The organism is Paracoccus limosus, assembly GCF_009711185.1.
Classification (GTDB): domain Bacteria; phylum Pseudomonadota; class Alphaproteobacteria; order Rhodobacterales; family Rhodobacteraceae; genus Paracoccus; species Paracoccus limosus.
Genome location: NZ_WMIF01000021.1, coordinates 1 through 56,507, shown reverse-complemented (window position 1 = coordinate 56,507; position 56,507 = coordinate 1). Strand labels below are relative to the sequence as shown.

At 66.7% G+C, this 56,507-nt stretch carries 52 protein-coding genes and 1 pseudogene (1 of these 53 running past the window's edge); 22 read left to right on the top strand and 31 right to left on the bottom strand.

Annotated features, from left to right (window positions below; all coding sequences use genetic code 11):
- Positions 1-887, top strand: the 3' portion of a protein-coding gene (gene tig, locus GL279_RS14210; RefSeq protein WP_155065301.1) for a trigger factor. 448 nt of this gene lie to the left of the window's left edge; only the last 887 of its 1,335 coding nucleotides appear in the window; its start codon lies off the left edge, out of view; it ends in the stop codon at positions 885-887.
- A gap of 222 nt (positions 888-1,109) precedes the next feature.
- Positions 1,110-1,298 (top strand): hypothetical protein, encoded by a 189-nt coding sequence (locus GL279_RS14205; RefSeq protein ID WP_155065300.1) that lies wholly within the window; start codon positions 1,110-1,112, stop codon positions 1,296-1,298.
- A 46-nt stretch (positions 1,299-1,344) separates the two neighbouring features.
- Here the strand turns inward: GL279_RS14205 and GL279_RS14200 are convergent, their stop codons facing one another.
- On the bottom strand, positions 1,345-2,472 hold the full coding sequence (locus GL279_RS14200) for an aminotransferase class V-fold PLP-dependent enzyme (RefSeq protein ID WP_155065299.1): 1,128 nt from the start codon (positions 2,470-2,472) through the stop codon (positions 1,345-1,347).
- A gap of 136 nt (positions 2,473-2,608) precedes the next feature.
- On the opposite strand from GL279_RS14200, the gene GL279_RS14195 reads away from it, so the two are divergent.
- The 3 genes from GL279_RS14195 to GL279_RS14185 are packed head-to-tail and all read left to right on the top strand — an operon-like array spanning position 2,609 to position 6,021.
- Positions 2,609-3,307, top strand: a complete 699-nt coding sequence (locus GL279_RS14195; protein ID WP_155065298.1) for a type 1 glutamine amidotransferase — start codon at positions 2,609-2,611, stop codon at positions 3,305-3,307.
- Positions 3,304-4,662, top strand: coding sequence for a glutamine synthetase family protein (locus GL279_RS14190; RefSeq protein ID WP_155065297.1), 1,359 nt, complete (start codon positions 3,304-3,306; stop codon positions 4,660-4,662). The genes GL279_RS14195 and GL279_RS14190 overlap by 4 nt, the downstream gene beginning before the upstream one ends.
- 51 nt (positions 4,663-4,713) lie before the next feature.
- On the top strand, positions 4,714-6,021 hold the full coding sequence (locus GL279_RS14185; RefSeq protein WP_155065296.1) for an NAD(P)/FAD-dependent oxidoreductase: 1,308 nt from the start codon (positions 4,714-4,716) through the stop codon (positions 6,019-6,021).
- Between the two features lie 3 nt (positions 6,022-6,024).
- Here GL279_RS14185 and GL279_RS14180 read toward each other — a convergent pair whose 3' ends face one another.
- The 3 genes from GL279_RS14180 to folK form a co-directional block, all read right to left on the bottom strand.
- Entirely contained in the window at positions 6,025-8,142 is a 2,118-nt protein-coding gene (locus tag GL279_RS14180) for a RelA/SpoT family protein (RefSeq protein WP_155065295.1), read from the bottom strand.
- 25 nt (positions 8,143-8,167) lie between these two features.
- Positions 8,168-8,524 (bottom strand): DNA-directed RNA polymerase subunit omega, encoded by a 357-nt coding sequence (rpoZ, locus tag GL279_RS14175; protein WP_155065294.1) that lies wholly within the window; start codon positions 8,522-8,524, stop codon positions 8,168-8,170.
- Between the two features lie 85 nt (positions 8,525-8,609).
- On the bottom strand, positions 8,610-9,203 hold the full coding sequence (gene folK / locus GL279_RS14170; protein WP_155065293.1) for a 2-amino-4-hydroxy-6-hydroxymethyldihydropteridine diphosphokinase: 594 nt from the start codon (positions 9,201-9,203) through the stop codon (positions 8,610-8,612).
- 12 nt (positions 9,204-9,215) lie between these two features.
- Here folK and GL279_RS14165 point away from each other — a divergent pair, with 12 nt between their 5' ends.
- Both GL279_RS14165 and GL279_RS14160 read left to right on the top strand, forming a co-directional pair.
- Positions 9,216-9,776 (top strand): LabA-like NYN domain-containing protein, encoded by a 561-nt coding sequence (locus GL279_RS14165; protein WP_343039818.1) that lies wholly within the window; start codon positions 9,216-9,218, stop codon positions 9,774-9,776.
- Positions 9,777-9,847: 71 nt separating this feature from the next.
- Positions 9,848-10,819, top strand: a complete 972-nt coding sequence (locus tag GL279_RS14160; protein WP_170293986.1) for a glycosyltransferase family 8 protein — start codon at positions 9,848-9,850, stop codon at positions 10,817-10,819.
- 71 nt (positions 10,820-10,890) lie between these two features.
- Here the strand turns inward: GL279_RS14160 and GL279_RS14155 are convergent, their stop codons facing one another.
- The 3 genes from GL279_RS14155 to GL279_RS14145 form a co-directional block, all read right to left on the bottom strand.
- Positions 10,891-12,351 carry a peptidoglycan -binding protein gene (locus GL279_RS14155; protein ID WP_155065291.1) on the bottom strand — a complete coding sequence of 487 codons (1,461 nt, stop codon included), beginning with the start codon at positions 12,349-12,351 and terminating at the stop codon, positions 10,891-10,893.
- Positions 12,341-14,182 (bottom strand): coiled-coil domain-containing protein, encoded by a 1,842-nt coding sequence (locus GL279_RS19700; RefSeq protein ID WP_425495609.1) that lies wholly within the window; start codon positions 14,180-14,182, stop codon positions 12,341-12,343. Before GL279_RS19700 ends, GL279_RS14155 begins: the two co-directional genes overlap by 11 nt.
- Before the next feature lie 88 nt (positions 14,183-14,270).
- On the bottom strand, positions 14,271-14,819 hold the full coding sequence (locus tag GL279_RS14145) for a gamma-glutamylcyclotransferase (protein ID WP_155065290.1): 549 nt from the start codon (positions 14,817-14,819) through the stop codon (positions 14,271-14,273).
- A 91-nt stretch (positions 14,820-14,910) separates the two neighbouring features.
- Here GL279_RS14145 and GL279_RS14140 point away from each other — a divergent pair, with 91 nt between their 5' ends.
- On the top strand, positions 14,911-15,990 hold the full coding sequence (locus tag GL279_RS14140; RefSeq protein ID WP_170293985.1) for a DUF2125 domain-containing protein: 1,080 nt from the start codon (positions 14,911-14,913) through the stop codon (positions 15,988-15,990).
- An 18-nt stretch (positions 15,991-16,008) separates the two neighbouring features.
- Here the strand turns inward: GL279_RS14140 and GL279_RS14135 are convergent, their stop codons facing one another.
- From GL279_RS14135 to yajC, 11 genes are all read right to left on the bottom strand, one after another.
- Entirely contained in the window at positions 16,009-16,932 is a 924-nt protein-coding gene (locus GL279_RS14135; protein ID WP_155065288.1) for a prephenate/arogenate dehydrogenase family protein, read from the bottom strand.
- The gene (gene hisC, locus GL279_RS14130; RefSeq protein ID WP_155065287.1) at positions 16,929-18,035 is read right to left on the bottom strand and encodes a histidinol-phosphate transaminase; all 1,107 of its coding nucleotides are present in this window, start codon (positions 18,033-18,035) and stop codon (positions 16,929-16,931) included. The genes GL279_RS14135 and hisC overlap by 4 nt, the downstream gene beginning before the upstream one ends.
- Positions 18,036-18,157: 122 nt before the next feature.
- Positions 18,158-18,676: a DsbE family thiol:disulfide interchange protein gene (locus GL279_RS14125; RefSeq protein WP_155065312.1), complete on the bottom strand. Its 519-nt coding sequence runs from the start codon at positions 18,674-18,676 to the stop codon at positions 18,158-18,160.
- Positions 18,677-18,689: 13 nt separating this feature from the next.
- Positions 18,690-18,833: a heme exporter protein CcmD gene (gene ccmD / locus GL279_RS14120; protein ID WP_155065286.1), complete on the bottom strand. Its 144-nt coding sequence runs from the start codon at positions 18,831-18,833 to the stop codon at positions 18,690-18,692.
- Positions 18,830-19,555 (bottom strand): heme ABC transporter permease CcmC, encoded by a 726-nt coding sequence (gene ccmC / locus GL279_RS14115; protein WP_155065285.1) that lies wholly within the window; start codon positions 19,553-19,555, stop codon positions 18,830-18,832. The genes ccmD and ccmC overlap by 4 nt, the downstream gene beginning before the upstream one ends.
- Positions 19,556-19,607: 52 nt before the next feature.
- Positions 19,608-20,264, bottom strand: coding sequence for a heme exporter protein CcmB (gene ccmB, locus GL279_RS14110; RefSeq protein ID WP_155065284.1), 657 nt, complete (start codon positions 20,262-20,264; stop codon positions 19,608-19,610).
- A complete protein-coding gene (ccmA, locus tag GL279_RS14105; RefSeq protein ID WP_155065283.1) occupies positions 20,261-20,893 on the bottom strand; it encodes a heme ABC exporter ATP-binding protein CcmA in 633 nt (210 codons plus the stop codon). The genes ccmB and ccmA overlap by 4 nt, the downstream gene beginning before the upstream one ends.
- Positions 20,890-21,246, bottom strand: a complete 357-nt coding sequence (locus tag GL279_RS14100; RefSeq protein WP_155065282.1) for an Mth938-like domain-containing protein — start codon at positions 21,244-21,246, stop codon at positions 20,890-20,892. The genes ccmA and GL279_RS14100 overlap by 4 nt, the downstream gene beginning before the upstream one ends.
- Positions 21,246-22,241 (bottom strand): protein translocase subunit SecF, encoded by a 996-nt coding sequence (secF, locus tag GL279_RS14095; RefSeq protein WP_155065281.1) that lies wholly within the window; start codon positions 22,239-22,241, stop codon positions 21,246-21,248. The genes GL279_RS14100 and secF overlap by 1 nt, the downstream gene beginning before the upstream one ends.
- 12 nt (positions 22,242-22,253) lie before the next feature.
- On the bottom strand, positions 22,254-23,921 hold the full coding sequence (gene secD / locus GL279_RS14090; protein ID WP_155065280.1) for a protein translocase subunit SecD: 1,668 nt from the start codon (positions 23,919-23,921) through the stop codon (positions 22,254-22,256).
- A gap of 15 nt (positions 23,922-23,936) precedes the next feature.
- On the bottom strand, positions 23,937-24,269 hold the full coding sequence (yajC, locus tag GL279_RS14085) for a preprotein translocase subunit YajC (RefSeq protein WP_155065279.1): 333 nt from the start codon (positions 24,267-24,269) through the stop codon (positions 23,937-23,939).
- Between the two features lie 257 nt (positions 24,270-24,526).
- Here yajC and mazG point away from each other — a divergent pair, with 257 nt between their 5' ends.
- Both mazG and GL279_RS14075 read left to right on the top strand, forming a co-directional pair.
- Positions 24,527-25,366, top strand: coding sequence for a nucleoside triphosphate pyrophosphohydrolase (gene mazG, locus GL279_RS14080; protein WP_155065278.1), 840 nt, complete (start codon positions 24,527-24,529; stop codon positions 25,364-25,366).
- 5 nt (positions 25,367-25,371) lie between these two features.
- Positions 25,372-26,286: a phosphotransferase gene (locus GL279_RS14075; protein WP_155065277.1), complete on the top strand. Its 915-nt coding sequence runs from the start codon at positions 25,372-25,374 to the stop codon at positions 26,284-26,286.
- Here GL279_RS14075 and dusA read toward each other — a convergent pair.
- From dusA to GL279_RS14040, 7 genes are all read right to left on the bottom strand, one after another.
- A complete protein-coding gene (gene dusA / locus GL279_RS14070) occupies positions 26,256-27,197 on the bottom strand; it encodes a tRNA dihydrouridine(20/20a) synthase DusA (protein ID WP_155065311.1) in 942 nt (313 codons plus the stop codon). The two genes, GL279_RS14075 and dusA, sit on opposite strands and share 31 nt — an antisense overlap.
- A gap of 162 nt (positions 27,198-27,359) precedes the next feature.
- The gene (locus GL279_RS14065; protein WP_155065276.1) at positions 27,360-28,469 is read right to left on the bottom strand and encodes an HlyD family secretion protein; all 1,110 of its coding nucleotides are present in this window, start codon (positions 28,467-28,469) and stop codon (positions 27,360-27,362) included.
- A complete protein-coding gene (locus tag GL279_RS14060) occupies positions 28,466-30,142 on the bottom strand; it encodes an MFS transporter (protein WP_246175323.1) in 1,677 nt (558 codons plus the stop codon). Before GL279_RS14060 ends, GL279_RS14065 begins: the two co-directional genes overlap by 4 nt.
- Positions 30,139-30,570: a MarR family winged helix-turn-helix transcriptional regulator gene (locus tag GL279_RS14055; RefSeq protein WP_155065275.1), complete on the bottom strand. Its 432-nt coding sequence runs from the start codon at positions 30,568-30,570 to the stop codon at positions 30,139-30,141. The genes GL279_RS14060 and GL279_RS14055 overlap by 4 nt, the downstream gene beginning before the upstream one ends.
- A gap of 134 nt (positions 30,571-30,704) precedes the next feature.
- Positions 30,705-35,219, bottom strand: coding sequence for a translocation/assembly module TamB domain-containing protein (locus tag GL279_RS14050; RefSeq protein WP_155065274.1), 4,515 nt, complete (start codon positions 35,217-35,219; stop codon positions 30,705-30,707).
- Positions 35,219-37,123, bottom strand: a complete 1,905-nt coding sequence (locus tag GL279_RS14045) for an autotransporter assembly complex protein TamA (RefSeq protein WP_155065273.1) — start codon at positions 37,121-37,123, stop codon at positions 35,219-35,221. The genes GL279_RS14050 and GL279_RS14045 overlap by 1 nt, the downstream gene beginning before the upstream one ends.
- An 88-nt stretch (positions 37,124-37,211) precedes the next feature.
- Positions 37,212-38,138, bottom strand: a complete 927-nt coding sequence (locus GL279_RS14040; RefSeq protein ID WP_155065272.1) for a glucokinase — start codon at positions 38,136-38,138, stop codon at positions 37,212-37,214.
- A 147-nt stretch (positions 38,139-38,285) separates the two neighbouring features.
- Between GL279_RS14040 and GL279_RS14035 the strand changes: the two genes are divergently transcribed.
- From GL279_RS14035 to GL279_RS14025, 3 genes are all read left to right on the top strand, one after another.
- Entirely contained in the window at positions 38,286-38,720 is a 435-nt protein-coding gene (locus GL279_RS14035; protein ID WP_155065271.1) for a hypothetical protein, read from the top strand.
- A gap of 70 nt (positions 38,721-38,790) precedes the next feature.
- Positions 38,791-40,182 (top strand): adenosylhomocysteinase, encoded by a 1,392-nt coding sequence (gene ahcY, locus GL279_RS14030; protein WP_155065270.1) that lies wholly within the window; start codon positions 38,791-38,793, stop codon positions 40,180-40,182.
- A gap of 67 nt (positions 40,183-40,249) precedes the next feature.
- Positions 40,250-40,591 (top strand): DUF2853 family protein, encoded by a 342-nt coding sequence (locus tag GL279_RS14025; protein ID WP_155065269.1) that lies wholly within the window; start codon positions 40,250-40,252, stop codon positions 40,589-40,591.
- 144 nt (positions 40,592-40,735) lie between these two features.
- On the opposite strand, the gene GL279_RS14020 is transcribed toward GL279_RS14025, so the two are convergent.
- Positions 40,736-41,368 (bottom strand): enoyl-CoA hydratase/isomerase family protein, encoded by a 633-nt coding sequence (locus GL279_RS14020; protein WP_155065268.1) that lies wholly within the window; start codon positions 41,366-41,368, stop codon positions 40,736-40,738.
- 88 nt (positions 41,369-41,456) lie between these two features.
- On the opposite strand from GL279_RS14020, the gene GL279_RS14015 reads away from it, so the two are divergent.
- The 4 genes from GL279_RS14015 (at position 41,457) to ferA (ending at position 45,991) form a co-directional block, all read left to right on the top strand.
- A complete protein-coding gene (locus GL279_RS14015) occupies positions 41,457-43,124 on the top strand; it encodes a DUF2125 domain-containing protein (RefSeq protein WP_155065267.1) in 1,668 nt (555 codons plus the stop codon).
- 112 nt (positions 43,125-43,236) lie between these two features.
- Entirely contained in the window at positions 43,237-44,589 is a 1,353-nt protein-coding gene (locus GL279_RS14010) for a TldD/PmbA family protein (RefSeq protein ID WP_155065266.1), read from the top strand.
- The gene (locus GL279_RS14005) at positions 44,576-45,379 is read left to right on the top strand and encodes an inositol monophosphatase family protein (protein ID WP_155065265.1); all 804 of its coding nucleotides are present in this window, start codon (positions 44,576-44,578) and stop codon (positions 45,377-45,379) included. Before GL279_RS14010 ends, GL279_RS14005 begins: the two co-directional genes overlap by 14 nt.
- A 66-nt stretch (positions 45,380-45,445) precedes the next feature.
- Positions 45,446-45,991 carry a flavin reductase FerA gene (gene ferA, locus GL279_RS14000; protein WP_155065264.1) on the top strand — a complete coding sequence of 182 codons (546 nt, stop codon included), beginning with the start codon at positions 45,446-45,448 and terminating at the stop codon, positions 45,989-45,991.
- 102 nt (positions 45,992-46,093) lie between these two features.
- Here ferA and GL279_RS13995 read toward each other — a convergent pair whose 3' ends face one another.
- The 4 genes from GL279_RS13995 to GL279_RS13980 are packed head-to-tail and all read right to left on the bottom strand — an operon-like array spanning position 46,094 to position 50,153.
- Positions 46,094-46,750 carry a PqiC family protein gene (locus tag GL279_RS13995; protein ID WP_246175322.1) on the bottom strand — a complete coding sequence of 219 codons (657 nt, stop codon included), beginning with the start codon at positions 46,748-46,750 and terminating at the stop codon, positions 46,094-46,096.
- Positions 46,750-48,813 carry a PqiB family protein gene (locus GL279_RS13990; RefSeq protein WP_155065263.1) on the bottom strand — a complete coding sequence of 688 codons (2,064 nt, stop codon included), beginning with the start codon at positions 48,811-48,813 and terminating at the stop codon, positions 46,750-46,752. The genes GL279_RS13995 and GL279_RS13990 overlap by 1 nt, the downstream gene beginning before the upstream one ends.
- Positions 48,814-48,822: 9 nt before the next feature.
- Positions 48,823-49,476 (bottom strand): paraquat-inducible protein A, encoded by a 654-nt coding sequence (locus GL279_RS13985; protein WP_155065262.1) that lies wholly within the window; start codon positions 49,474-49,476, stop codon positions 48,823-48,825.
- Positions 49,473-50,153, bottom strand: coding sequence for a paraquat-inducible protein A (locus tag GL279_RS13980; RefSeq protein ID WP_155065261.1), 681 nt, complete (start codon positions 50,151-50,153; stop codon positions 49,473-49,475). The genes GL279_RS13985 and GL279_RS13980 overlap by 4 nt, the downstream gene beginning before the upstream one ends.
- A gap of 115 nt (positions 50,154-50,268) precedes the next feature.
- Between GL279_RS13980 and GL279_RS13975 the strand changes: the two genes are divergently transcribed.
- From GL279_RS13975 to GL279_RS13955, 5 genes are all read left to right on the top strand, one after another.
- Positions 50,269-51,057, top strand: a complete 789-nt coding sequence (locus GL279_RS13975) for a flagellar motor protein MotB (protein WP_155065260.1) — start codon at positions 50,269-50,271, stop codon at positions 51,055-51,057.
- 84 nt (positions 51,058-51,141) lie between these two features.
- The gene (locus tag GL279_RS13970) at positions 51,142-52,473 is read left to right on the top strand and encodes a flagellar hook protein FlgE (protein WP_155065259.1); all 1,332 of its coding nucleotides are present in this window, start codon (positions 51,142-51,144) and stop codon (positions 52,471-52,473) included.
- Between the two features lie 24 nt (positions 52,474-52,497).
- Positions 52,498-53,952: a flagellar hook-associated protein FlgK gene (flgK, locus tag GL279_RS13965; RefSeq protein ID WP_155065258.1), complete on the top strand. Its 1,455-nt coding sequence runs from the start codon at positions 52,498-52,500 to the stop codon at positions 53,950-53,952.
- Positions 53,949-54,962, top strand: coding sequence for a flagellar hook protein (locus GL279_RS13960; RefSeq protein ID WP_155065257.1), 1,014 nt, complete (start codon positions 53,949-53,951; stop codon positions 54,960-54,962). The genes flgK and GL279_RS13960 overlap by 4 nt, the downstream gene beginning before the upstream one ends.
- Entirely contained in the window at positions 54,962-56,059 is a 1,098-nt protein-coding gene (locus tag GL279_RS13955) for a flagellar basal body P-ring protein FlgI (protein WP_155065256.1), read from the top strand. The genes GL279_RS13960 and GL279_RS13955 overlap by 1 nt, the downstream gene beginning before the upstream one ends.
- Positions 56,060-56,404: 345 nt before the next feature.
- Here the strand turns inward: GL279_RS13955 and GL279_RS13950 are convergent.
- A pseudogene (locus GL279_RS13950) lies at positions 56,405-56,507 on the bottom strand (IS5/IS1182 family transposase); the annotation flags it as partial.

The following is a 56,507-nucleotide window of genomic DNA, read 5'->3' as shown; positions in this document are numbered from 1 at the left end:
ACGCGCAATCCTTCGAGGATCGCAAGAAAGGCACCAAGTCCAAGGACGGTGATCAGCTGGTGATCGACTTCAAGGGCTCGGTCGATGGCGAGCTGTTCGAAGGCGGCAGCGCCGAGGACTATCCGCTGGTTCTGGGCTCGAACAGCTTCATCCCCGGCTTCGAGGCGCAGCTGGTCGGCGCCAAGGCTGGCGATGAGGTCAAGATCGAGGTGAAATTCCCCGAAGACTATGGCCACCCCGGTCTGGCGGGCAAGGATGCCGTCTTTGAAACCACGGTCAAAGCCGTGAAAGCGCCGAAACCGGCCGAGCTGGACGATGAGCTGGCCAAGAAATTCGGCGCCGACAGCCTGGACGCGCTGAAAGCGCAGATCCGCGAGCGGCTGCGGGCCGAATACGAAGGCGCCTCGCGTCAAGTGCTGAAACGCGCCCTGCTGGACAAGCTGGATGATCTGGTGAAATTCGAGCTGCCCGAATCGCTGGTCGAGGCCGAAGCCGACCAGATCGCGCACCAGCTCTATCACGAAGAGCACCCGGACGATCACGGCCATAACCATGGCGAGATCGAGCCCACGGACGAGCATAAGAAACTGGCCGAGCGCCGCGTGCGTCTGGGGCTGCTGCTGGCCGAGATCGGCCAGAAGGCCGAGATCACCGTCTCGGATCAGGAGATGACCCAAGCCGTGCTGCGTCAGGCCCGCCAATATCCGGGTCAGGAACGCGCCTTCTTCGAGTTCATCCAGCAGAACCCGCAAGCCCAGCAGCAGCTGCGCGCGCCGATCTTCGAAGACAAGGTCGTCGACCACATCGTGGAAGGCGCCAAGGTCTCGGACAAGACCGTGTCCAAGGAAGATCTGGAAAAGGCCATCGAGGCGCTGGACAACGTCTGATCCGGCCTCGCCCCGAACCTATCAGGGCCGCTCCTTCGGGGGCGGCCTTTTTGATTTCAGGCATAAATCAGAAGATGTTCCCCTGATCCACTTTACACGCCTAACGCGAAATACTCCAATATGACGGCATGGAAATGCGCAGAATCAACCTGGAGTTAAGAATTGACGATCAAGGCACCATTCTTCCTGTTCTCGGCCGCCGTCCTGCTAGGCGCCTGCTCCATGGATCCCAAGAATTATGAAACCACCCCGGTCAAGATCAGCAGCCCCGCCGGCCCGGTGACCTGTCAGCTTTATACGAAGAAGCTGGTCGTCTGGGACCGCGCAATCGACCGCCCTGCCAAGATGAGCGTGGCCGAGGCCGATTCCCTGTGCAAGGCCGAGGGGCAGAAGGAAAAGAACGTAAAATGACGGGTGGCGCCTGCGAAACCAGTTCGCAGGCGCCAGACCATCCGGCCTACAGCGCCGCGTCAAAGGCCGGCAGCAGCCGGTCCAGCGTGCCCTGCACATCCTTCAGCTTGTCGAGCCCGAAAAGCCCGATGCGGAAGCTGCGGAACCCCTCGCCCTCGCCGACCAGCAAGGGCACGCCGGCAGCGATCTGATAACCTTGCGCCACAAATTTCTTGCCGTTCTGCACCTCGGGATCGTCGGTATAGCAGACGACGACGCCCGGGGCGGCAAAGCCCTCGGCCGCGACCGAGCGCAGCCCGCGCCGCGCCAGATCTGCCCGCACTGCCTCGCCCAGTGCCCATTGCGCCGCCTTGGCCTCGTCAAAGCCCAGCGCCTTGGTTTCCATCATCGCCGCATGCAGCCCGACGATGGCATCGGTGGGCATGGTGGCGTGATAGGCGTGGCCGCCGTCCTCATAGGCCTTCATGATCGCGCGCCATTTCTTGAGGTCCAGCGCGAAGCTGTTCGAGGTGGTCTCATCAAGCCGCGCCAGCGCCCGGGCCGAGAACATCACCATCCCAGCCGAGGGCGAGGCCGACCAGCCCTTTTGCGGCGCCGAGATCAGCACATCCACCCCGGTTGCCGCCATATCGACCCAGATCGCGCCCGAGGCGATGCAGTCCAGCACCATCAGCGCGCCGACCTCATGCGCAGCATCGGCCACGGCCTTGATATAGTCGTCGGGCAGGATCATCCCCGCCGCCGTCTCGACATGCGGGGCAAAGACCACATCGGGCCGCGCCTCGCGGATGCGCGCCACCACCTCATCGACCGGGGCGGGCGCGAAGGCAGCCTTGGGCTCATTCCCCGCAGGCCGCGCCATCATCACTGTGGTCTCGGCGGCAAAACCGCCGGCATCAAGGATCTGGCTCCAGCGAAAGCTGAAAAAGCCGTTCCTGACGATCAGCGCGTGGGCGTCGCGGGCGAATTGCCGCGCAACTGCCTCCATGGCGCAGGTGCCGCCACCGGGCACCAAGGCCACCGCCTCGGCCCGATAGACCGCGCGCAGATCGGCCGAGATGTCGCGCATCACCGCCTGGAATTTCTGCGACATGTGGTTAAGCGAGCGATCGGTGAACACCACCGAGAATTCCTGCAGGCCATCGGGATCGACCTCTGGGAGAAGTCCGGGCATGACACATCCTTTGCTGCTGTTTTTCGCGCCAGCCTAGCCTGCGACCGGCAGCGGGGCCAGCCCCCAAACGGCCGAGGCCCCTTGCCCGGTCCGGCGCCCGGCACTACCTTGGCGGCAAACAATCAACAGGCCAGATATGCGCATCGGCATTCTCAAATGCGGTCAGTCTCCCGAAACTCTTCGCGGCGAACTGGGCGATTACGACATCATGTTCGAAACCCTGCTGGCCGGGCGCGGTTTCGACTTTGCCAGCTATCATGTCGAGGCGATGGAGTTTCCCGCCTCGGTGCATGAGGCCGAGGGCTGGCTGCTGACCGGCTCGCGCCATGGCGTCTATGAAGATCACGCCTTCATCCCGCCGCTCGAGGAGTTCATCCGCCGCGCCTACGGCGAACATGTGCCGCTGGTCGGCATCTGCTTCGGCCATCAGATCATCGCGCAGGCCCTGGGTGGCAAGGTCGAGAAATATGCCGGCGGCTGGGCCATCGGCGCGCAGGATTATGATTTCGAGGGCCAGCCGGTGACGCTGAACGCCTGGCATCAGGATCAGGTGGTGGAACGGCCGCAAGGCGCGCGGCCGATCGCCGCGAACGGGTTTTGCGAGAATGCGGCGCTGGTCTATGACGATGACCGTGCGCTGACTGTGCAGGGCCATCCGGAATTTGGCGATGCGATGATCGCCGGCCTGATCGACCACCGCAGCAGCAGCATCCCGGCCGAGCTGGTCACCCGCGCGCAGGCCCGCATGTCGGGCTCTGGCCCCTCATCCCTGCTGGCCGACCGGATCGAACGCTTTCTGAAGGCGCCGCGCGCCGCGGCGCGAGGTGCAGCATGAGAGCGCATTGGATCGACGAAACCCCGCGCGCGACGCGGGACTATGTCTCGGGCCGCCGGCTGGACGAAATCGAATGCATCGTCGCCGACATCGCCGGCGTCGCGCGCGGCAAGGCCATGCCCGCGTCGAAGTTCGACCATCAGGAACGGTTCTACCTGCCGAACTCGATCTTTTTGCAGACCATCACCGGGGATTGGGCCGATAACCCGAACGGCGCCTTTACCGAACCGGACATGATCCTGACCCCGGATTTTTCGACCGCGACCGCGGCACCATGGACCGCCGACGTGACCTTGCAGGTCATCCATGACGTTTGCGACCAGTCCGGCAACCCGGTGCCCATTGCACCGCGCAACGTGCTGAAACGTGTGGTCGAGCTTTACCGGCAAAAGGGCTGGCAGCCCATCGTCGCGCCGGAGATGGAATTCTTTCTGACCGCGCGCAATATCGACCCGAACCAGCCGATCATGCCGCCGATGGGCCGCACCGGGCGGCGGGCGGCGGCGAAACAGGCCTATTCCATGTCGGCGGTGGATGAATACGGCAAGGTCATCGACGACATCTATGATTTCGCCGAGGCGCAGGGCTTCGAGATCGACGGCATCCTGCAAGAGGGCGGCGCCGGTCAGGTCGAGATCAACCTGAACCATGGCGATCCGGTGCATCTGGCCGACCAGATCTTTTTCTTCAAGCGGCTGATCCGCGAGGCGGCGTTGCGCCACGACTGTTTCGCAACCTTCATGGCCAAGCCGATCGAGGGCGAACCGGGCAGCGCCATGCATATCCACCATTCGGTGGTGGGCATCGAGTCGGGCAGCAATATCTTTTCCGACACGCAGGGCCGCGAGACGCCGGAATTCCTGCATTTCATCGCCGGGATGCAAAAGCACCTGCCGGCGGCGGTGGCGCTGCTGGCGCCCTATGTGAACAGCTATCGCCGTTATGTCCCTGATTTCGCGGCACCGATCAATCTGGAGTGGGGCCGCGACAACCGCACCACCGGTCTGCGGGTGCCGATCTCTGGCCCCGAGGCGCGGCGGCTGGAGAACCGGCTGGCGGGAATGGATTGCAACCCCTATCTGGGGCTCGCGGCCAGTCTCGCCTGCGGCTACCTTGGCCTTTGCGAGCAGGAAAATCCGCGCGCGGAATGTCTGGGGGATGCCTATATGTCCGAGGATGAGCTGCCCTATAATCTGGGCGACGCGCTGGACCTGATGGACGACAGCGCGCCGATGCGCGAGGTGCTGGGCGCCGAGTTCTTTGCCGTCTATCAGGCGGTCAAGCGCAATGAATACAAGGAGTTCCTGCAGGTCATCAGCCCGTGGGAGCGCGAGCACCTGCTGTTGAACGTGTGAGCTCCGGCGCCCCTGACCACGCTTGGCCGGGTATTTGGAAAATGGTGAAGGATGGACCTGCTGTTCTGCAATGACCGGCTTGGGGAATATCCGCCCAGCCTCTATGCCCAGACGCGCGCGGCCTTGGCAGATTTCGCCCCCTTGCGGGGCGAGGTGCGGGCGGATGTCTGCGTGGTCGGCGGCGGCTATACCGGCCTGTCGGCGGCGCTGCATCTGGCTGAGGCGGGGCGTCGGGTCGTGCTGCTGGAAGCGCATCGCGTCGGCTTTGGCGCCTCGGGGCGCAATGGCGGGCAGCTGGGCTCGGGCCAGCGGCTGGAGGTGGACGAGCTGGAGCGGATGGCGGGCCGCGAGGCGGCGCATCATCTGTGGGACATGGCCGAGGCAGCCAAGGCCCTGACCCGTGCGCTGGCCGCGCGTGCGGGCGTTCCGGTGGCGGACGGGATCGCCCATGCCTTTCGCAAGCCAAGCGAGTTCGATCATGCGCGGGCCATGATCGAGAGGCTGGCCCGCGATTACGGCTATCACGCCATCGAGGCGCTGGACCGCGATGGGTTTCGCGCCCTCGTCCCTTCGGAGGCCTATGTCGCGGGCGAGCTGGACATGGGCGCGGGCCATCTGCATCCGCTGAATCTGGCCATCGGCATGGCGCGGCTGGCCGATGCGGCGGGGGCGGTGATCCATGAACGCAGCGCGGTCACCGGCATCCGGCATGGCGATGTCACCGGCCAGACGCGAGTGACGACGGCCGGCGGCACCGTCCTTTGTGATCACCTGATCCTTGCCTGCAACGGCTATCTGGGCGATCTGGAGCCGAAGGTCGCGGCCCGGGTCATGCCAATCAACAATTTCATCGTCGCGACCGAGCCCTTGGGCGCGCGCGCGCGTGAAGTGCTGGCCCGCGACATCGGCGTGCATGACACGAAGTTCGTGGTGAACTACTGGCGGCTGGATCCTGAGGGCCGGCTGATCTTTGGCGGCGGCGAGAATGTCAGCTATCGCTTTCCGGCCGATATCTTTGCCAAGGTGCGCAAGCCCTTGTTGCAGATCTATCCGGGGCTGGCGGATGTGAAGCTGACCCATGCCTGGGGCGGCACGCTGGCGATCACCATGAACCGGATGCCGTGCTTCATCCGGCCGGCGCCGAATTGCCTGTCGGCCAGCGGCTATTCCGGCCATGGCTTGGCGCTGGCCACGCTGGCCGGAAAGCTGATGGCGCAGGCGGTGGCGGGTCAGTCCGAGGGCTTTGACACCATGGCCGCCCTGCCGCAGCCGCCGTTTCCCGGCGGCGCGGCACTGCGCTGGCCGCTGCTGGTCGCCGGCATGAGTTGGTATGCCTTGCGCGACCGGCTGGGGGTCTAGCAGCTATTCCACATGCGCCAACGGGTCGCGGATGCGCGAGACCTGCGCCACGTCCTGTTCGGCATCCAGCGCCGTCAGCAGCGCGTGCAGATGCTCACGGTCGCGCAGCTCGACCTCGATGCGCAACCGGTAGAAATCCGGCTTGCGGTCGAGGAATTCCAGATCCGAGATATTGGCCCCCTGCCCGCCGATCAGCGAACAGATCCGCCCCAGCACCCCAGCATCGTTGCGGATGGTCAGCGACAGTTCGGTCGAATAGGCGGCGGGGTGCTGGCCCTCGCGCCAATGCAGGTCGACCCAACGGTCGGGGCTGTCCTCGAACTCGGCCAGAACCGGGCAGTCGATGGCATGGATCACCACGCCCTTGCCGCGATAGGTGATGCCGACGATGCGTTCGCCCGGCAGCGGGTTGCAGCACGGCGCGCGGGTGAATTCCTGATCCGCCTCGAGCCCCGCCACGCCGCGCTTGGCGTCGATCTCGGAGCGTTTGGCGGCAAGTTCGGGATACAGCGCCGACAGCACCTCATGCGCCGAGATCTCGGCGCTGCCGATGCGGGCCAGCAATTCGTCGGTATCGGGCAGTGCCATGGTCTTGGCCGCCGTGCGCAGGGCCTTGTCGCTGACCTTGCGGCCGACATGCTCAAAGGCCACGCGGGCCAGCTCCGAGCCCAGCTTGATGAAGCGGGTCCGGTCCTCTTGCCGCAGGCTGCGCCGGATCGCGGCCTTTGCCCGGCCCGTCACCACGATATCCAGCCAGGTCGGCTGCGGCCGCTGCCCCGAGGCCGAGATGATGTCCACGGATTGCCCGTTCTTCAGCCGGGTCCACAGCGGCACCCGGATGCCGTCCACCTTTGCGCCGACGCAGGAATTGCCCAGCCGGGTGTGGATCGCATAGGCGAAATCGATCGGCGTCGCGCCTTTCGGCAACGGGATCACATCGCCCTTGGGCGAGAAGCAGAACACCTGGTCCGAATACATCTCGAGCTTCACATGCTCGAGGAATTCGTCGTGATCCTCTTCGCCGAAGCGTTCGGTCAGGCTCGCGATCCATTCGCCCGGATCGACGGCAAAGGGGTTCTCGGTCCGCGCACCGTCGCGATAGGCCCAATGCGCGGCCACGCCGGATTCGGCGACCTCATGCATCTGGCGGGTGCGGATCTGCACCTCGACCCGCTTGCCGTCGCGGCCCGAAACCGTGGTGTGGATCGAGCGGTAGCCGTTGGCCTTGGGCTGGCTGATGTAATCCTTGAACCGGCCCGGCACGGCGCGCCAGCGGTGATGGATCACGCCCAGCGTGCGATAGCAGTCGGCCTCGGTCCGGGTGATGATGCGGAACCCGTAGATGTCCGAAAGCCGCGAGAAGGACAGCTGTTTTTCCTGCATCTTGCGCCAGATGCTGAACGGCTTTTTCGCGCGGCCATAGACGTCGGCCTCAATGCCCTCGCGCTCCAGCTCGGCGCGGATATCGGCGGTGATCTTGGGGATCACATCGCCGGATTCGCGTTGCAGGCTGACAAAACGGCGGATGATCGAGTTGCGCGCCTCGGGATTGATGACCTTGAAGGCCAAATCCTCAAGCTCTTCGCGCATCCATTGCATGCCCATGCGCCCTGCCAGCGGCGCATAGATATCCATGGTCTCGCGCGCCTTTTGCAGCTGCTTTTCCGGCCGCATCGACTTGATCGTGCGCATGTTGTGCAGCCGGTCGGCCAGCTTGACCAGAATGACGCGCAGGTCGCGCGACATGGCCATGAACAGCTTGCGGAAGTTCTCGGCCTGCTTGGAATGCGCGCCGGACAACTGCAGATTGGTCAGCTTGGTGACGCCATCGACCAGATCGGCCACCTCGCGTCCGAACATCTGCGACACCTCGGCCCAGGTCGAGCGGGTGTCCTCGATCGTGTCGTGCAGCAGCGCGGTGATGATCGTGGCATCGTCCAGCCGCATCTCGGTCAGGATGGCGGCGACAGCGACGGGGTGGGTGAAATAGGGCTCACCCGAATGGCGGAACTGCCCTTCATGCATGCGACGCCCATATTCATAGGCGTCGCGGATCAGGTCGGCATTGGTACGCGGATTGTAGTTTCGAACCAGCGCGAGGAGGTCTTCGACGTCGATCATTTGTTGTCGAAAACCTCGATCAGTCTCAGCCGCGGCTGTTCGCTTCCAGCATCATGCGCAGCATGCGCTCTTCGGATTCCTCGTCCACCGGCTTCGGCCGGTCGATTTCGGCACCCAGCAGCAGCGCCATCGCATCCTCTTCGGGCTCGTCGACCTCAATCTGGGTCTGGGTCGCCTCGATCATGCGCTCGCGCAGCTCGTCCACGGGCTGGGTTTCGTCAGCGATCTCGCGCAGCGAGACCACCGGATTTTTATCATTGTCGCGGTCGACGGTCAGCGGGCTACCAGCAGCGATTTCGCGCGCGCGATGGGCAGCAAGCATCACCAGATCGAAACGGTTCGGAACCTTGTCGACGCAATCTTCGACTGTTACGCGGGCCATCGGTCACCTGTGGCTTGGAATCGGGTTTCGCTTGGAATCGGCAAGCAGGGCGAAGCCGGATACTTCGGCCCTCGCCTTGCGAATGTCAAGCGTTCAGCGTGGTCATATCCTGCAAAGCCTGCGCTGGCAAGGCCGCCAGCATCTGCGCCACGCTCAGCCCCAGCCGCGGATGCCGCCAGCCGGGCGCGATCTCGGCCAAAGGCGCCAGCACGAAGCCGCGATCCTGCATGCGCGGATGCGGCAGCACCAGCCGGTCGGGCGCGATCCGTTGCTGCTCGTCCGGCGACAGCGCGCGCCAGGCATCCTGAAACCCGGCATCGGGCAGCACCGCATCGCCCCATGCGATCAGGTCCAGATCGATCCCCCGCGCCTGCCAGCGCCCGCCGTCACGCAACCGGCCCAAGGTTGCCTCGATCCGGTGCAGGATCGCCAGCACCGCTTCGGCGGAATGGCGGGTGGTCAGTGCCACCGCCGCATTCACGTAATCGGGCCCGCTGCCCAAGGGCCAGGCAGGGCTGCGCCAGAATCGGCTGACTGCGCGCAGCTCGAACCCCGATTCGGCCGCCAATTGCCCGATTGCCCGGCGCAGGGTAGTCTCGGGCCGACCTGACGAACTAGGTAGGTTTCCGCCGAGGGCAACCAAGGCTAACGTCTCGTCAAGTAATGAGTTCTCATTCATATCGAGGGTATCGTGTTTTACAAGGACGACCGGCTGGCATTGTTCATTGACGGGTCGAATCTCTACGCAGCCGCAAAGTCGTTGGGGTTTGACATTGATTACAAGTTGCTGCGGCAAGAGTTCGAGCGCCGCGGCAAGCTGATCCGCGCCTATTACTACACCGCGCTGCTGGAAAACGAGGATTATTCGCCGATCCGGCCGCTGGTCGACTGGCTGCATTACAATGGCTATTCGATGGTGACCAAGCCGGCGCGCGAATACACCGACAGCATGGGCCGCCGAAAGGTCAAGGGCAACATGGATGTCGAGCTGGTGGTGAACGCCCTGGAGCTGGCGCCACGTCTGGATCACGCGGTGCTGTTCTCGGGCGACGGCGATTTCCGGCCGCTGGTCGAATCGCTGCAACGTCAGGGGGTGCGGGTCTCGGTGGTCTCGACCATGCGCAGCCAGCCGCCGATGATCGCCGACGAATTGCGCCGTCAGGCCGACAATTTCATCGAGCTGGACGCGCTGCGCGACATCATTGGCCGCCCCCCGCGCGAACCGGCGCCGCAGCAGCAATCCGAGACCTGAAGGCCCGCGTTGGACAAGCCTTGCGGCAGCCCCTAAACCGGTCAAGCCGCCGGCTGCATAGGACCATGCGCATGCCCCTGACCCCGATCTTCAGTCCGGGTTTCGCGCCCCGCCATTCCACGGCGGTCATCGTCGCCTGCGACGCCAATTACCTGCCCTATGCGGCAACGCCGGCGCTGGCCATGGCCGCCGCCGGCCATGCCCATGACGTGCTGATCGGTGGCCCCGAGCCGGTCGCCCTGCCCCCGGTCCTGACAGCCGCCGGGATCGGCCATGTCGCGGCGCGCGACGACGCGCTGCTTGATGCGCTGCCGCTCGACGCCCGCCGCTCGCTCGCGACCTATATGGAGCTGTTCCTCGGCCATGCGCTCCTTGGCCATTACCGGCGCATCCTCGTGATCGACGCCGATATCCTCTATGAGCGCGGCGACCCCGCCCGGCTGCTCAATGCCGACATGCTGGGCCGCGCGGTGGCGGCGGTGCGCGACAACCGGCAATGGCGCACCCCCGGTCGCAAGACGCGCGAGTTCCAGAAACTGGGCGAGCCCGCGCATCCCTATTTCAACGCCGGCGTGGTGATGATCGACACCCAGGCCTTCGCCGCCCAGAACCTGCCCGCCCGCGCCGCCGATTTCGCCCGAAGCCACCTCGCCGGCCTCGGCCGAGATCAGGCGCTGATGAACGGCATCCTGAAAGGCGACTGGGCCGAGATCAGCCCGCTTTGGAACTGGCAGTTCACCACCGCCTCGGCGCATCTGACCAGCATGGCCGATCCCTGCCTGATCCATTTCATCGGCACCCGCAAACCCTGGCTCGACAGCGCGCAGGGCGTGGTGCCGATGCGGATGCGCGACGCCTTCGGCCGGGTGCTGGCCCAGCATTTCCCCGCAACCCCGCAGGTCGCGCAATCCGGCCGCCGGCACTGGCCCGAGCCCGGCGCCCTGCGCGCCGCCCTGTTCCGGCAATGGCGCGCCGCCGGACCGATGATCCGCTACCTCAACCGCTTTCCCGATCCCTACACCCTGCTCGACCCGCGCAGCTAAGCCTGGCCCCCGCATCGCCCAACCGCCGGCTTTCACCATTTCCCAAATACCCATCTTGCCAAGGGCAGGGTTCAGCGCTCGGTCAGCTTCAGCTCGATGCGGCGGTTCTGGGCCATGGCTTCGGGACTGTTGCCTTGCGCCACCGGGCGGGTATCGGCAAAGCCTGCGGGCAGCAGCCGGCTGGCCGGAAAGCCCAGATCATCGACCATATAGCGCACCACTGACAGGGCGCGGGCTTGGCTCAACTCCCAGTTGTCGCGATAGCGCCCCTGCCCGGACAAGGGCTGGCTGTCGGTATGGCCATCGACCCGGATGATCCAGTCGATCTCGGGCGGGATCTCTCCGGCGATCTGCTTGAGCGTATCGGTCACGCGGGCGATCTGCGCCTTGCCCTCGTCCGACAGCGTCGCCTCGCCCGCCGGGAACAGCACCTCCGAGGAAAAGGCGAAACGGTCGCCCACCACGCGCACACCCTCGCGCCCGGCCAAAATCTGCGACAGCCGGCCAAAGAATTCCGAGCGGTAGCGCGTCAGATCCTTGGCCTCGGATTCCGCCTTTTGCCGGGCCGCTTCCTCCAGCGCCCGGCGCTGCCGCTCTTCCTCGGCGGCCCTCACCAGCGCCACGTTCAACTGCCGGCCCAGATCCTCGACCTTCAGATCGGCGGCGGTCTTGTCGTCACTGGCGCTTTGCAGGATCGCCTTCAGGCTGCCCAGCTGGTCGTTCAGCGCCTGCACCTGCTGGTTCAACAGCGCCGTGCGCCGCTGATCCTCGGTCGAGGCCGATTGCTGCGCGCTCAGCTTCTGCTGCGCCAGCGCCAACAGCCCGGCCTGACGCTCGGCCTCGCTGGCCTGCGCCTCGGCCTTGTCGCCCAGCTCCTTCTTGGCGGCCTCGGCGGCCGCCAGCAGAGTCAGCGTGGTCTCGGCCTTCTTGCGCGCCTCTTCCAGCGCCAGCGTGATGGCCGACAATTCGGTATCGGACTTGTCCAGCCGCTCTTGCAGGGCACGGGCGGCGGCGGCATCGGCCAGACGCTGCGCCTCAACATCCGAAAGCTGCTGCCGGGTCTGGTCCAGCGCGGCGCCAGTGTCCTCGCCACGCTTGCGCAGATCGGCGACCAGCGCCTCCAGAGCATCGCGCCGGGCCGCCGCCAGCCGCGCCGCCTCGGTCTGGGCATCGACCTCGGTGCGGGCCTCGGCCACCGCCGCCTCGGCGGCCTTGGCGCGCAGGCGCTCGGCGGCCAGATCGCGGTCCAGCACCTCGGCCTCGTGCCGCGCGGTCGACAGCGACTGACTCAACAGTGCCACACGCTCGCCCAATTGCTGCAATTCGCTGTCCTTGCTGGCGACAACATTGCCCAGTTGCTTCAATTCGCTGTCCTGCGAGGTGATGCGCTCGCGCAGCACCGATTGCAGCACCATGAAAATGGTCAGCGCAAAGATCAGCACCAGAAGCAGCGTCGACATGGCATCGACAAAGCCCGGCCAGATCGTGGCCGAGAACCGCTCGCGCCCCTGCCCGTGCCGGCTAAGCCCCATGGCGCCCGCCCATACCCGTCGCGCCTGTGCTCATCGCCTCCAGCGCGCGAATGGCGCGGGTCAGCGCCGCCAGATCCTCGCGCAGCTCTGAAATCAGCCCGTCGCGGTCGCTGGCAGCCTCTTCCAGCAGCCGGCCCAGCTGCACGTCGATCGAGCGCAGGCGCATCCGCGCCTCGGGGTCGTCCTGCGGGGTGACGCGGGTTTCGGCCAGTTCGACCAGCCGGTTCTGCCCCTCGGCCAGCCGCGACAGCGCGCGGTTCAGCGCCGCCATCTGCGTCGGATCGGTCTCACCCGTCGGCCGTTCGGCCAGTTGCGCCAGCCGGTTCTGGCTGTCGGCGATGCCCGCCAAGGCCTGTCGCATGTCGCCGGGCAGATCGGAACCGGGCGCCTGCGCGACCAGCTCGGCCAGACGCTCCTGCCCCTCGGCCAGCCGGGCCAGCGCCTGTTCCAACCCCTGCGTCAGCCCCTCCAGCCCGGCATCGCGCGCGGGGGTCGCCAACTGCAGGATCCCGGCGGCCAACCGGTCATGGCCGGCACTCAGCTGTTTCAGCCCCTTCAGCAGCGCCGGATCGGCCGCAGGCGGCGCTGCCAGCCGCTCTTGCCCCTCGGCCAGCCGCTGCAACCCGTCCAGCAGCGCCGGGTCAGAGCGCCCGACGGTGCCCGCCAGCGCCTCTTGCCCCTGGGCGATGCGGTCCAGCACCGACAGCAGCCGCGATTGCGCCTCGGTCGTGGCCTCACGCTCGGCCAGCAGCTGCACGGTCAGCCGGTCACGATCCGAGCCGAGCAATTCAACCAGCCGGCTGACCTGATCGGCCAGCGCGATCGAGCGCGCATCGGCATCGGCGGCCTCTTCGTCACGCAGCAGGTCGCGGTCGGCGTAATAGGCCTGCAACCCGTCCAGCCGCGCGCCGAACCCGTCCAGAAACTCGACCAGCGCCGCTTGGTCCAGACCGCCCTCGCCGCCGGCAAAGCCGATGCGGGTAAAGCTCGACAGCCATTCTTCCAGTTCGCGGTAAAAGCGGTTCTGGCCATGGCTGGCGAACAGCTCCAGAAGCCCGACCACCAGCGAGCCGGCCAGCCCCAGAAGCGAGCTGGAGAAGGCCGTGGCCATGCCGCCCAGCTGGGTTTCCAGCCCGTGCATCAGCTTGTCAAAGACCTCGACCCCGCTTTGCCCCTGATCGGGGGCGAGGGTGCGGATGGTCTCGACAATGGCCGGCACCGTGGTCGCCAGCCCATAAAACGTGCCCAGAAGCCCCAGAAAGATCAGCAGGTTCGCCAGATAGCGCGTGATGTCGCGCGCCTCGTCGATCCGCGTCGCCACCGAATCCTGAATCGAGCGCGCCGATTCGGTCGAGATCGCCCCCAGCGCCGGTCCGCGTGCGCCCAGCATCGCGGCCAGCGGCGCCAGCAGGCGCGGCGGCACATCGGTGGCGGGCTCGCCCACCAGGGCGGGGCCGGCATGGCTGGCGGCGAAACGCTCGATCCAGCTGACGGATTTCACCAGCTGCGCCACCTGCCAGAAACAGGTCAGCACCCCCAGCGCAAAGACCAAGAGGATCGCGCCATTCAGAAGCGGGTTGGCGGCAAAGATCGGCAGGATGCGGCCATAGGCGAACCAAGCGCCGGTGCCGACCAGCGCCAGCACGATCAGCATCAGCACGACCTGCCGCACCGGCTGCGAGAAATGCGGCTCCAGAAGCGGGCGCCCCTGCCCCGGCGCGCGCCGGGCGCTTAGCCGGGCAGCACGCGCGCGCCGGCCTTCGCCGGGGTCGGTGGTCTGCGGATCGCGCCGCGCCGGGTTTTCGGGCAAGTCACTGTCGGTCTCGGGCAAGGTCAGCCCCCGTTCGCATGGATTTGGCGCGAGTGTAGAGGCCGCCTCGCCTGATGCAAGCCAATCGCGGGCATTTGCCGCGAATGGCTTAGAGCTCGCGCCCCGCCGCGTTCAGCCCCTGCACCAGCCCGACCAGCGCCGCGATATCGCCATCCTCGACGCCCATTTCGGTCAGATGCCGCGCGGTATTGAACAGGTAATCCGCATTCGGCCCCCGCCCGCCCGAGGATCGGGCGATGATCCGGGCCTGCGCCTCAAGATCCAGACCGCCGACATATTGCTCATGCGCGCGGTCGATCACATAGGCCACGGCCTCGACACGGCGGCCGTCGTCCAGAAGCAGCGGCAGCACCCGCTCGGCATAGGCATAGGTGGTCAGTTCGCGCGCACGCAGATCCGCCAGCACCTGCGGCCATTCGGCCTCGGCCACGCGCAGGGCCAGCCCGCGGCAGGCGCCCGCCGCTTCGGCATCCAGCCCCAGCACCAGCCCCGGCGCCTCGACCGTGCCGCGATAGACCACGGATTTCAGACAAAAGCGCCGCACATAGCCCTGCACGCTGGCCAGCGTCACCTCGGCCGGCGCAAAGCCGGGATCCCACATCAGCGACCCATAGGCAAAGACCCAATGTCCATCCATGCTTACCACCCCGGCCGCCCGGCCTTTTCCTGCGCCCAGACTTAGGACAGGATGGCGGGCAATCCAAGCCGGCCCTGTAGACGGAGTCCCCATGCGCCTTTTTACCGTGATCCTGCTGCCGCTGCTGATTCTTGCCGCGATTCTTGCCGGTGTCTGGCTGGGGGGCGAAACGCTGGCCGCCCGTGAACTTGCGCGGCTGTCGCAGGCCGGGCTGGGCTTCAGTGCGACCAGCATCACCCCGCTGCGCGACCCTAGCCGCATCGGCGTGCATCTGACCGGGGCCGGGCTGACCGGAACGGCGGGGCAGCTGCATCTGGCCGAGGCCGATCTGTCCGTCAAGCCGCTGTCGCCCACGGTGCTGCGGCTGGACCTGCCCGCCAGTGCCAAGGTCGATCTGGGCGCCGGCCCGCAGGATCTGGGGCTCAGCGATCCGCGCGCCAGCCTGCGGCTGCTGCCCTTGTCGGGGCTGGTGCCGGGGCGGCTGGGCGTATCGAGCGGGCCGATGACACTGGACGGCACGCCGCTGGCCGAAAAGCTGGTGCTGAACGCCCAGCTTGCGCCGCTGGGCCATGACGCGCCGCCGGCCAGCGTCTCGGCCTATGACATCAACCTGTCGCTGCAGGGCCTGTCACCGCAGGCGCTGCCCGAACTTGCCGGCGCCGCCGAGGCGCTGAACGTCTCGGGCACGCTGGCGCTGATCGGTCAGGGGCGGCTGTGGCTGGACGCGGCGCCCACGCCGATGGTGCTGGCCGGGGGTCATCTGCGGCCCAGCGGCCTGCGCATCGACGGGGCCGAGCTGCAATTCGGGCCGCTGACCGCGCGCGTCGTCGGCATGTTGCGCCCCGATGCCCAAGGCCGGGCCGAGGGCGCGCTGGCGATCTATACCGCCGATGCCGGGCCGGTGCTGGATGCGGCGGCGGGGGCCGGCATGTTGCCGGGCTCGGCGGTCAAGCTGGCCGGGACCATGCTGCGCAGCCTGTCGGCCATGCCGATGCCTGGCGAAGCCGATGGCGATGACCCGGCCAAGCCGCGCTCGATCAACTGGCCGGCCCCGACCGCCGGGCAATTGCGGCTGCCGATCCTGTTTGCCGATGGCCGCATGAGCTTTGGCCCGATCCCGCTGGGCCCGGCCCCGGCGTTTCCGGCGCCGATTGCCGGCGCACAGCCCTAGCCGCCCGGGCGCCGCCCCTTAGTCGCGCGGTGCCGGCGCCCGGCCGAAATCGGGCGCCGACGTATCCTGCCCGGCCTCGATGATGCCGCGCCGGATCGCCCGGGTGCGGGTGAAATAGTCGAACAGATGCTGGCCGTCGCCCATGCGGATCGCGCGCTGCAGCACGAACAGCTCTTCGGTGAAGCGGCCAAGGATATCCAGCACCGCATCCTTGTTCTGCAGGAACACGTCGCGCCACATCGTCGGGTCCGAGGCGGCGATGCGGGTAAAATCCCGAAAGCCGGCGGCGGAATATTCCACCACTTCGCTTTCCGTCACGCGCTTGAGGTGATCGGCCACGCCGACCATCGTATAGGCGATCAGATGCGGCGTATGGCTGGTGACGGCCAGCACCAGATCGTGATGCGCGGCCTCCATGCGCTCGGTCTTGGCACCAAAGGCCTGCACCAGCCTTTCCAGCCGCGCGATCGCCGCTTCATCGACATCACCCGCCGGCGTAAACAGCCACCAACGGTTGCGAAACAGGCTGGGAAAGCCCGAACGCGGGCCTGAATGTTCGGTCCCGGCCAGCGGATGGCCGGGGATGAAATGCACATTCTCCGGCAGATGCGGCGCCACCGCCTGCACCACCGCCTCCTTGACCGAACCGACATCGGTGACTGTGGCGCCCGGCTTCAGATGCGGGGCAATCTCGGCCGCAACCGCCGCCATCGCGCCCACCGGCACCGCCAGAACCACCAGATCCGCGCCCGCGACCGCGGCGGCAGCCGTCTCATGGACGGCATCGACCAGCCCGATCTCCAGCGCTACGGCCCGCGTCTCGGCCGAACGGGCATGGCCGACGATCTCGCGCGCCAGCCCCTTTTCGCGCATCGCCAGCGCCATCGAGCCGGCAATCAGCCCCAGCCCGATCAGCGCCACCCGCTCATAGATGACGCTCATGCCACGGCCCCGGCGCGCGTGGCCATGAACTGGCCGATGACATGCGCCACCCGCCGGCACGAAGCCTCGTCGCCCACGGTGATGCGCAGGCAATGCGGCAGGCCATAGCTTGCGACCTGACGCACGATCAGCCCCTCGGCCTTCAGCGCCTCATCGCAGGCCGTCGCCGTCGCCACATCGGCAAAGCGCGCAAGGATGAAATTCGCGGTCGAGGTATCCGAAGGCACACCCTTTTCGGCCAGCGCCTCGGCCAGCCAGACGCGCATGCGGGCATTCTCGGCCTGACAGCGCGCGACATGCTCGCGGTCGCGCACGGCGGCCTCGGCGGCCTCCAGCGCGGCGCTCGACAGGTTGAAAGGCCCCCGGATCCGGTTCAGCACGTCGATGATCTCGCGCGACCCATAGCCCCAGCCGATCCGCAGCCCGCCAAGACCGTAGATCTTGGAAAAAGTCCGCGTCATCACAACGTTCGGCAGGCGCGTGGCCAGCTCGGCACCGCCGTCATAGCCACCGACATATTCGGCATAGGCGGCATCGATGACCAGAATCGCCTGCGGCACGGCGCGGGCCAGCCGCTCCAGCTCGGGCAGGCCGATCATGGTACCGGTCGGGTTGTTGGGGTTGGCGACAAAGATCAGCCGCGTGCGCTCGGTCGCACCGGCGATCAGCGCATCGACATCGGTCACACGCTCATGCTCGGCCACCTGCACCGGCGTCGCGCCGGCGGCCTGGGCCGACACCCGATACATCAGGAAACCATGCTCGGTGAACAGCACCTCGGTCCCCGGCCCGGCATAGGCTTGACACAGGAAATGGATGACCTCGTCCGAGCCGACGCCACAGACAATCCGCTCGGGATCCAGACCATGCACCTCGCCGATGGCGGCGCGCAGGCTGGCATGATCGGTATTGGGATAGCGATGCAGCTGATGCGCCGCACGCACCACCGCTTCGCGCGCCTTGTCAGAGGGTCCGAAAGGGTTTTCGTTCGAGGACAGTTTCACCACATTCTCGACGCCGGCAACCTTGGCGGCACCGCCTTGGTAAAGCGCGATTTCCATGATCCCGGGTTGCGGGGCGATGGTCGGTTGGTTCTGCGACATGTTGGGCCTCTTGCAAGCCCAGCCGTCATAGCCCCGGCGTTGCGGCTTGGAAAGTCCCCCGCGCGCCCGCGACCACCCGCCGCAGCTTCACCATTTTCCAAATACCCATGCGACGGTGGCCATCACTCGGCGGCGCGGGCCTTTTCCAGCTGCGGCAGGAAACGGTTGGTGAAATCCTCGCGCACCAGCGGCCCGGCATGGCGATACAGGATCTTGCCCTCGCCATCGACGATAAAGGTCTCGGGCGGCGCGGTCACGCCCCAGTCGATCGCCACCCGGCCGCGCGGATCGGTGGCCACGGCGCGGAACGGATTGCCATGCTCGGCCAGAAAGGCGCTGGCATTGGCCTCGGGATCTTTCAGATCGATGCCATAGACGGGCAACTGCTTCGAAAGCTCGGTCAGGGTCGGATGCTCGGCCCGGCAGGGCGGGCACCAGCTGGCCCAGAAATTGACCAGCTTCACCCCCGGCTGGCGCAGCATCTCGTCGGTCAGCTGCGCGGTGTCCGGCAGCGTCTGCGCACCGACCGGCGGCGCCACGCGCCCGGCGATGGCCGAGGGCAGCGCCTCGGGGTCGGTGCGCATCAGCGCCCAACCGGCCATGGCGGCAAAGCCGGCGAATACCGCCACCGGCACCAGCATCATCGGCGAAATCCTAGCCACGGCCCTCGTGCTCCTCCAGTTCGCGCCGCGCACGGGCATTGGCGCGCAGGCTTTGCCCCACGATGCCCAAAAGCAGCAGCAGGCTGATGCCATAGGCGCCCAGCACGGTGCCGGCGTATTTTCCCAATTCGATCATGCGCGGTTTTCCCGGGCCAGCAGGGCAGCCAGACGGCGGCGGCGGATCTCGGTGCGGGTTCGCAGCAGCACCAGCGCCAGAAACAGCAGAAAGAACCCCAGCATCGAAAGATACAGCGGGTATTTATAGACCGCCGACATCCGCTCGCCCGGCGCCACCGACAGCGAGGCGCCCTGATGCAGGCCCTGATTCCAGAAATTCACCGCATAGCGCGACAAAAGCGCAAAGACCGAGCCGACCAGACACAGCACCCCGGTCAGATCGGCGGCGCTGTCGGCATCCTCAACCGCAGCCCAAAGCGCGATATAGCCCAGATAGAACAGGAACAGGATCAGGAACGAGGTCAGCCTCGGGTCCCATTCCCACCATGTGCCCCACATCGGCTGGCCCCAGATCGCCCCGGTGATCAGTGCGATCAGCGTCATCACCGCGCCCACCGGCGCCGCCGCCTTGGCGGCCAGCGCGCTGACGTGGTGGCGGCGCACCAACCAGATCAGTGACATCACCAGCATCATTAGCCAACCGTTGATCGCCATCAGCGCCGCCGGCACATGCAGGAAGATGATCTTGACCGTCGCGCCCTGCCGGTAATCCTGCGGCGTCAGAAAGCCCCATGCCAGCCCGGCCACGCAGCAGACCACAGCTCCGCCCGCCACCCAGGGCAGGACGGCGCCCGAGGCGCGCATGAACTTGACGGGGTTGGCATATTCCCAGATCGACATGGTTCCTCCCTAACCCGGCCGTCAGCGTCGCTCAACTGGACTCATGTCGCAGTCACCGCAGATTGACCCGCAGCGCCGCCGCCGAGGCAAAGGGCATCAGCGCCAGCACCGCCAGCGTGATCGCAGCCAGAAACAGCAGCGGCGTGCCCGGATCGGCGCCAATCGCACCGCGCCGCACCGCCTCGGCGCCAAAGATCAGCGTCGGCACGTAAAGCGGCAGCACCAGCAACGACAGCAAAAGCCCGCCGCGCCGCAATCCCACCGTCACCGCCGCCCCGAACGCGCCCAGCACCGACAGCGCCGGCGTGCCAAGCGCCAGTGACAGCACCAGCCATGGATAGGCCGGTCCCGGCAGATGCAAAAGCAGCCCCAGCACCGGCGCAAAGATCACCAGCGGCAGGCCAGTGACCAGCCAATGCGCCAGCGCCTTGATCGCCACCACCCCCTCCAGCGGCAGCGGCGCCGTCGCCAGCAGATCCAGCGAGCCGTCCTCATGGTCCAGCGCAAAGATCCGGTCCAGCGACAACAGACAGGAGAGCAACGCGCCCACCCACAGGATGCCCGGCGCGATGCGGGCCAGCGTGCCGCCCTCGGGGCCGACGCCAAAGGGCACCAGCGTGCACAGGATCAGGAAAAATGCCAGCGCAAGGCCAAAGCCGCCCCCGGCCCGCACCGCCAGCCGCAGATCGCGCCACAAAAGCGCCTTCATGCGAATGCCTCGTTGAATCCGGCCGGACGGTCCGCCTGCCTGCCCGGCATGGCGCGATAGGGCGTCAGATCCAACAATCGAGCCTCGGGCAGGCCCAAATCGATATGGGTCGCGATCACCGCCGCCCCGCCCTGCCCCAGATGCCCGCGCAGCATGGCGGCAAACAGCCCGACCGAGGCCGCATCCAGCGACACCGTCGGCTCGTCCAGCAGCCAGACGGCGCGCCCAGTGACAGCCAGCCGCGCCAGCCCCAGCCGCCGCTTTTGCCCGGCCGACAGCATATGCGCCGGCCGCGCCGCCAGTTCCGTCAGGTTCATCGCCGCCAGCGCCGGCCCGACCGGGGCACCGCCAAAGACGGCCGACCAGAATCCCAGATTCTCGGCCACGCTCAGCGCCGGTTTCAACCCATCGGCATGGCCGGCATAGGCCAGCGTATCGGGATCGCAGATCACCTCGCCCGCGACCGGCCTTTGCAACCCGGCCAGCGTGCGCAGCAGCGTGGTCTTGCCCAGACCGTTCGGCCCGCGCAGCACCAGCGCCTGCCCCGGCGCCAGCGCGAAATCCAGCGCCTCGACCAGCCGCAGCCCGCCCCGTGCCACCGCAAGGTCACGGACTGCCAGCAGGCTCATAGCGCGATCAGCGCGCAGGCGACGCGCCGGCCCTCGGACAGGGTGACATTGTAGCTGCGCGCCGCCGAAGGCGAACTCATCGCTTCGACCATCACGCCCACGGCGTCCAGCGCAGCGGCCAGTGCCTTGGGCGCAAAGGCCGGCTCGGCCCCCATGCCCAGAAACAGCACATCCGCCTTGCCTGCCAAGGCCAGCAGGGGCGCGTGATCGTCAAGCCCAGCCCAAGGCAAGACGCCCTCGGCGGTGACGATCACGGCGCCGTGATAGACCTTGCCGCCGACGCGAAAGAAACCGGGGCCATAGCCGTCCACCGGCACCGCGCCCAGAAATTCGGTCGGCGTCATCGTCGTCATCAGGGCGCATCCCGGAAGGCGGCGGGGATGTCATCCGCCGCAGCCTTTTCCTTCTTCTCGCCCGGCTTGGTCCAGTCGCGTTTGACGCCCAGCCGCAGCACGATGTTCTTGGCGACATAGACGGTGGAATAGGCCCCGACGAACACCCCCCACAGCATCGCAAAGACGAAACCGCGGATCACGTCACCGCCAAAGATCATCATCGCGCCAAGCGCGAGGGCCGTGGTAACGGCGGTCATCACCGTGCGCGACAGCGTCTCGTTGACGGTCAGGTTCATCACGTCGATCAGCGGCATGGTCTTGAACTTGATCAGGTTCTCGCGCAGCCGGTCGAACACGACCACGGTATCGTTGACGGAATAGCCCAGCGTGGTCAGCAGCGCCGCGATGGTGGTCAGGTCGAACTTCAGCTGGAACAGCGAGAAGATGCCGATGGTCAGCAGCACGTCATGCAGGATCGAGACCACGGCCCCCAGCGCGAATTGCCATTCGAACCGCAGCCAGATGTAGAACATGATCGCGATGGTGGCCGCGCCGACCGCATAGAAGGCGGTCTTGATCAGCTCGCCCGAGACCTTGGGCCCGACCGATTCCACGGCGGCAAAGCGCACCTGCGGATCGACCTGCTTCAGCGCGCCCTCGATCTCGTTGAGCTGCGCCGGCGTCACCGAGCCGGTGGCATCGGTGGTGCCGATGCGGATCATCGCCACATGCTTTTCGGTGCCGAAGCTGGGGTCAAAGACCTCGGTGATCGACAGATCGCCCAGATTCAGCTTTTCGATGGCCTGCCGATAGTCGCCGACCTCGAAATTGGTGCTGCTCTCGGTGCGGATCGTGGTGCCGCCCTTGAAGTCAATGCCGAAATTCAGCCCCATCACCAGCGTGATGACGACCGAGGCCACCATCGCCGCCGCCGAGATGCCAAAGGTCAGCCACTGCCAGCGGAAGAAGTTGAAGTTGGTTTCGTCGGGAACGAGTTTCAGACGGAATGCCATGGTCCTGCTCCCTTACAGAATCAGTTGCTTGGGCTTGCGCGCTTGCAGCCAGAACACGATCATCAGCCGCGTCAGGTAGATCGCGGTAAAGACCGAGGTCACAAGGCCGATGGTCAGCGTCACGGCAAAGCCCTTGACCGGGCCGGAGCCCAGAAAGAACATCACCATGGCCGCGATGAACGAGGTCACGTTGGCGTCGATGATCGCCGACATCGCCTCGTTGAAACCATCGTCGATGGCGCGCACGACGCGCTTGCCGCGCCGCAGCTCTTCGCGGATGCGCTCATAGATGATGACGTTGGCATCGACCGCCGTGCCCACGGTCAGCACGATCCCCGCAATGCCGGGCAGCGTCAGCGTTGCGCCCATCATCGACATGACCGCCAGGATCAGGATGACGTTCAGCACCACCGCGATCGAGGCGAGCACACCAAAGAAGCCATAGCTTGCGATCATATAGGCCACGACCGCCACGGTCGCGATGATCGAGGACAGGCGACCGGCGTCGATCGAATCCTGCCCCAATTCTGGGCCGATGGTGCGTTCTTCCAGAAAGGTCATCTCGGCCGGCAGCGCGCCCGCACGCAGCAGGACCGCCAGCCGTGTCGATTCCTCGACATTCATCGCCCCCGAGATCTGGCCCGAGCCGGTGGTGATCGCCGCCCGGATGACCGGGGCCGAAATCACCTGCCCGTCCAGCACGATGGCAAAGGGCTGACCCAGATTGGCCGAGGTATAGGCCCCGAACCGCTTGGCGCCCGAAGGCCCAAAGCGGAAATCGACCGCCGGCTGGCCGTTCTGGTCGAACGAGGGCCGCGCGTCGGTCAGATCCTCGCCGGTGACGACCGGGTTTTCTTCCAGCGTGTAATAGACCCCGGTCTCGTCCATCGAGGGCAGCACGATCTGCCCCTGCCCGGCGCGGGCATTGGCATCGGTGCCCCGGCCCACGACCGGGTTGAAGGTCAGTTTCGCGGTGGTGCCGATCAGCTGCTTCAGCTCTTCGGCCGAACCGATACCGGGCACCTGGATCAGGATGCGGTCCTTGCCCTCGCGCATGATCGTCGGCTCGCGCGTGCCGACCTCGTCGATACGGCGGCGGATGATCTCCAGCGATTGCTGCACGGTGCGGTCATCGGTCGCAGCCTTCTCGGCATCCGACAGCTGCACGGTCAAGCGGTTGCCCGCGCCCGACACGGCGATGTCGGACTGGCCGGCCCCGGTCAGCGAGGCCACGGGCGTGGCCAGACTGCGCGCGATCTCGACTGCCTTGCCGATCTGGTCGGCATTGCCGATCTCGACCACCAGCTGGCTGTTGTCATTGGTGGCGATGCGGCGGACGGCGCCCACCGTATCGCGCTGCGCCACCAGCGCATCGCGCAGCTCGGGCCAGGTCTGGTCCATCCGCGCCTTGTAGACATCCGCGACATGCACTTCGCCCAGCAGGTGGGCGCCACCGCGCAGGTCCAGCCCAAGGTTCACCAGCCCCGAGGGCAGCCAGTTCGGCCAACCGGCACGGGCGGCGACATCCTCGGGGGCCTCGACCCCGCTGCGCTCGATGTTCTTGATGGCATCATTGTGCTGTTCGACCCTGCCGTAGAACAGGTTCGGCATTGCATAAAGCAGGCCCAGGGCGATCAGCCCCAGGATCAGCACGCGTTTCCATGTCGGGATCTGTAGCATGTCCGGCCAGAAGCCTCAGCTGTTGGCGGCGACGGGCGCAGTCTTGGTGACCAGCCCGGTGATCGACGAACGCACGACGCGGGTCTTGACGCCGGGGGCGATCTCGACCTCGACCTCACCCTCGCGCACGGCGGTCACCTTGCCGATCAGCCCGCCCTGGGTCACGACCTCGTCGCCCTTCTTCAGCGCCTCGACCATGGCGCGATGCTCCTTCATCCGCTTTTGCTGCGGGCGGATCATCAGGAAATACATGATGACAAAAATCAGGATCAGCGGCGCGAATTGCGCGATGCTGGCGGCGCCAGAAGGTGCACCGGCGGCCTGAGCATAAGCGGGGGTCACGAACATGGTTTGATCCCTTTTCGGAAAGTTGGCCCGGGCGATCCCCCGGCGGAATTGGCGCGCACCCTATAGACGCGTCCGGGGGATGGCAAGAAAGCGGCGACCGGCTTCGCGCCGACGCCGCCCCCTCACCATTTCCCCAATACCCCGGGGGAGTCCGCAGGACGGGGGCAGAGCCCCCTGCACATCCCGCCGGCGTGGACTCCGCCCGCCCGCTGTGGCAGCACGAAGCATCCAAACCCTTCCGAACCGACAAGGCGCGCATGACCCAAGACGCAATCCATCCCGCCCTGGCCGACCGCCTGACATCCGCCGATGAAACCGGCATCCCCCGGCTTCTGGCCATCATGGCGGCGCTGCGCGATCCCAAGTCCGGCTGCCCCTGGGACATCGAACAGGATTTCGCCTCGATCGCGCCCTATACGATCGAAGAGGCGCATGAGGTCGCCGATGCCATCGCCCGCGAGGCATGGGACGAATTGCCGGGCGAACTGGGCGATCTGCTGTTGCAGGTGGTCTTTCACGCCCAGATGGCGGCCGAGACCGGCATGTTCGATTTCACCGATGTGGTGGGCAAGATCTCGGACAAGATGATCGACCGCCACCCGCATATCTTTGGCGACGAATCCCGCGACAAATCCGCCGAACAGCAGATCCGCGACTGGGAGGCGATCAAGGCCCGCGAACGCGCCGCCAAGGCCGAAAAGGGCGTGCTCGACGGCGTGGCGCTGGGGCTGCCGGGCCTGACGCGCGCCGTCAAGCTGCAGGCCCGCGCCGCCCGCGTCGGCTTCGACTGGCCCGGCCCCGGGGATGTTCTGGCCAAGCTGGCCGAGGAAAGCCGCGAACTGGTCGAGGCCCGCGACAGCGGCGATCACGCGCATTTGACCGAGGAATTCGGCGACCTGCTCTTTGTGATGGCGAATCTGGCCCGCCATCTCGACATTGACCCCGAAGAGGCGCTGCGCATGGCCAATGCCAAATTCACCCGCCGCTTCCAAAGCATCGAAACGGCACTGGCCGCACAGGGCCGCCGCCCCGAGGACAGCGATCTGGCCGAGATGGACGCGCTTTGGGATGCAGCCAAGGCCGCCGAGCGCGCCTGAACGCCATGCAGTTGCCCCCTGCCCTGCGCGACCTGCCCGCACTTGCCGGCGCATCGGCCGTGGCGCTGCTGCGCGATCTGCCGCAGCGGCAGGTCTGGCGCATCCGGCTGCAGGGCAAGCCCGCCTATCTCAAGCATTTCCTTGGCCCCGACCGCCAGCAGGCGGCGCGCGGCGCCGAGGCGCGTCTGCGCGAGGCCGGGGCGGCGCTGGGTCAGGGCCGCAATGGCGCCGTGCAGCCGCTGTTGCTGATTGCATGGGCCGGGGTGCTGGTCACCGAACCCGCCCCCGGCCTGACACTGGGCGAGGCGCTGCGCACGGCCCCGGCCCATGCCCCGCTGCTGGCGCGCGCCGGCGAATGGCTGGCCGGGCTGGCCGCCCCCAGCCGCGAGGCGGGCAGCTTTGGCCCCCGCTTCTGGATCGACGGGCTGCATCAGCGGCTTGAGGCCACGCCCCGCGACTGGCTCGACGCCGGGCTGGTCGCCACGCATCTTTCGGCGATGCAGGAACAGGCCCCGGACCTGCGTCAGGCGCGGGTCGAACGCGCCCGGATGCATGGCGATCCGACCGGCGACAACCTGTTTCATGACGCCGCAAGCGATCGGATGACGGCCATCGACATGCAGGACTGGGGTCCGATCGCGGTGGCGCGTGACGTGGCCCGGCTGTTGGTCTGGGTCGAAAGCCGCAGCACCACCGATGCGCCGCGCCGCATCAACGGCATCGCCGCCGCCGATTATCTGGCGCTGACGGGCGTGTCCGGGCTGCTCTCGGCCGATCAGGGGCCGATCCTGCGCTTCATGATCGGCGAGCTGCTGCTGAGCTATTATCTGGAAAGCGGGCGTCAGGCCGGGCGCCGCGCCGCGCTGGCGCGCGCCATGCAGGCCTGGGCTCAGCCCAGCTCGGCCAGCGCCGCCTCATAGACCGCCAGCGCCTCGGCCGGGGTCTCGGCGCGCGAGGCGCCCTCGGACAGCACCCGCCGCCAGCCGCGTGCACCGGGCCGGCCATGGAACAGGCCCAGCATGTGGCGGGTGATCTGGTGCAGCCGGCCACCATCGGCCAGATGCGCCTCGATCCGGGGCCGCATGGCCTGCGCCACCTCGGCCGGATCGGCAAAGGGCGGCGTCTCGCCCCAGATCAGGTCCGCCTGCCCAAGGATGTCCCAAGGCTGGTGATAGGCGGCACGCCCGATCATCACCCCGTCCATCACCTGCAGATGCGCGCGCGCCGCCTCGACCGAGGTGACGCCGCCATTCAGTGACAGGTGCAGATCGGGGAATTCGGCCTTCATGCGCCGCACCAGCGGATAGTCCAGCGGCGGGATCTCGCGGTTCTCGCGCGGGGACAGGCCCTGCAACCAGGCCTTGCGGGCATGGATGATCACGCGTTGCACCCCGGCGTCACGCATCCGGGTCAGAAAATCCGGCAGCACCTGTTCGGGGTCCTGATCATCGACACCGATGCGGCATTTCACCGTGACCTCGACCGGGCTCACCGCCATCATCGCGCGGACGCAATCGGCGACCAGCTCCGGCCGGGTCATCAGCACGGCGCCGAAACAGCCCGATTGCACGCGGTCGCTGGGGCAGCCGACGTTCAGGTTGATCTCGTCATAGCCCCAATCGGTGGCGATGCGCGTGGCCTCGGCCAGCATCCCGGGTTCCGAGCCGCCCAGTTGCAGCGCCAGCGGATGCTCGGCCGCGTCGAAATCCAGAAGCCGGCCACGGTCGCCATGGATGACCGCCTGCGCCGTCACCATCTCGGTATAAAGCAGCGCGCGGCGCGACAGCAGCCGGTGAAAGCCGCGGCAATTGCGATCCGTCCAGTCGATCATGGGCGCAACGGACAGCGTCGCGCTTTGCCTGATGGCGTTTTCGGTTCTGGCCTTGTCCTGCACCGCGCGGTCCCCGCTGATCCTCACTTCCGAAAGACGCCGTCCTATAAGGCATCGCGCCGCACAAGGCGAGACGCCAAGAACGCCCCGCCCGGCGCGGACCTAGCCTTCGCGCCCCATCACCGGCGCCGCGGCATCGGCGCTTTTGCGCGTGCCCGCCGCCTGCCCGTCCCGCGCGCTCGAGCCCTGCTCGACCGTCACCACCACCGACAGGCCCGGCTCAAGGTATTCCGACCATTCCTGCCCCGGATCGATCGAGATGCGCAGCGGCAGGCGCTGCGGCACCTTGGTAAAGTTGCCGGTGGCATTGGCGGCCGACAGCAGGCTGAATTCCGAGGCGGTGGCGGGCGAGAACGCCTCGACCCGGCCGGTAAAGACCTTGTGGCGCATCGCATCCACGGTGAAACTGGCGCGGTCGCCGATGCGGATGCCATAAAGCTGGGTTTCCTTGAAATTCGCGATCACCCAGACCTCGGGCGCGACATGGCTGACCAGCGCGGTGCCCGCCGTCACATATTGCCCGACATGCACGCCGACCTGCCCCAGCCGCCCGTCCGAGGGCGCGCGGATCACGGTATTGTCCAGATCAATCTGCGCCAGTTCGACCGCCGCCTCGGCCGAGGCGATCTGCGCCTGTTTGGCGGCAAGGCCGACGCGGGCGCCGTTCACCTCTTCGCGGGCGACGGCGATGGCGCTTTCGGCCTGCGTGACGCCGGCCTCGGCCTGACGCAGCGCCAGCTGGCTTTCATCGGTCGAGCTTTGCGCGGTCACGCCGCGCGACCGCAGGGCACTGGCCCGGTCCCATGCCGATTTCGCGGTATCGCGCGCGGCTTCGGTCGCGCGCAGCGCGGCTTGTGTCGACATCAGCCCGGCCTCGGCGGAATGCACGCTTTGCTGCTGGATCTGCAGCGCCGCCCGCGCCGCCTCCAGCGTGGCCTGCGCCTGCGCCAGCTTCTGGCGATATTGGCGGTCGTCCAGCCGCGCGATCTCTTGCCCGGCGGTGACATGGGCGAAGTCCTGCACGCCGACCTCGGCGACATAGCCCGAAAGCTGCGGCGACAGCGTGGTGACGCGGCCGCGCACATAGGCGTTTTCGGTCTGCGGCTGGTCCGACTGGAACGGCGGCAGGTGCCAAGCGTAAAGCACGACCATAAGGCCGCAAAGACCCGCCAGCACGGCGATCAGGGTGGGAAGGATATGGGTTTTGTTCATGGTCGGGTCTCGGAGGGGTCGAGTTTTCTGGAAAAGGGATGGCGCAGGACAGGCAGACGGCCGACCAGCCAGTCACGCCACAGATGCAGGATCAGGGCACAAAGCGCGGCGATGGCGACCAGACCGGTCAGCCGGTAGGCGTCGTTATAGGCCATGACATAGGCCTGATTGCTGGCATCGGTGGCGATCTGGGCCAGCGCCTGCGCCTTGCGCAGCGCCGGATCACCGATCTGGCCCGCCAGCGTCGCCGCGCGCTGCGCGATTGCCTGACCCAGCTGCGGCGAGGTCGCGGACAATTCCTCGCGCAGGATCTGCAGATGCAGCGCCTGACGGTGGTTGATGAAGGTCGAGAACAAGCCCGACCCCGCGGCGCCGCCAAGGCTTTGCGTCGAAACAAAGATGACGATGAAGCTGAGGATATAATTCGGCCCGCGCGCCAGCGCCGACAGCAGGCCCTGCATCATCGCCGGGGCCATGAACAGCGCCCCGGCAAAGCCGATCATCGCCTGACTGACCATCATCTGCGCCGGGATGGTGTCGATCGTGGAATGGCTGTCCATCCATGCCCCGGCGGCGATCAGCAGCAGCGCGATCATGTGAAACAGCGGCACGCGCTCGGGCTTCATCACCGGCACCAGCGCCAGCCCGCCCAGCATGGTCGCGGCCGAGATCACCGCAAACAGCCCGACCAATTGGCCCTGCATGATGCCCAGCACCTGAAACATCCGTGGCGCGCCCGAGCTTTGCTCTGACAGCACCAGACGAAAGATCAACAGCGTGATCGTCAGATGCAGCATCGCCGGGCTGACCAGCCAGCGGATATCCAATAGCGGCGCCTTGCGATGCAGCTCGATCACCACGGCCAGCGTCAGCGTGACCACCGACAGCGCCATGATCCAGCCCAGCCATGCCACCTCGGTCCACCAATAGATCGCGCCCATGACAAAGGCGACGGTCAGCCCGCCAAAGCCCACGGCGATCAGCACCCAGCTGACCAGATCCAGCACGGCGATGGCCTTGACGCGGGGCGGCGATTTCAGCGGCAGCAGATAGACCAGCCCCAGCGCCACCCCGGCCATGCCCAGCGTCATCAGATGCAGCCCGTTCCAGCCCTGATCGCCCATCAGCGCCGGCGAGACGACCCGCGCCAGCATCGGCCCGACAAGGCTGGTCGCCAGCACCAAAGGCAGGCCCAGCCGCATCTTCCACGCCGGCGGCAGCGGTTCGAGCATGTAAAGAAAGGCCAGCGTGGACAGCGGCGCCGAGGCCATGCCGGAACAGAACTGCACCAGCAGCGCCGAGCGCAGGTCCAGAATGGCAAAGGACAGCACCGCCACGGCGGCATAGATCAGGATCGCCACCTCGGCAAAGCGGCGCAGCCCGTATTGCGCGCGGATCTTGATCAGCAAGAGCGGCATCGCCGCGCGCGGCGCCATGAAGGCCGCCATCAGCCAGCTGGCCTGCGTCACCGTCGCGCCAAGATCGCCGGCGATCTGCGGGATATTGGTGCTGACGAACCCCTGCGCCATGCCCTGCGTCAGCCCGATCAGCAGCGAGGCGCCGATATAGGCAAGGCTGCGCGGCAGCGACATCGGCTCATGCGGCGGCCGCGCCGGGGCTGCGGCGGGCTCAACTGCGGCGGGCGCCGGCTCCATGAGGGCCGCGCCACTCATTCCCGGCTGATCCGCTGGGCGTTGGCCGTCATCCGCGCCAGCACGCGGCGGGTGGTTTCCAGATCCTCGGGCGGCACGCCTTCGACCAGCGCGGCATCGACCTCGCCGCGAAAGCGCAACAGCGGCGCGATCCGCGTCGTGTCGGTCAGAAACACCGCATGTTTGCGCGCATCGCTTTCCAGCAGTCGACGTTGCGCCAGCCCCTGCGCCTCCAGCGCGTCCAGCAGACGTTTCAGCGTCGGCGTCTCGATTTCCAGCGCGGCGGCCAGCTCGGCCTGACTGGCGCCGGGGTTGCGGCCGATCGTGGTCAGCAGCCGGGCGCGGGCATAGGTCAGGTCCAGCCGCTTCACGCGCAGTTCAAAGGCGCTGCGGATGGTGCGCGTCAGGCTGAGCAATTCGTCGAACAGCGTTACGGGGCGGTCTGCCATGGGATTACGTTAGCCTGCTAATGGATTTCATTAGCGAACTAACAATATCGGCGCAAAAAATCAAGCCTCGACGCGGATGGCGACGGGGCTTGCAGGATTCGGGGATAGCAAGGTTCAGGCGCGCAAACCCGCGCCTAGTAATCGCGTTCGTAGAACAGGCCCAGCGTGCTTTCGCCCTCGCTGTCCACCGATCCGCGCGCGGTCAGCGTCTTGGAGACATCGAGGTTCAGGTTCAGCTGCGTCTTGCCCTGATCGCCGACCTGCACGTCGGTATAAAGGTTCTGCGACAGGTATTTGCCCGCCCGGACCGAGACATTGCCCTTGTCGTCGGTGGTCAGGTCCAGATCGTCAAGCCCGGTCGAGGCCCGCAGCCGCCCGATGATGCCATCGCCGCCGCGCCCGGCCAGCGTCGCCACGGCCGAGGCCAGCTGCGCCGCCTGCAAGGGCGAGATATTGTTGAGGCCACGGCCGAACAGCAGCTGCGACAGCACCTCTTCCTCGGGCATCTGCGGCGAGGATTCGAACTTGATTTCGGGGTCCTGCGCCTCGCCGTCGATGATGATGCGGGTGGTGACGCCATCCTGTTCGGTCTGGGCCACCAGCCGGATCACCGGGATCAGGCTGCCTTGCAGCTCGATCAACCCCTCGGTCAGGTCGAACCGCTTGCCCAGCAGATCGACCCGGCCCCGGATCAGCTCCATCTGGCCGATCGGGATCGGTTGCACGGCATTGCCGGTCAGGCGGATCTCGCCGCCCATCTCGGCATCGACGCCGCGCCCGCGGATGAACACCTGATCGGGGGCCGAGATCACCAGATCAAAGCGCGCAGGCTTGCCCGGAGGCGTGGCCGGCGGCGCATTCATGCCGGCGGCGGTGGCATCGGCGCTGGGATATTCCAGCAGCCCGGCCTTGGCGCGGGTCTGGCGCACCGGCGGGCGCTCCGACAGGTGCTTGATGTTCGGGATCGCCTTGGCGCCACCCAATCCGGTCGAGGGGATGCGGATCTCGGTATGACCAATGTCGACGCGGCCGGCGACCAGCGGGCCTGCTGACTGCGAGCCGGTGACATGGATCTGCCCGTTGGCGCGGGTCTCGTAAAGATTGGGATCGCGCAGCACGACATTGGCCAGCCGCACGGTCAGGTCCATCGGCCGGTCGCCGGTCAGCGTCACCGGCCCCTGCACCGTCACCACACCGCCGTTTTCGACCGCGCCGCGCACATCGACCTCGACCCGCCCCGAGGCGATGTCGCCGCGCGCATCCAGCGACGCGATGGCCAGACCGAAACGCGGCTCGGCCAGACGGCCACCGTTCAGCGACACCCGGCCCGACAGCGCCTCCAGCCCCGGCGCGCCGTTCATGCGCAGATCGAAGCTGACCGGCCCCTCGACCGAGCGGGTGCGCAGGAGGGGGTTGACGGCGGCGGCATTGCCGCTGCCCTCGACCCGGATGTCCATGCGTTTCAGATCGGTCTGCGCCGTGCCGCTGATCCGGGCGCGGGTCTCGCCGGGCGCGGTCACGTCCAGCGCGACCTCATAGGCGCGGCCGGTATTGTGGATGCGGCCCTTGACCGTCGCGGGTCCGGGAAAGCCCGGCGCCAGCTGGTCCAGATCGGTAAGCCGCGCGTCAAGGTTCAGCCCCTCGGTCGGGCTGCCGTCGCCGGTGACGCGGAAATTGCCGTTGCCGGCCTGCAACCGCTGCACGGTAAAGCTGCCGTCGGCGCGCTGCGTGGCGGCCAGATCCAGCGTGGTCGCGCCGGCCAGCACCGCATCGGCCTTGGGATTGCCGACGGCAAGCCCGTTCGCCGTGGCCTTGGCAGTGATCGCCCGGCCGCCGCCCTGATCCTTGACCTGCGCATGGGCCTGCAGGGCGCCGCGAAAGCCGCGCCCAAGAAACCGCAGGTCATCGGCGCGCAGATCGGCGCCCAGATCCGTCGCGCCCTTGCCCAGCTTGCCCTGCGCGGCGAGGTTCAGCCGCGGGTTCTGAACCTGCGCGGTCTGGATGGTAAAGACGCCATCGCGCTCGGTGCCGCGCACGGCCAGCCGGGTCGCCCCCGACAGCGCGCCATCGACCTGCGCCTGACCAAAGCTCAGATCCTGCCCGGTGCCGGTCACATCCAGCACCCGCTGGCCCGAGCCATCGCCCTTGAACGTGCCCTGCGCATCCAGCGCGCCGCGCCAGCCCCGGCCAAAGCTGGCCAGCGACTTGACCTGCACATTGCCGCGCATGTCGGTGGTCTGACCGATACTGCCCTGCGCCGTCGCCTGCATTTGCTGGTTGGCCAGATTGAAGCTGTCGATGGTGAATTCGCCGGCCTCTTCGCGGGCCAGCAGCTTCAGATCGGTGACGCCGGTCAGCGCGCCGTCCACGTCCTGCTGGCCAAAACGCAGGTCGGTGCCGCGCCCGCTCAGCTCGATCCGCCGCGAGGCGCCCTGCCGCGAGGCGGTGCCCTGCAGGTTCACCCCGCCCGAGAAGCCGCGTCCCAGCACGGCCAGATCCGGCATCGACACCGACAGCCGCCCGTCCAGCGCATCCATCGAGAAACTGCCGTCGCCCTCGGCGCGCAGCTGCGGGTTCGCCAGATCGAATTTCTGCAACTGATAGCTGCCCGAGGCTTCTTGCAGGTCGATGACCAGCTGGGTCTCGCCCTTGAAGGCGCCGTCGATTTCCGGCCGGCCCAGCCGCAGGTTGCTGGCCTGACCGTTCAGCGCCAGCTTGCGCGTGCCCTCGGCCCCGGTCAGATGCGCCTTGGTCTGCAGGCTGCCGCCATAGCGCGGATCGGCCACGGCCAGATCGGGCATCGAGATCTGCGCCGTCACGTCGCTGGCGGTCGAGTTCAGGTAGCCCTGCGCCTCGGCCACAAGGTTTTGCGCATTCACCGTCAGCTTGCGCAGCTGGATGCCGGTGGTGTCGCGCTTGGCCGACAGGTCGATGGTCGATTTCCCGGCCAGCATGCGGTCGGCCTGTTCCTGACCGATGTGGATGTCGGTGCCCTGAATCTGGGTGTCGATGTCAAAGGCCTTGCTCAGCAGGACGTAATCGCCCTTGATCACCGCATCGGCGCTGCCGCCCAGATTGCGGCCGGCCAGTTTCGAGAACCGCGACAGGTTGCGGTGCTGGGCGGTCACATCGCCCGACAGCGTGATGCCCGATTTCAGCCCCGATACCGTGGTTTCGCCCTTCAGGCCGAATTCGGCGCCGTTGATGTTCATACCCCAAAGCTTCAGCGCATTGCCGGGGCTGAAGGCGAAGTTCAGCCCGCCGTTCAGCACTCGGCCCAGCGCATCGGCCAGACCCGGATCGCTGGGGGCCAGATCGTCCATGCCAAAGGCGATCCAGCCGCGCACCTCGTCAAGCGCCTGATCCGCGGTCAGCACCACGCGGCCCGAACCGTCCAGCCGCAGCTCGGACAGGCTGATGTCGGGGCGGGTGATATTGCCGACCTTGCCGTTCAGCACCCAGCCCGAGCCCTGCGTCGCGTCATAGTCCAGCCGCAGATGGCCCGAGTTCACGGTCATCGGCTTGTCGCCGAAGGGCACCGCGACCGGCAGTTGCGTAGCCCCCGCATCGCTGCCCAGAAGCAGCGTCAGATGCGCGCTTTCCGGCGCGCCTTTGGCTGTGGTCGCGACCGAACCCGACAGATCCAGCGCCCCGGTCGTTACCTTCAGTTCCGGCACCAGCAGCCGGCCATCATCGCCACGCCAGCCATTGGCACGGATCTGCGAATTGCCGGCAAAGAACTGCTGGTTCTGCGGCGAGGTCAGCGACGAGATATCGCCGTCGAGCTGCGCGAGGAACGCTGTGCCCGACGCGCCATCGCGCGGCTCGGAGCGGACCGCGACGCTGCCTTGCACGCGCGGCTGGCCGTCGGTCATCAGCGCGATTTTCGCCGTGTAATCCGACAGCGGCCCGGTGCCCGAAATCTCGGCCTGAATGGCGGGGCGGCCGTTCATCTTGATGATATTGGTGAAGAGGCCGTTCTTGTCCTCGTCAAGTTTCAGGTCCAGGGCCAGCACGCGGGTCGCGTTCGAGAAACCCGCATCCAGCAGGAACTGGCCGCGCGGCCCGTCCACGCGGTCGATCCGCAGCTTGGTGCCGCCCTCGCCATTGGCCAGCGCCATCGAGCCGTCGATGGCCAGCACCGCCTCTTGCCCGATGATCGGCTGGCCCAGCTCGACCCGGCCGACCTGAATCTTGTCGATGTTCACGCTGACCGGCAGTTGCGGCAGCGAGAATTCCTTGGTTTCAGGCTGGGGCGGGTTGGGGGTGGTGGTGTCGGCACCCGGCAGGCGCGGCAGGATCACCCGTTCGGCCGCCAGCTCGTCGATCTGGATACGCCGCGACAAAAGCGCCGAGCGGCTCCAGCTCATGGCGCCGTTTTCCAGCGTGATCCAGACGCCCTTGTCATCGGCGATGGTCATGCGATCGAAGGTGGCGCGCGAACTCAGCGCGCCGCGAAAGCCGTCGATCTGCACCTGCCGACCGGCGCCGGACAGTTTTTCCTGCAGAAATCGGGTGATGAAGCCCTTGTCGTCCTCGACCTGCTGCGAGATTTCGGCGGCGCTGTCCTGCGCATGGCCGCCCAGAGGCAGCAGCAGCGCCAGCGAAAGCACCAGAAGCAGGCGGGCGGTCAGATCATGAAGTTTCATCAGAATGCCTGCCCCAGACCGATATAGACCTGCACGCCCTTGTCCTCGCGGTCGCCGCCGCCGACGGGCGCGGCCAGATCGAAACGCATCGGCCCGATCGGTGTCTTGTAACGAATGCCCGCGCCCGCGCCGGCCTGCCAGCCGCTGTCGCCCGAAAAGGCGCTGTCGGCCCAGACCCGGCCCGCGTCCGAAAAGACCGCCAGCCCGATCTTGTCGCGCACCTGCATCCTCATCTCTGCGGTCAGGGTGACGATGGACATGCCGCCGGTCTTGACCGGGCCATCGGGGCCCTGAATCTCCTCGACGCCCAGCGATTCAAAGGAATGGCCGCGCACGGTGCCGCCGCCGCCCGACCAGAACAGATAGTCGCGCGGGGTTTCGGCCAGTTCGGGACCGACGACGGTGCCCAGCCGCGCCCGGCCGGCCAGCGTATATTTGTCGTCGGTGCCAAAGCTGTAATATTTGCGCCCCTCGGCGATCAGCTGCGCGCCCGAGCCGGTCTCGTCCTGCAAGCCGACAAAGGGCGTCACATTGGTCGACAGCCAATAGCCGCTCTTGGCGTCGGTCTGGTTGTCGCGCATGTCCAGCGTCAGCGAACCCGGCAACGCGATCAGCCGGAAATTCGTGCGTCCCGAATCGTCATCGACGCGCAGCGCCCGGTATTGCAGCCCGACATCCGCTGTCAGATGGTCATTGGGCAGATAGGTAAAGCCCAGCCCGATGGTCGCGGATTTCAGCCGGTAATCGTCCTCCTGCTCGCTGACGGCCTGCGCCAGCACATAGCCGGTGGTGTCGGCGTTCAGCGTGGCCGGGCGGTCGATGCGGACGCCCAGATTATAGTCGCGCCCGGTATCGCCGCCGATGTCGGACACCCCGGCATCGACGCGCAGCCGCTCACCACCGCGCAGCAGGTTGCGGTTGATCCAATAGCCGGTCAGGCTGAGGCCGTCGGTGTTGGAATATTCAAAGCCCGCGCCCAACCGGCGCAGCTTTTGCTCGACCACCTGCAAATCGACGTCCAGCGTATTGCCGGGGCCGATGTAATCCGCCTCGGTCAGGGTGATGGCCGAAAACACGCCCGAGCGGCGCAGGCGCTTGCGCACGTCTTCCAGCTTTTCGGGATCAAAGACCTCGCCCTCGGGGAAGCCCGAGATCTTGCGCAGCCGGCGCGGGTCCATGCGCTTTTCGCCGCGAATCGTCAGCTGGCCAAAGCGCAGCACCGGCCCCGGTGCCAGCGCGATGCGGCTGTCGATGACATTGGCGCGGTGATCGGCGGTGATGTCGGTGCTGGTGACATCGGCCTTGGCATGGCCGACATTGCGCCATGCCTCAACGGCGGTGGTGGCGGCGCGCTTCATGTCGCCGGTGCGGGCAATGCCGCCGGGGTGGTAATCCTGCGGCAGTTCGGTGCGCGGCGCCAGCGGCGCGATCTCGGCGCGGCTGTAGTGAAAGCGCGGCCCCGGATCGATATTGACCAGCACCTTGTGCACCACCTTGGGCGCATCCAGCGGCGCGATGCTGGCGGCCTCGACCCCGTCCAGCGTGATGTTGATGATGACGGAATAATAACCGTGGTCATAAAGCACGCCCAGCAGCCGGGCGTAATCGCCACGCGCCGCCGCCAGCATGTCCTGCCCGGTCACCCGCCCCTCGTCCTGGGCGCTGACCAAAAGCGAGGTGGTGCGCAATTCGCCCAAGAGCGAATCGCGGTCGCCCGAGATGCGAAAGTCCAGATCGACCGGCGATCCCTCATTGCCCTTGGCGCCGCCGAACATGCCCGAAAACCAGGACGAGATCCCCGGCCGTTTCGAGCTGGCACTGTCCGAGGATTGCGCGATCGCCGCAACCGACCCCGCCCCCAGCACGCATGCGGCAGCCGCTCCTGCCCTGAAAACCCGCTTCATTCCTGCTCGCCCTGCTCTGGCTGTTTCAGGCCAGTCTTGCAGGCGCAACCGGCAAAATCCAGCGCCGGAGGCAAAAAACGACCGATTTTTACCCGACTGCGGCCAGACAACCATGCAGCGCGGCCATATCGTCGCGGATCACGCCGACCGGAACCGCGCGCGGGATCTGCGCCATCAGCGGGTCCGAAAGATAGGCTGCCTGAAAGATCGCCAGCCGCTGCGTGACGCTGCGCGCGACGCTGCCGGCAAGAAACATGCCGTCCATCGGCATGAAGCGCAGCGCCAGCTCGCGGCAGATCAGGCCGAAAAGCCGGGCGTAAAGCGCGCAGGTGGCGATGGCTGCGGCATCGCCGGCATCGGCGGCACTAACCACCATTTCTGCCGGCTGGCGCGCGATCCCGTGCAGCGCCGCATGCAGATGCGCCAGACCCCGGCCGGCAAACAGCTCCTCGACCGATTCGAATTCGCCCGCGCGTGCGCCCACCGCCTCGGCCAGCGGCCGGACAATCGACAGCGGCAGGCGGGTATGGCCCTCCTCGGCCTCAAGGCAGGCGATGCCGCCGGCGGGCAGCACCTTGACCGCGCAGACGTTGAAGCCGGTGCCGGCATTCACCACCAGACGCTGGCCGTTGCGGGTGCCGTCCTGCGGCGGCGCGGTCAGATAGCCCGCCGCCTCGCCCGAAAGCGCCGGCGTGGCATAACCCAGCGCGATCAGGTCGTTGATCAGCCGCGCCCGGCCGGCGCCGGTCAGCTCCAGCAGGCGTTCCTCGGAAAAACTCCAGTCGCGGTTGGTCAGCCGCGCCCGCCCCTGCGAGACGGGGCCAGCCACCGCCACGCAGACCGCCTCGATGCGGGGATTGCCCTCGCGCTCCAGGAACAGCCGCACCACCTCGTCGAAATCGGGATGATCGTCGCCGCGGAACTTGCGGATGCTGCCGGCATAGATGCCCTCATCCCCGCGCGCCAAGGCCAGCCGCGCATTGGTGCCGCCCACATCCGCCAGCAAGATCGCCATAGCCGTCCCCCATGTCTGAATGCCCCGGTTCTAGGCCATCGCCAGCGGTTCTGCCAGCGCAGACCGTGGCCAGATGCAGGGCCTCTGCCGGAACCGGGCCGCCCTGTCGCGGGTTTTCCCATGCAAGCGCAAGCGAAAGACAAGGACATGACACAGACCCCTTTGCGCAGCCTGCTGGCCGCCGGCCTGATCCTGCTGGCCACCGGCGCCGCCAATGCCGGGCTGACCTCACGTCAGGAAAACGCCGCCCAACCGCGCGGCTGGTCGGCCGTGGCCGGCATCGACCCGCGCGAACTGCGCGAGATCGCGCGCCACCTGCCGCTGTCGGATCAGGCCGGCCCCGGCCAGCCCTGGTGCGACCGAGACGCCCGGATTGCCGCCAGCCTGCGCCACGATTTCGAAGAGGAACGCGTGGCGACGAACGGGCGCGACACCGCGCTTTGGGGCTCAGTCCTGATGGGCACATGGACCGTCGTTCTGGAACGGCCCGACCACACCAGCTGCGTCATCGCCTCGGGCATCGGCTACCGCGACGGCACCGCCCCCTCGGCCTATTTCACCCGCGTCGGCCTGAACGGCTGACCGGCGGGCGCTGTTTGCGCACAAGGCCCTCAGATGATATGGCGCCGGCAACTGAAAATTCGAGGCCGCCATGACCCAGCATATCATCAAAGACATCGCCCTTGCCGATTACGGCCGCAAGGAGCTTGACATCGCCGAAACCGAAATGCCCGGCCTGATGGCGCTGCGGGCGGAATATGGCGAGGCCCAGCCCCTGAAGGGCGCCCGCATCGCCGGCTCGCTGCACATGACCGTGCAGACCGCCGTGCTGATCGAAACGCTGGCGGCCTTGGGCGCCGAGGTCCGCTGGGCGTCGTGCAACATCTTCTCGACCCAGGACCATGCGGCGGCGGCGATCGCGGCGGCGGGCATCCCGGTCTTTGCCATCAAGGGCGAGACGCTGCCGGAATACTGGTCCTATACCGACAAGATCTTCCAGTTCGCCGAAGGTCCAGCGAACATGATCCTGGACGATGGCGGCGATGCCACCATGTATATCCTGCTGGGCGCCCGCGTCGAAGCCGGCGAGACCGACCTGATCGCCGTGCCGACCAGCGAAGAGGAAGAGGCACTGTTCGCCCAGATCAGGACGCGGCTGGCGCAGTCGCCGGGCTGGTTTACCGCCCAGCGCGACGCGATCCAGGGCGTCAGCGAGGAAACCACCACCGGCGTGCATCGTCTTTATGATCTGCACAAGAAGGGCCTGCTGCCCTTCCCGGCGATCAATGTGAACGACAGCGTCACCAAGTCGAAATTCGACAACAAATACGGCTGCAAGGAATCGCTGGTCGACGGCATCCGCCGCGCCACCGACGTGATGATGGCCGGCAAGGTCGCCGTGGTCTGCGGCTATGGCGATGTCGGCAAGGGCTCGGCGGCCAGCCTGCGCGGCGCCGGCGCCCGGGTGAAAGTCACCGAGGTCGATCCGATCTGCGCGCTGCAAGCGGCCATGGACGGGTTCGAGGTCGTCGTGCTGGAGGACGTGGTCGACAGCGCCGATATCTTCATCACCGCCACCGGCAACAAGGACATCATCCGCATCGAGCATATGCGCGAGATGAAGGACATGGCCATCGTCGGGAACATCGGCCATTTCGACAATGAAATTCAGGTCGCGGCGCTGAAGAACCACAAATGGACCAATGTCAAGGAACAGGTCGACCTGATCGAGATGCCCTCGGGCAACCGCATCATCCTGCTGTCCGAGGGGCGCCTCCTGAACCTCGGCAATGCCACCGGCCACCCCAGCTTCGTGATGTCGGCAAGCTTCACCAATCAGGTGCTGGCGCAGATCGAACTCTGGACCCGTGGCGAGGAATACCGCCCCGGCGTCTATATCCTGCCCAAGCATCTCGACGAAAAGGTGGCGCGGCTGCATCTGGACAAGATCGGCGTCAAGCTGACCCAGCTCAGCAAGGAACAGGCCGATTACATCGGCGTGGCGCCCGAAGGCCCGTTCAAGCCGGAACATTACCGCTACTGACGGTTCCTGTTGCCATTCAGGTCCAACGCGTTAGGCTCCCCCCACGCATCAACGGGGGGAGCTTCCCATGAGCAAACGTGACGACCTGATCGCAAAATACGCCGCCGATCTGCAGGACAAGCTGGGCCTGACGCCCGACATGGAGCTGCTGACCAAGGTGGTGATCGGCTGCGGGCCTTCGATCTACAATGACGATGCCGAAACCGTCGCCAGTTCCGACAAGACCGAGCTGGAGCGGATCAAGCAGAACTACCTGATCAAGAAACTCGGCCTCGCGGACGGCCCGGCGCTGGACGAGGCCATCGCGGATACGGTGCAGAAATACGGCAGCGCCAACCGCAACAAATATCGCCCCGTGTTCTATTACGTGCTCTGTAAGCATTTCGGCAAGGAAAGCGTCTACGCCTGAAACAGCCGCCGCGCCTAACCGGGCCCTGCGCTTCTTTCGTGGGTAAATATCCTGGGGGGGAACGCCTGGCGGCCCGCATCGGGGGCCGACAGGCGTGGGGGGTAAAGCCCCCCCCTGCCCAACCCCAGCCATCGGGTCCGGCCTCTACCCGGTGCGGCCCGGCCGGATCATCGCCTTGATCGCCGCGACATGCCCGGCCGAGGCGGCCAGCGCATCGCCGCACAGCGCCTCGGCCTCTGACAGCAGCGCCTCGTCATCGCACAGCCGGTCCACCAGCCCCCAGGCCAGCGCCTCGGCGGCGCCGATCTTCTGTCCGCCCATCAGGATCATCGCCGCCCGCGCCGGACCGACCAGCGCCGCCATCCGGACCGGATCGCTGGGCTGGGGCAGATAGCCCAGCCGCATCACCGGATAGAACAGCCGCGTCCCCGCAACCGCCAGACGGATGTCGCAGGCCAGCACCATGCCCATCGCGCCCCCCGCCACCGGTCCGTTCAGCGCCGCGACCGTCAGGCAGGGCAGCCCTGCGACCGCCGCCGACAGCCGCTCCCAGTCGGGCGACAGCGCCAGCCCGGCGCGGGCCTCGTCCAGATCGGCGCCGGCCGAGAACACCTTGCCGGTGCCGGTCAGGATCACCGCCCGCAGATCGGACCGCTGCGCCATCTCCTCGAATGTCGCGGCCAGCCCCGCCAGCATCCCTGCCGTCAGCGCATTGGCCTTTTCGGGCCGCGCGATGGTCACCCACCCCAGTCCCCCCGAGAATTTGTTCGATATCATGCCATCTCCTGCTTGGAGTGCCGGCTTTACTCTGGCAAAAGCCCACCAAGTGTTTTCTTATCCGCGCGTTTACAGAGAAGGCAATGACATGAACCTCAGACTGACGAGCTCGGCCCTGGCGCTGGCAGCAATGACCGCCCCCGCCTTTGCCGATGTGACGCCGGAGCAGGTCTGGCAGTCCTGGGTCGATTATTACAAATCCGTTGGCTACACGATCACCGAAGGCAGCCGCGACAAATCCGGCAGCACCCTGACCGTCAAGGACATCAAGATCGCCGGCGGCGCCGAGGCCAGCCGCGTCGGTCTCAGCCTGCCCGAAATCGTTCTGACCGACACCGGCGACGGCAAGGTCAAGACCGTCTTTGCCGATCACATGACGGTGGACCTGTCGGGCACCAATGCCGATGGCAAGAACTATGAGCTGCCCGCGACGCTGGACATGCCGGGCAACAGCATGATCTCTTCGGGCGCGCCCGAGGATATGACCCATGAATTCAACTATCCGACGCTGAAGGTGACGCTGACCACCGTCACCACCGACGGCAAGCAGACGCCGCTGCCGGTGAATTTTGCGCTGCTGGATTCGACCGGCACCGCACATCTGGCCGGCGGTGCCACCGGCAAATACGACTACGACATGAGCTCGGCCAAGCTGACCTTCGACGGTGATGTCACCGACGAAAACCAGGAGAACGTCAAGTTCGCCGGCAGCGCCGAAAAGCTCAGCACCAAGGGCACGATGAACCTGCCCGGCAAGATCGCCGATCTTGAGACCGAGCTGGGCACCGCCCTGCGCAACGGTCTGGCGATGGATGGCGCGGTCCAGATCGGGCCGATCGCCGCCACCTTCCAGTTCTCGGGCAAGGACGAGAACGACCAGCCGACCAGCGGTGCCGGCAAATACGAAGGCAAGGGCTTTGACGGCCATATCAAGATGTCGCAGGACGGGCTGAGCTATCAGCTGGGCTCGGATCCGGTCAGCTTCGAGATCACCTCGCCGCAGATGCCGATGCCGATCCGCTATGGTTTCGACAAGGCCAGCCTTGATCTGCAGATGCCGGTCAGCAAATCCGACACGCCGCAGCCCTTCAAGCTGGCCTATGCACTGTCGGGCCTGACGCTGGGCGACGAGATCTGGGCGACCTTCGACCCCGAAGCCAAGCTGCCGCGCGATCCGGCCTCGCTGGACATCGACGTAACCGGCACGATGAAGGTCATCCGCGACCTGCTGGACGTGCCGCCGCCCAAGGCCGATGGCGCCAGTGATCAGGCGACCGATGAGGCTGCAGCCGATGCCGCCACGGATCAGGCGGCCGACCAGAGCGGCGATCAGGCTGCGGATGCGGCCACCGATCAGGCCGAGGCCGACGGTATGGACGATGGCATGGACGGCGCGACCGACGAGGCCCAGCCCGAGGAAGAACCCTCGCCCTTCGAGCCGGTCGATCTGACGATCAACCAGTTCGCGCTCAAGGCGGTCGGAGCCAGCATTCAGGCCACCGGCGCGCTGAAAGCCCCCGAAAGCGGCGACATGACCATGCCGGTCGGCAATATCCATGCCGAATATGAGGGCGTCAGCGCGCTGATCGACAAGCTGGTGGGCATGGGTCTGATCCAGCAGGATCAGGTCATGGGCGTGCGCATGATGCTGGCGATGTTTGCCAAACCCGTGGACGGCAACCCCGACAAGCTGGTGACCGACCTCGAGTTCAAGGACGGTGGCCAGGTCTTTGCCAACGGGCAACAGATCAAGTAAGCCAAGGGTTGCGGGTGGGGCCGGCCTCCACCCGCGCCGCCCTTGGCCTGCCGGGCGTAACGCGATACTGGGCCGGTGTATCCGGCCCGTTTTCATGTCGAGGGATTTCCTGATGTCCGATTTCAACCGCCTTCGATCCCTGACCGAACAGCTTTTGACGGCAGCGCGGGCCGCCGGTGCGGATCAGGTCGATGCCGTGGCCGTCGATGCCGCCTCGGTCTCGGTCGATGTGCGCGCGGGCAAGCTGGAACATGCCGAGCGCGCCGAGGGCGTCGAGATCGGGCTGCGCGTGCTCTTGGGCGGGCGGCAGGCCTGTGTCTCGGCCTCGGACCACGGCGCCCGCACCATCGCCGAAATGGCGGCGCGGGCGGTGGCCATGGCGCGCGAAACCCCGGTTGACGACACGCTGGGGCTGGCCGAGCCGTCCGAGCTGACCAGCGACACCGACAGCACGGCGCTGGACCTGTTCGACCCCTCGCCCGAACCGACCCCCGCCGCGCTGCAAGAGGCCGCGCTGCGCGCCGAGGCCGCCGCCTTGCAGATCGCGGGCATTTCCATGATCGAATCCGCCTCGGCCGGCTATTCGGCGCGGCGGATGTGGCTGTCGGCCTCGAACGGTTTTTCGGCAGGCTATGGCCGCACCGGGCACAGCCTGTCGACGGTGGCGATCACCGGGACCGGCACCGGCATGGAGCGGGACTGGGCCGGCGAAACCCGGGTGCATGGCGCCGACATGCCCGCGCCCGAAGAGATCGGCCGTCTGGCCGGGCAGCGCACGGTCGAGCGGCGCGGCGCGGGCAAACCCCCGACGGGCAGCTTTCCGATCCTTTATGACGAGCGCATCGCCGCCGGGCTGATCGGCCATCTGGTCGGCGCGGTGAATGGTTCCGCCATCGCGCGCGGCGCAAGCTGGCTGCGCAATGACCTGGGCGAGGCGGTATTGCCTGCGGGCTTTGACCTGATCGAGCTGCCGCATCTGCCACGGATGCCGGGCTCGCGCCTGTTCGACGGTGAGGGGCTGGCCACCCGGCGCCGGGCGCTGGTGCAGGATGGCGTGCTGCAAGGCTGGACGCTGGATCTGTCGACCGGGCGCAAGCTGGGCATGGCCTCGACCGCCAGCGCCATGCGCGGCGTCGGCAGCCCGCCCGCGCCGGGCGTGTCGAACCTTGAGCTGAGCCAAGGCAACCGCAGCCGCGAGGATCTGATCCGCGACATGGGGCGCGGGCTTCTGGTGACCTCGATGCTGGGTGCCTCGATCAACGGCACCACCGGGGACTATTCACGCGGCGCGGCGGGCTTCTGGATTGAAAACGGCCAGATCAGCCATGCCGTCAACGAATGCACCATCGCGGGCAATCTGCGCGACATGCTGCTGCGGATGACGGCGGCGAATGACGCCCGCGACTGGCGCGGCATGAAGGTGCCGAGCCTGCTGGTCGAAGGGATGACCGTTGCCGGCGCCTGATCTGTCCCTGCTGGAACAGGCCGCGCGCGAGGCCGGCGAGATTGCCCTGCGCCATTGGCGGCAATCGCCCGAGGCATGGGACAAGGGCGGCGGCGCCGGTCCGGTCAGCGAGGCCGATCTGGCGGTAAACGCGCATCTGGAGCGCCTGCTGCGCGGGGCACGGCCGGATTACGGCTGGCTGTCCGAGGAATCCCCCGACGGGCCCGAGCGACTGGACGCAGCGCATTGTTTCATCATCGACCCGATCGACGGCACCCGTGCCTTTCTGGACGGGCACGAGGGGTTCTCGGTTTCGCTGGCGGTGGCGACAGGGAGGCAGATCACGGCAGCGGTGGTGCATCTGCCGGCGCAGCGGCTGACCTATATGGCCAGCGCCGGGGACCCTGCGCTGCTGGATGGCGCCCAATTGCGCCCGGCCGAGCATGATCTGGACGGAGCCAGCGTGCTGACCGGCAAGCCCAGCCTTGTGCCGGCGCTCTGGCGGGGCAAGGTGCCGCCGGTACGGCGCGAGTTCCGGTCCTCGCTGGCATGGCGGCTGTGTCTGGTGGCCGAGGGCCGCTTCAATGCGGCGCTTTCGACGCGGCCCTGCTGGGAATGGGACATCGCCGCAGGCAGTCTGATCGCCGCGCGCGCCGGCTGTATCGCCAGCGATCAGGACGGGCAGCCGCTGCGCTTCAACTCGGCGGGCGCGATGAGCGCGGGGCTGGTGGTGGCGCCGCCGGGGCTGCATGGCCAGATGATCGCAGCCCTGGGGCCCGCTTCCGGCGCGGGTGCCCCGGCGCATGCCTGATGACCTGCGCTTGATGGCCCGGGTCCGGGCAGATAGATTGGCCGCAAACCACAAGAGGCGCCGCGCATGAGCCGCATTCCCCCCGCAACCCGCGACCGGCTCGCCGACGAGATCACCTTTCACCCCGCCAATGCCGAGGCCCGCGCCTTGCGTGAGGCCTTGGGCCGTTTCGCAACCGGCGTGACCGTGGTCACCACGCAAGGCGCGCAGGGCCCGATCGGCATGACCGCCAACAGCTTTTCCAGCGTCTCGCTGGAACCGCCGCTGGTGTTGTGGAGCGCGGCGCGGGCCTCGGCCCGGCATGCGATCTTTGCCGAGGCGCAGCACTGGTCGGTGCATGTGCTGGGCGCCGAGCAATTGGAGACATGCCTGCGCTTTACCCGGGGTGGCGCGCAATTTGATGGGTTGGGACATGGCAGCACAGCCGAGGGGACGCCGGTGATCCCGGGGGTGGCGGCGCGCTTTGATTGCGAGGCGCATGCCCTGCATGAGGCCGGCGACCACACGGTGATGATCGGCCGGGTGCTGCGGGTGACCGTGGCCGGTCCGGGCGATCATCCGCTGGTCTTTGCCGCCGGCCGTTTCGGGCAATTCGCCCCGGACGCCGGCTAGCGGCGCGGGGCCCGGGGGCTTTGCCCCCACGCCTTTCAGGCCCCTCAACGGGGCCGGAAAGGCGTTCCCCCAGGATATTTGTCCACGAAAGAAGCCGGGCGCTCAGCTGCCTTCGAGCGGCGGCAGGGGCTGTGAAAAGATATCATCTAGGCGCGGCACCGGGGCAGCTTTGGTGCGGATGGCGCTGCCCGGCCCGCCAAGCGTCGCGATCTGGCGGGCCAGTTGTGCGATGGCCTGCGATTGCGCGCGGGCGATGGCGGCGGGCCCCGGTTTTTCGGCCAGCGGAATGGTGATGTCAAAGCTGCGCGCCTGATTGGCACCGCCTGCCCCGGCATCGCTGACGAAATAGCGCCCCGATAGTCGGTAGCCGCCGCTGGCCTGCGCCAGGGCTTTCTCGACGCGGACCTCGACCGTGCGGCGGGGCGGCTCGGCCAGGGGCCAGGGTTCGGCAATCACCGTGGCGCCTGAAATATCCGAGATGGTGCGCGCCAGCGTCAGGGTGACCGCACGCTGCGGATCGTCGGCCCAAAGCTGCTTGGTGTTCGAGCGCACCGCGCCATCCGTGCTTTGCCAGCTGACCTCGTCGCCCGAGGCATATTCCGGCAGCGAGACATCCTTCAGTTCGGCCGTGCCCAGCCGGTTCGGCAGCCGCTCGGCCGGGACCGGCGGGTCGATCAGGTAGCGGGCGGTCTTTTCGCCGTTCGAACAGCTCGCCAGAGCGGTCAGCATGGCGGTGGCGATCAGGAGTTGGCGCATCATTACCGTCCCAGGATGAAGGCTTGCGGATTGCGTTCGATGCTGCGCGCCAGACTGGAGAAGGAATTGGCGGCGCGGCGCATCTCGCGGATCAGGTTGATGGTTTCATTGTTGAAGGTCGAACGGTCGCCATAGGCGGCGATCACCGTTTCGGCGCGCGCAGCCAATGCCTCGAGCCGCGCCGAGAGCTGCGGCAGGCGCTGCACCGAGGCCGAGATATTGTCGGCCGCCGTGCCCGCCTGTTTCAGCGTCTGGTTCAGGCTGCCGACCGCATTGCCGTCGCGCAGGTCGTTGAGCAGACCCGAGGCGGCTTCGAGCGTGTTCGACAGGTTCTTCGGCAATTGCTCGGCGTCCTTGCTGCCCAGCATGGCGCGCACGTCCTGCAAGATGCCCTGCGCCTCGGTCGAGATGGCGGCAAGGTCCATCTTGGCCACGCCAGAGGCTGCGGCGTCGATCTGTTCGACCATGCCCGGCACATCGGCGGCGGCCAGCTTGACCGCCTCGGCGGCGGCGGCGGCCTCGTCGACCATCTTGCGCACCTGCCCCGCCGCGCCGGATTCGCGCAGCTCGGTGGTGACCTGACGGATTTCGCCGGCGGCGGCGCGGGCATCGTCCAGCGTGCCGCGCAGGCTGCCGGGGATGGCGCGCGTGTCCTCGCTGCTGGCGATGGCGGTGACCGAATTCATCATGTCGGTGGCGGATTTCAGCGCCTCTTCGATCGGCAGGTTGCCGACGCGGGCCAGGAAGCCCTGGGCCGAGGCGGTGAAATCGGAAATGTCGCCCGGGACCGAGGGGATGATCGGGTTCGGCTGGGCGTCGCGTTGCAGCTCGGCCGGGGCGGCATCGGGCAGCTCGACCAGTTCGACTTGCAGCGAGGTGCCAAAGAAGCCGGCGCTGGCCAGCCGGGCGCGCAGCCCGCGATGCACCAGATCGGCGATGAAATCGGTGGTCTGCTGCGGCGTCGGATCGCCGCTCATGCCGATGCGGTCAGGCGAGATCGCCAGTGTCACCTGCTGGCGGACGATTTCCTGGCCCTTGGCGTCGCGTTCGCTTTGCGCGGCAAGCCCCGTCACCCGGCCGACGGTCAGGCCCATGAACTGGACATCCGCGCCGGTTTGCAGACCCTTCACAGATTCATCGACCAGCATGGTCAGGTGCAGTGCGCCGGCCTCGTCCGACACCAGATTGGTCTCCGCCGTCGCCTGATCGGGTTGCAGCACGAAGGTCTGGCCATCCTTCACCGGCTGCCCGCCCGAGCGCAGCGTGGCGAATTCCGCGCCCCCTTGCAGCACCGAGGCCAGCGAGTTCACGTTCAGCGACAGGCCCTGCGTGCCCAGCGACACCGAAAAGCCCGAGGTGTCCCAGAACACCGAATTGGTGGTCAGCAGCTTGTTATAGGGTTCCGGGATGAAGACATCGGTCAACACGCCGTCGTTGTTCTTGGCCAGGCGCAGGTTCTGCATCTGCCCGACCGGCAGGCCGCGGAACAGCACCGGCGCGCCCTCGGTCATGCCGCGGGAACGTTCGGCCGACAGCGTGATCCAGGTGCCTTTCTGGCCAAAGCTGGTCAGCGGCGGCTTGTCGAGCCCCTGAAACAGCCGCACCGGATCGTCCAGCTTGTCGTCCCAGTAGCCTTCGACGAACGAGCCGGTCAGCACCGTATCCAGTCGCGAGATGCCCTGGGCCGAGACCTGCGGTCGCACGATCCAGAACTGCGCATCCTTGTCGATATAGGGCGCAAGATCCTTGTCGACGCGCATATTGACCTCAACCTGTTGCAGGTCGCTGGTAAAGCGCACCGATTCCACCTTGCCCACGGTGATCTCGCGGAATTTCAGCAGCGTCTCGCCGGGGGTGATGCCGGTCGCGTCCTTGAAACGGACCGAGATCAGCGTGCCCCGGCTGGCCAGCGCGTTCCAGCCCACGCCCAGGGTGACCACCAGCGCCAGAATCGGCACCAGCCAAATCAGCGAAAAGCCGGCGCGGGCGGCCTTTGCCGCAGTCTTGCGCTGCGGTTCGGCAGGTTTCAGGGCACTGCCGTCCTGCGGCGGGGGCGTATCGGTCATCGGTGTCGTTCAGTCCTTGCGGCTTCGCAGAGGCAGGCCCCGCCAAATCAGCCTTGGGTCGAAACTCTGCGCAGAAAGCATCGTGAAAGCAACAGACAACGCGAAAGAGACCGCTGCGGGTCCGGGATGGATCGAGGCCACGAAACCCAGTTGCACCAGCGCCGACAGAATCGCCACAACGAAGACGTCGATCATCGACCAGCGCCCGATGAATTCGACCACCTCGTAAAGATGCAGCCGGCGATGTGCCTGCCGGACCGTGGCCGGGCGGCCGGCGACCCGCGCCAGCCAGGCGATGGCGATGAACTTGCCCACCGGCACCATGATCGAGGCGAGGAAGATGATCGCGGCGACGCCGTAATTGCCATAATGCAGCAGCTCGACCACGCCGCCGAGGATGGTGGATTCGGTATTGCCGGCCAGCCCGCCCAGCGTCGAGGTCTTGAGCATCGGGAACAGGTTCGCTGGCAGATAGAAGATGAAGCCGGCGGTCAGCCAAGCCCAGACCGCGTTCAGGCAGCGCCGGTCGGGCGGCACCAGATCCGAGTTGCAGCGCGCGCAGGTGGTTTCGGTCTGCGGCCAGACCCGGCCGCAGGCCCGGCATCCGATCAGGCCGGCGCGATGCGCAGTCAGGACCGGGGCGTCATCGGGCGCGCCGCTCATCGTCGCAGGTCCGTGATGATTTCGCGCCCGTCGGTGGCCATGCCGGCATCCTCGATCGCATCCCAGATCGTGGCGCTGCTGGTAAAGGCATTGCTGGCGGCATTGACGAGGATCAGCGCGCAAAAAGCCCAGAACGCGGGGCCAAAGCTGATCGTGGCAAGCCCGCCGACCTTGACCAGCGCAACGGCGGTGCCGATGACAAAGATCTCGGCCATGGACCACGGGCGCAGCTTTTCCGACAGGCGAAAGGCCGGGACGGCATGGGCAAAGGGCCTACGCCCGCGCGACAGCGGCGACAGCGTATAGACCAGCAGGATCGCGCGCAGCATCGGAAGTCCGACGATGGTTGCGAGCAGCGCCACGGTCAGCGGTATCAGCGCACCATGCGAAAACGCCATCGCCACGCCGAACAGCGAGGTCTGGTTGCCAAACCCCATGCGCGAGATTTCGAGAAAGGGAAAGAACACCGCCCCCAGCATCAGCACCAGCGAGGTAAAGCTCAGCGCGATGATCCGGGTGAATGCGCCCGCGCGGGGGCTGGCCAGAACGCCGCCACAGCGGATGCAGCGCGCGGTTTCGCCCGGTTGCAGCTCGCGTTCAAGGTGCAGGGCGTCGCAGCGCGGACAGGCGATCAGCCCCGCACCGGTCGCCAGATCATATGAGCCTTCGGTCTGCATCCTGCGACAATACCGGGCTGGCAGGGCGCGGCAAGTGGTGAGGATTTGATCTGTTAACTGGATATTAGGCGCGCGGCGCTAGACCCTGTCGAAAGTTGCAGGGAAAGGGCGCGACATGGCCAAGACCGGGACGGCCCCGATCATCATCAAGAAGGTGCAGGGCGGCGGCGGTGGCGGCCATCACGGCGGCGCCTGGAAAGTCGCCTACGCCGATTTCGTCACTGCGATGATGGCCTTCTTTCTGCTGATGTGGCTGCTGAACGCCACGTCCGAAAAACAGCGCAAGGGGTTGGCGGATTATTTCAATCCCACCATCATCCAGTCCACCCAAGGAGGGGCGCAGGGCCCCTTTGGCGGCCAGCTTCAGGATGCCGCGACCAATTCGGGTCAGGGCGCCGGCGCCTCGCGCGATGTCCGGGGCGGCGCCGCCCGCGACGCCGCCTTCGAAACGATGGCGCGGCAGGTCCAGAACGAACTGACCGGCAGCGGCGCCGAATCGATGCAGCGCACCAATCTGCTGAAACATGTGGTGACGCGCATGACCGACGAAGGTTTGGTGATCGAGCTGACCGACCTGACCGACGATCCGCTATTCGCCGGCGACAGCGCCCAGCCGACGCCCGCCATGCAGGAACTGGCCGGAATCCTCGCCGGCGTGCTGGGGCGGGTCAAGAACCAGCTGGCAATCGCAGGCCATGTGCGCGCCTATCCCGAAATGCTGGTGCATTCGCCGGTCTGGGCGCTGTCGGATGCCCGCGCCCATGCGGTCAGAAACCTGCTCGAATCGGCTCGTCTGGACGATGGCCGCGTGCAGCGCGTGACCGCCTATGCCGACCGGCGCAACCGCTCGGTCAACCCGATGGATCCGAACAACAATCGGATCGAAGTGATTTTACTGAGATAATCCCCGACCCCGTCGCGCCGGTTAGGCCAATCTTAACCGCCGGTGCTCCACACTGACATCAATCGTTTCAGACAGGATGACAGCATGTCGATTTCCTCCGCCCTCTCCGCCGGCGTTTCCGGGTTGAATGCCAATGCCGCGCGACTGGCCGGCATCTCCGACAATATCGCGAACTCCAGCACCTTCGGCTATCGCCGGGTGGTGACCGATTTCGAAAGCATCGTCCTGGGTGATCCGCGCGGTGGCGGTCGCTATACTGCCGGGGGCGTCGCCACCTTTTCGCATCGGGTCGTGGATCAGCGCGGCAACCTCGTCGGCACGGACAATCCGCTCGACATTGCGATCAGCGGCAATGGCATGCTGCCGGTGATCAACAGCTCCAAGCTCAACTCGCTTGGCAATGGCAATGTCCCGCTGCTGATGACCCGCACCGGCGGCTTCCGCGCCGATGAGGAAGGGGTGCTGAAGACCACCTCGGGGCTGGTGCTGATGGGCTGGGCCGCCAATCGCGACGGCACCATCCCGCAGCAAAGCCGCGATTCGACCGCCGGGCTGGTCCCGGTGGTGCTCAACAAGAACGAGGTCTATGCCGAGCCGACGACCCGCATCGGCGTCGGCTTCAACCTGCCGGCCGAAGCCACGGTGGGCGGCGGCACGGTAACGCCCTCGTCGACGAATGTCGAATATTTCGACAATCTGGGCGCCTCGCGCGCACTGACGATGAGCTTTACCCCCACGGTGGGCGCGGCGGGCAGCGGCCGGTCGAACAGCTGGACGATGGAGATCCGCGATTACGCCATTACCGATGATCCGGCGACGGCGGCGGATGAATCGCTGGTCGGTTCTTATACGCTGGACTTCGACGATGCGGCCGGCGGCCCCCTGGCCAGCGTGACCACGCTTAGCGGCGGTGCCTATGACCCGGCGACCGGCGATCTGGTGGTGAACGTGGCCAGCGGCCCGATCACGGTCAATATCGGACGGCCCGGCGGAACCGGCCTGACCCAGATCAGCGCGGATTTCTCGCCGACCAATGTGACCAAGGACGGGGCTGCGGCCGGCACGCTTGCCGCCGTCGAGGTGGACGAGAACGGCTATCTGCAGGCGACCTACAGCAATGGCACCACGCGCACCCTGTTCCAGATCCCGCTGGTCGATGTGCCGAACCCGAACGGGCTGCTGGCACTGGACAACCAGACCTATCAGATCTCGCCCGACTCGGGTGCCTTCTATCTGTGGAACGCCGGCGATGGCCCGACCGGCGCCATCACTGGCTATGCGCGCGAAGGCTCGACCACCGATGTCGCGGCCGAGCTGACCGATCTGATCCAGACGCAGCGCGCCTATTCGTCGAATGCCAAGATCATCCAGACGGTCGACGAAATGCTGCAGGAAACGACCAACATCAAGCGCTAGCCGCCCGAACCAAGGGACTGATCCATGAGCCTGTCTTCCGCGATATCGAATGCGCTCTCGGGCCTGACGGCGACGACGCGCGCGACCGAGCTGGTATCGACCAATATTTCCAACAAATCCGTCGCGGGCTATGCGCGGCGCGAGCTCGAAACCTCGTCGCGCACCTATGCCAGCGGCGGCATCCGTATCGACGGCGTGCAGCGCATGGTGAATGCCGGGCTACTGGCCGACAACAGGCTGGCGCAGGCAGCCAGTTCGCAATCGGGCACTGTCGCAGCCTTTCACGCCGCGATCGAGGGCGCCTATGGCACGGCCGATGACCCTGGCGCACTGACCAGCCTGTTGACCGGCTTCAATGCCGCGCTGACCTCGGCGGCCGCCCGCCCCGACAGCGACACCCGGTTGGGGGCGGTCCTGGATGCGGCCTCGGCGCTGACCGGCAAGATCCGCTCGGTTTCGGCGACGATCACGACCGCGCGGGCCGAGGCCGACCGGACAATCGGCCGCGATGTGGACAAGCTCAACGGGGCTCTGGAACAGGTGGCCGAGCTGAACCGCCAGATCACCGTCCTGACCGCGCGGGGCGAAGATGCCTCGCCCCTGATCGACACACGTCAGGCCGCAATCGACGAAATCGCCAGCCTGGTTCCTATTCAGGAGGTGGCACGGGAAAACGGCCGCATCGCGCTATTCACCAAGGGGGGGGCGACGCTCTTGGACGGCAACGCTCCGGCCAAGGTCTCGTTTCAGGCGGCCAATGCCATGAGCACCGCGATGACGGTCGGCAATGGCGACTTGTCCAGACTGTCGCTGAACGGCAAGCCGCTATCCGAGGCCGAGATGGGCATGTTCGCGGGCGGCACGATCGCGGCCAATTTCCAGATCCGCGACGATCTCGCCCCGCAGTATCAGACCAGGATCGACGCTTTCGCCCGCGAAGTTTGCGTGCGCTTTGCCGATCCCGCAGTCGACGGCACTTTGGCCGCAGGCACCGCCGGGATGTTTACCGACGCGCAATCCGCCTCGAACCCGGCCGCCGAACCCGGACTTGCCAATCGCATTGCCGTCAACGCGGCTCTTGACCCGGCCATGGGCGGCGCTCTGTGGCGCATCCGCGAAGGCGTGAATGCGACCGATCCCGGCAGCGGCGGTGACGCGACCCTGATCCAGGCGATGGGGGCGGCGCTAACGGATACACGCACGCCCAGCTCCGCCGCCATGTCGTCCAGCACCCGCAGCATGCTGCAATTCGCGGCCGATCTGACCTCGGGGGCGGCAACCAATCGCGTCCGGGCCGATGCCAGCGCGCTGCAGGACCAGACCCGCGCCGACAGCCTGAACATCATGCTTCTGGCGCAAGGGGTCGATACCGACACCGAGATGGAGGCGCTGCTTTCACTGGAAAAGGCCTATGCCGCCAATGCCAAGGTCTTTCAGACCGTCAACGGTATGCTCGATGAAATCCTGAGGCTGACATGACCCGTTTCAACTCTGTAAGCGACCTCGCCCGCGCCTATCAACTGCGCCTATCGCAAGGCGCGCTCAAATCCCGTCTGGACACGCTGAGCCGGGAATCCGCCACCGGGGTCAAGGCCGATATCCCGCTGGCCTTGGGCGGAGACATGGGGCGAATTTCGCAGCTGGAATCGCAACTGACCCTGCTTGCGACCTACAAAAACAACTTAGCCGAGGCCGACTCGTTGCTGGATGGCATGCAGAACGCCGCCGAAAGCATCCGCTCGATGGCGTCGGACAGCGGCACCTATTTTGCCTCGGACACGCTCACCTCTTCGGACAATGCGCTGCAGGCGCATCTGCGCAAAGCGCCGGACCAGATGCGCGCGGCGCTTTCGGCGCTGAATGTTTCCGTGGCGGGACGGTCGGCCTTTGCCGGCAGCGCCAGCAACGGGCCGGCTGTCGTGGGTTATGAGCAGCTGATGGCGCAATTGACCACCGCCGTGGGCGGCGCGACCGATGCCGCCGGGATCACGGCGGCGATCGACGCCTATTTCGATGGCCCCAGCGGTAGCGGCGGTTTCAGCGATATCGGCTATCTTGGCGACGATCAGGGCAGCATTGCTGTGCCGATATCGGCAAGCAAGGCTGTGACCACGGGGCTGACGGCAAATTCGCCCGAATTCCGCATGGCTCTGAAGGGCTTTGCCGTCGCGGCCTATGCGGCTGGCGCCACCGGTCTGGACGCGCAAACGGTGCGCAGTCTCAGCCAGGCGGCCGGGACCCGACTGGTCAACAGTCAGAGCCCGCTGACAGCGGCGATGTCCCGGATCGGGGTTCAGCAGGAAATCGTTTCCCGTATCCAAACCACGAACGCGGCCGAAACCTCGACGCTGACCATCGCAAGGAACGCGCTGATCGAGGCCGATCCCTATGAAACGGCCACCGCCCTGAAAGAGATCGAGGCCAATATCGAGACACTCTACACGCTGACCTCGCGCCTTTCGAAGCTCAGTCTGGTGGGCTATCTGTGATGCGCCTTCTCTGCATGCTTCTTGGGTTTCTGCTCTGCACCGCCGCGGCAGCCGCCCCCGTCCGGATCAAGGATCTGGCAAATGTGGATGGCGTGCGCGGAAACGACCTGATCGGCTATGGGCTTGTCGTCGGGCTCAGCGGCTCGGGCGACAGCCTGCGCAACAGCCCCTTCACCGAAGAAATCATGGCCGGCCTGCTTGAACGGCTGGGCGTGAACGTGACGGACGAGGCGTTTCGGCCCAAGAACGTCGCGGCGGTGATCGTCACCGCGACCCTGCCGCCTTTTGCGCGCTCGGGCTCGCAGGTCGACGTCAACGTCGCCGCCATCGGCGATGCAAAAAGCCTGATGGGTGGCACGCTGGTGATGACGCCGCTGAACGCGGCGGATGGGGAAATCTATGCGGTCGCGCAAGGCTCGATCCTAGCCTCGGGGGTCGAGGCCAGTGGCGATGCCGCCTCGGTCGTGCAGGGCGTCCCGACCACCGGCACGGTTCCGGCGGGCGCACGCGTCGAACGCGAGGTCGCGTTCGATTTCTCGCAGATGAAGACCATCCGTCTGGCGCTGCGCAATCCCGACTTCACGACCGCCGCCCGGGTCGAGGCCGCGATCAACCGCAAGCTGGGCCGGGGATTGGCCAATCTGATGGATGCCGGAACGATCTCGATCGACGCCTCGGTCTTGGGCAATGTGAACCCGGCCCGCCTGATCGGTCAGATCGAGAATATTTCGGTCGAGCCGGAAACGGCGGCAAAAGTCGTCATCGACCACAAGTCGGGCACGATCGTCATGGGCGAAGACGTGCGGATTTCCCGGGTCGCAGTATCGCAGGGCAACCTGACCCTACGTGTTCGAGAGGCACCGGTGGTGTCGCAACCCAACCCGTTCTCTCCCGGTAACACGGTGGTCGTGCCCCGGACACAAGCGGAGATCACGCAGGAACCGGGTATCGGCTTTGCCGAAGTCTCGGGGGAATCGTCGCTGAGCGAGGTGGTGGCGGGGCTGAACGCCCTTGGCGTCCGGCCGCGCGAGATGATCGACATTCTGAAATCCATCCATACGGCCGGCGCACTGCACGCCCAGTTGATCGTCAACTGAGCCTGCCGGATCGGAGAACCTGGCCGCCAACTGTCGTCGGGGTCACTGCGGGTGACGTCTGAATAAGTCCCGTTGAGCAATACACCTCTGCTGGCCAAACCTACGTCCGCCCCAATCAGTGGGCAGCCCCCCGCGCGCACCCGGCTTCGGGCTTCGGGCTTCGGGCTTCGGGCTTCGGGCTTCGGGCTTCGGGCTTCGGGCTTCGGGCTTCGGGCTTCGGGCTTCGGGCTTCGGGCTTCGGGCTTCGGGCTTCGGGCTTCGGGCTTCGGGGATACTCGATTGTCACCCGCCCAATGGCAAGTGCGGAACGATATCGGCCGTGCTAGGTTCCCGACTCATTGATTTTCACAGCCAGAAGAGGACGGTCGCAGCGAGCATGATCGCGGAGAAGAAGGTCTCCGGGCACCGGTCGTATCGCGTGGCGACGCGCCGCCAGTCTTTCAGCCGT

Coding starts and splice junctions, on each gene's coding strand:
- GL279_RS14205 (WP_155065300.1), top strand. CDS start 1,110: ATGGATCCCAAGAATTATGAAACCACCCCGGTCAAGATCAGCAGCCCC.
- GL279_RS14200 (WP_155065299.1), bottom strand. CDS start 2,472: ATGCCCGGACTTCTCCCAGAGGTCGATCCCGATGGCCTGCAGGAATTC.
- GL279_RS14195 (WP_155065298.1), top strand. CDS start 2,609: ATGCGCATCGGCATTCTCAAATGCGGTCAGTCTCCCGAAACTCTTCGC.
- GL279_RS14190 (WP_155065297.1), top strand. CDS start 3,304: ATGAGAGCGCATTGGATCGACGAAACCCCGCGCGCGACGCGGGACTAT.
- GL279_RS14185 (WP_155065296.1), top strand. CDS start 4,714: ATGGACCTGCTGTTCTGCAATGACCGGCTTGGGGAATATCCGCCCAGC.
- GL279_RS14180 (WP_155065295.1), bottom strand. CDS start 8,142: ATGATCGACGTCGAAGACCTCCTCGCGCTGGTTCGAAACTACAATCCG.
- rpoZ (WP_155065294.1), bottom strand. CDS start 8,524: ATGGCCCGCGTAACAGTCGAAGATTGCGTCGACAAGGTTCCGAACCGT.
- folK (WP_155065293.1), bottom strand. CDS start 9,203: ATGAATGAGAACTCATTACTTGACGAGACGTTAGCCTTGGTTGCCCTC.
- GL279_RS14160 (WP_170293986.1), top strand. CDS start 9,848: ATGCCCCTGACCCCGATCTTCAGTCCGGGTTTCGCGCCCCGCCATTCC.
- GL279_RS14155 (WP_155065291.1), bottom strand. CDS start 12,351: ATGGGGCTTAGCCGGCACGGGCAGGGGCGCGAGCGGTTCTCGGCCACG.
- GL279_RS14145 (WP_155065290.1), bottom strand. CDS start 14,819: ATGGATGGACATTGGGTCTTTGCCTATGGGTCGCTGATGTGGGATCCC.
- GL279_RS14140 (WP_170293985.1), top strand. CDS start 14,911: ATGCGCCTTTTTACCGTGATCCTGCTGCCGCTGCTGATTCTTGCCGCG.
- GL279_RS14135 (WP_155065288.1), bottom strand. CDS start 16,932: ATGAGCGTCATCTATGAGCGGGTGGCGCTGATCGGGCTGGGGCTGATT.
- hisC (WP_155065287.1), bottom strand. CDS start 18,035: ATGTCGCAGAACCAACCGACCATCGCCCCGCAACCCGGGATCATGGAA.
- GL279_RS14125 (WP_155065312.1), bottom strand. CDS start 18,676: ATGCTGGTGCCGGTGGCGGTATTCGCCGGCTTTGCCGCCATGGCCGGT.
- ccmD (WP_155065286.1), bottom strand. CDS start 18,833: ATGATCGAATTGGGAAAATACGCCGGCACCGTGCTGGGCGCCTATGGC.
- ccmC (WP_155065285.1), bottom strand. CDS start 19,555: ATGTCGATCTGGGAATATGCCAACCCCGTCAAGTTCATGCGCGCCTCG.
- ccmB (WP_155065284.1), bottom strand. CDS start 20,264: ATGAAGGCGCTTTTGTGGCGCGATCTGCGGCTGGCGGTGCGGGCCGGG.
- ccmA (WP_155065283.1), bottom strand. CDS start 20,893: ATGAGCCTGCTGGCAGTCCGTGACCTTGCGGTGGCACGGGGCGGGCTG.
- GL279_RS14100 (WP_155065282.1), bottom strand. CDS start 21,246: ATGACGACGATGACGCCGACCGAATTTCTGGGCGCGGTGCCGGTGGAC.
- secF (WP_155065281.1), bottom strand. CDS start 22,241: ATGGCATTCCGTCTGAAACTCGTTCCCGACGAAACCAACTTCAACTTC.
- secD (WP_155065280.1), bottom strand. CDS start 23,921: ATGCTACAGATCCCGACATGGAAACGCGTGCTGATCCTGGGGCTGATC.
- yajC (WP_155065279.1), bottom strand. CDS start 24,269: ATGTTCGTGACCCCCGCTTATGCTCAGGCCGCCGGTGCACCTTCTGGC.
- mazG (WP_155065278.1), top strand. CDS start 24,527: ATGACCCAAGACGCAATCCATCCCGCCCTGGCCGACCGCCTGACATCC.
- GL279_RS14075 (WP_155065277.1), top strand. CDS start 25,372: ATGCAGTTGCCCCCTGCCCTGCGCGACCTGCCCGCACTTGCCGGCGCA.
- dusA (WP_155065311.1), bottom strand. CDS start 27,197: ATGATCGACTGGACGGATCGCAATTGCCGCGGCTTTCACCGGCTGCTG.
- GL279_RS14065 (WP_155065276.1), bottom strand. CDS start 28,469: ATGAACAAAACCCATATCCTTCCCACCCTGATCGCCGTGCTGGCGGGT.
- GL279_RS14060 (WP_246175323.1), bottom strand. CDS start 30,142: ATGAGTGGCGCGGCCCTCATGGAGCCGGCGCCCGCCGCAGTTGAGCCC.
- GL279_RS14055 (WP_155065275.1), bottom strand. CDS start 30,570: ATGGCAGACCGCCCCGTAACGCTGTTCGACGAATTGCTCAGCCTGACG.
- GL279_RS14050 (WP_155065274.1), bottom strand. CDS start 35,219: ATGAAACTTCATGATCTGACCGCCCGCCTGCTTCTGGTGCTTTCGCTG.
- GL279_RS14045 (WP_155065273.1), bottom strand. CDS start 37,123: ATGAAGCGGGTTTTCAGGGCAGGAGCGGCTGCCGCATGCGTGCTGGGG.
- GL279_RS14040 (WP_155065272.1), bottom strand. CDS start 38,138: ATGGCGATCTTGCTGGCGGATGTGGGCGGCACCAATGCGCGGCTGGCC.
- GL279_RS14035 (WP_155065271.1), top strand. CDS start 38,286: ATGACACAGACCCCTTTGCGCAGCCTGCTGGCCGCCGGCCTGATCCTG.
- ahcY (WP_155065270.1), top strand. CDS start 38,791: ATGACCCAGCATATCATCAAAGACATCGCCCTTGCCGATTACGGCCGC.
- GL279_RS14025 (WP_155065269.1), top strand. CDS start 40,250: ATGAGCAAACGTGACGACCTGATCGCAAAATACGCCGCCGATCTGCAG.
- GL279_RS14020 (WP_155065268.1), bottom strand. CDS start 41,368: ATGATATCGAACAAATTCTCGGGGGGACTGGGGTGGGTGACCATCGCG.
- GL279_RS14015 (WP_155065267.1), top strand. CDS start 41,457: ATGAACCTCAGACTGACGAGCTCGGCCCTGGCGCTGGCAGCAATGACC.
- GL279_RS14010 (WP_155065266.1), top strand. CDS start 43,237: ATGTCCGATTTCAACCGCCTTCGATCCCTGACCGAACAGCTTTTGACG.
- ferA (WP_155065264.1), top strand. CDS start 45,446: ATGAGCCGCATTCCCCCCGCAACCCGCGACCGGCTCGCCGACGAGATC.
- GL279_RS13995 (WP_246175322.1), bottom strand. CDS start 46,750: ATGATGCGCCAACTCCTGATCGCCACCGCCATGCTGACCGCTCTGGCG.
- GL279_RS13990 (WP_155065263.1), bottom strand. CDS start 48,813: ATGACCGATACGCCCCCGCCGCAGGACGGCAGTGCCCTGAAACCTGCC.
- GL279_RS13985 (WP_155065262.1), bottom strand. CDS start 49,476: ATGAGCGGCGCGCCCGATGACGCCCCGGTCCTGACTGCGCATCGCGCC.
- GL279_RS13980 (WP_155065261.1), bottom strand. CDS start 50,153: ATGCAGACCGAAGGCTCATATGATCTGGCGACCGGTGCGGGGCTGATC.
- GL279_RS13975 (WP_155065260.1), top strand. CDS start 50,269: ATGGCCAAGACCGGGACGGCCCCGATCATCATCAAGAAGGTGCAGGGC.
- GL279_RS13970 (WP_155065259.1), top strand. CDS start 51,142: ATGTCGATTTCCTCCGCCCTCTCCGCCGGCGTTTCCGGGTTGAATGCC.
- flgK (WP_155065258.1), top strand. CDS start 52,498: ATGAGCCTGTCTTCCGCGATATCGAATGCGCTCTCGGGCCTGACGGCG.
- GL279_RS13960 (WP_155065257.1), top strand. CDS start 53,949: ATGACCCGTTTCAACTCTGTAAGCGACCTCGCCCGCGCCTATCAACTG.
- GL279_RS13955 (WP_155065256.1), top strand. CDS start 54,962: ATGCGCCTTCTCTGCATGCTTCTTGGGTTTCTGCTCTGCACCGCCGCG.